The 49,700-nt window shown below is 63.1% G+C and carries 47 protein-coding genes, 1 tRNA gene, 1 rRNA gene and 2 pseudogenes; 29 read left to right on the top strand and 22 right to left on the bottom strand.

Features of this window, described 5'->3' with window-relative positions:
• From rrf to CH251_RS28220, 20 genes and pseudogenes are all read left to right on the top strand, one after another.
• Positions 1-97, top strand: a 5S ribosomal RNA gene (rrf, locus tag CH251_RS05220); the annotation flags it as partial.
• A 73-nt stretch (positions 98-170) separates the two neighbouring features.
• Entirely contained in the window at positions 171-1,052 is an 882-nt protein-coding gene (locus tag CH251_RS05225; RefSeq protein ID WP_082322671.1) for a hypothetical protein, read from the top strand.
• Positions 1,049-2,038 (top strand): HAD-IIA family hydrolase, encoded by a 990-nt coding sequence (locus CH251_RS05230; protein ID WP_094612187.1) that lies wholly within the window; start codon positions 1,049-1,051, stop codon positions 2,036-2,038. The genes CH251_RS05225 and CH251_RS05230 overlap by 4 nt, the downstream gene beginning before the upstream one ends.
• Positions 2,039-2,115: 77 nt before the next feature.
• Positions 2,116-2,358 carry a hypothetical protein gene (locus CH251_RS05235; RefSeq protein WP_094612189.1) on the top strand — a complete coding sequence of 81 codons (243 nt, stop codon included), beginning with the start codon at positions 2,116-2,118 and terminating at the stop codon, positions 2,356-2,358.
• A gap of 1 nt (position 2,359) precedes the next feature.
• A complete protein-coding gene (locus CH251_RS05240; RefSeq protein ID WP_094612191.1) occupies positions 2,360-3,181 on the top strand; it encodes a TlyA family RNA methyltransferase in 822 nt (273 codons plus the stop codon).
• Complete coding sequence (locus CH251_RS05245; RefSeq protein WP_094612193.1) at positions 3,178-4,143, top strand: NAD kinase; 966 nt, start codon at positions 3,178-3,180, stop codon at positions 4,141-4,143. Before CH251_RS05240 ends, CH251_RS05245 begins: the two co-directional genes overlap by 4 nt.
• Before the next feature lie 2 nt (positions 4,144-4,145).
• Positions 4,146-5,915, top strand: a complete 1,770-nt coding sequence (gene recN / locus CH251_RS05250; RefSeq protein WP_179275128.1) for a DNA repair protein RecN — start codon at positions 4,146-4,148, stop codon at positions 5,913-5,915.
• Positions 5,916-5,999: 84 nt separating this feature from the next.
• On the top strand, positions 6,000-7,184 hold the full coding sequence (steA, locus tag CH251_RS05255; protein WP_094612249.1) for a putative cytokinetic ring protein SteA: 1,185 nt from the start codon (positions 6,000-6,002) through the stop codon (positions 7,182-7,184).
• Complete coding sequence (locus CH251_RS05260) at positions 7,181-8,128, top strand: copper transporter (protein ID WP_094612251.1); 948 nt, start codon at positions 7,181-7,183, stop codon at positions 8,126-8,128. Before steA ends, CH251_RS05260 begins: the two co-directional genes overlap by 4 nt.
• A gap of 150 nt (positions 8,129-8,278) precedes the next feature.
• Positions 8,279-10,012 carry a CTP synthase gene (locus tag CH251_RS05265; RefSeq protein ID WP_094612196.1) on the top strand — a complete coding sequence of 578 codons (1,734 nt, stop codon included), beginning with the start codon at positions 8,279-8,281 and terminating at the stop codon, positions 10,010-10,012.
• The gene (locus CH251_RS05270) at positions 10,009-10,641 is read left to right on the top strand and encodes an NUDIX hydrolase (protein ID WP_094612198.1); all 633 of its coding nucleotides are present in this window, start codon (positions 10,009-10,011) and stop codon (positions 10,639-10,641) included. The genes CH251_RS05265 and CH251_RS05270 overlap by 4 nt, the downstream gene beginning before the upstream one ends.
• Positions 10,642-10,646: 5 nt before the next feature.
• Positions 10,647-11,561: a site-specific tyrosine recombinase XerD gene (gene xerD / locus CH251_RS05275; protein ID WP_094612199.1), complete on the top strand. Its 915-nt coding sequence runs from the start codon at positions 10,647-10,649 to the stop codon at positions 11,559-11,561.
• Between the two features lie 146 nt (positions 11,562-11,707).
• Positions 11,708-12,634, top strand: a complete 927-nt coding sequence (locus tag CH251_RS05280) for a ParA family protein (protein WP_373454918.1) — start codon at positions 11,708-11,710, stop codon at positions 12,632-12,634.
• Complete coding sequence (locus CH251_RS05285) at positions 12,631-13,467, top strand: ScpA family protein (RefSeq protein WP_094612200.1); 837 nt, start codon at positions 12,631-12,633, stop codon at positions 13,465-13,467. Before CH251_RS05280 ends, CH251_RS05285 begins: the two co-directional genes overlap by 4 nt.
• Complete coding sequence (gene scpB / locus CH251_RS05290) at positions 13,464-14,147, top strand: SMC-Scp complex subunit ScpB (protein ID WP_094612202.1); 684 nt, start codon at positions 13,464-13,466, stop codon at positions 14,145-14,147. Before CH251_RS05285 ends, scpB begins: the two co-directional genes overlap by 4 nt.
• A gap of 12 nt (positions 14,148-14,159) precedes the next feature.
• Complete coding sequence (locus tag CH251_RS05295; protein ID WP_094612203.1) at positions 14,160-15,356, top strand: pseudouridine synthase; 1,197 nt, start codon at positions 14,160-14,162, stop codon at positions 15,354-15,356.
• The gene (gene cmk / locus CH251_RS05300; protein ID WP_094612204.1) at positions 15,356-16,039 is read left to right on the top strand and encodes a (d)CMP kinase; all 684 of its coding nucleotides are present in this window, start codon (positions 15,356-15,358) and stop codon (positions 16,037-16,039) included. Before CH251_RS05295 ends, cmk begins: the two co-directional genes overlap by 1 nt.
• Positions 16,036-17,484 carry a ribosome biogenesis GTPase Der gene (gene der, locus CH251_RS05305; protein WP_094612206.1) on the top strand — a complete coding sequence of 483 codons (1,449 nt, stop codon included), beginning with the start codon at positions 16,036-16,038 and terminating at the stop codon, positions 17,482-17,484. Before cmk ends, der begins: the two co-directional genes overlap by 4 nt.
• Positions 17,485-17,569: 85 nt before the next feature.
• Positions 17,570-17,643 (top strand) — tRNA-Pro (locus tag CH251_RS05310).
• A gap of 406 nt (positions 17,644-18,049) precedes the next feature.
• Positions 18,050-19,193, top strand: a pseudogene (locus CH251_RS28220) (integrase).
• A 56-nt stretch (positions 19,194-19,249) separates the two neighbouring features.
• Here the strand turns inward: CH251_RS28220 and CH251_RS05320 are convergent.
• The 6 genes from CH251_RS05320 to CH251_RS05345 all read right to left on the bottom strand — a co-directional run bounded on the left by CH251_RS05320 (position 19,250) and on the right by CH251_RS05345 (position 24,370).
• On the bottom strand, positions 19,250-20,170 hold the full coding sequence (locus tag CH251_RS05320; RefSeq protein WP_094612207.1) for a hypothetical protein: 921 nt from the start codon (positions 20,168-20,170) through the stop codon (positions 19,250-19,252).
• Positions 20,171-20,791: 621 nt separating this feature from the next.
• Positions 20,792-22,012, bottom strand: a complete 1,221-nt coding sequence (locus tag CH251_RS05325) for an NAD(P)/FAD-dependent oxidoreductase (protein ID WP_094612208.1) — start codon at positions 22,010-22,012, stop codon at positions 20,792-20,794.
• Entirely contained in the window at positions 22,009-22,203 is a 195-nt protein-coding gene (locus CH251_RS05330) for a ferredoxin (protein WP_094612210.1), read from the bottom strand. Before CH251_RS05330 ends, CH251_RS05325 begins: the two co-directional genes overlap by 4 nt.
• 33 nt (positions 22,204-22,236) lie before the next feature.
• Positions 22,237-22,455 carry a hypothetical protein gene (locus CH251_RS05335; protein WP_094612212.1) on the bottom strand — a complete coding sequence of 73 codons (219 nt, stop codon included), beginning with the start codon at positions 22,453-22,455 and terminating at the stop codon, positions 22,237-22,239.
• Positions 22,452-23,036, bottom strand: coding sequence for an aromatic-ring-hydroxylating dioxygenase subunit beta (locus CH251_RS05340; RefSeq protein ID WP_094612214.1), 585 nt, complete (start codon positions 23,034-23,036; stop codon positions 22,452-22,454). Before CH251_RS05340 ends, CH251_RS05335 begins: the two co-directional genes overlap by 4 nt.
• On the bottom strand, positions 23,033-24,370 hold the full coding sequence (locus CH251_RS05345) for a Rieske 2Fe-2S domain-containing protein (protein ID WP_094612216.1): 1,338 nt from the start codon (positions 24,368-24,370) through the stop codon (positions 23,033-23,035). Before CH251_RS05345 ends, CH251_RS05340 begins: the two co-directional genes overlap by 4 nt.
• A gap of 250 nt (positions 24,371-24,620) precedes the next feature.
• Between CH251_RS05345 and CH251_RS05350 the strand changes: the two genes are divergently transcribed.
• Genes CH251_RS05350 through CH251_RS05360 form a run of 3 tightly spaced genes read left to right on the top strand, consistent with a single transcriptional unit; the run spans position 24,621 to position 27,715 of the window.
• Positions 24,621-25,559, top strand: coding sequence for a VOC family protein (locus tag CH251_RS05350; protein WP_094612217.1), 939 nt, complete (start codon positions 24,621-24,623; stop codon positions 25,557-25,559).
• A complete protein-coding gene (locus CH251_RS05355; protein ID WP_179273580.1) occupies positions 25,556-26,521 on the top strand; it encodes an amidohydrolase family protein in 966 nt (321 codons plus the stop codon). The genes CH251_RS05350 and CH251_RS05355 overlap by 4 nt, the downstream gene beginning before the upstream one ends.
• A 54-nt stretch (positions 26,522-26,575) precedes the next feature.
• Entirely contained in the window at positions 26,576-27,715 is a 1,140-nt protein-coding gene (locus tag CH251_RS05360; RefSeq protein WP_094612221.1) for a S9 family peptidase, read from the top strand.
• Between the two features lie 22 nt (positions 27,716-27,737).
• Here the strand turns inward: CH251_RS05360 and CH251_RS05365 are convergent, their stop codons facing one another.
• Complete coding sequence (locus CH251_RS05365) at positions 27,738-28,655, bottom strand: LysR family transcriptional regulator (protein WP_094612222.1); 918 nt, start codon at positions 28,653-28,655, stop codon at positions 27,738-27,740.
• A complete protein-coding gene (locus CH251_RS05370) occupies positions 28,652-29,590 on the bottom strand; it encodes a LysR substrate-binding domain-containing protein (RefSeq protein WP_179273581.1) in 939 nt (312 codons plus the stop codon). Before CH251_RS05370 ends, CH251_RS05365 begins: the two co-directional genes overlap by 4 nt.
• Positions 29,591-29,766: 176 nt before the next feature.
• On the opposite strand from CH251_RS05370, the gene CH251_RS05375 reads away from it, so the two are divergent.
• The 3 genes from CH251_RS05375 to CH251_RS05385 are packed head-to-tail and all read left to right on the top strand — an operon-like array spanning position 29,767 to position 32,062.
• Positions 29,767-30,714 (top strand): fumarylacetoacetate hydrolase family protein, encoded by a 948-nt coding sequence (locus CH251_RS05375; RefSeq protein WP_094612226.1) that lies wholly within the window; start codon positions 29,767-29,769, stop codon positions 30,712-30,714.
• 35 nt (positions 30,715-30,749) lie between these two features.
• Complete coding sequence (locus CH251_RS05380; RefSeq protein ID WP_094612227.1) at positions 30,750-31,607, top strand: MBL fold metallo-hydrolase; 858 nt, start codon at positions 30,750-30,752, stop codon at positions 31,605-31,607.
• Positions 31,608-31,648: 41 nt separating this feature from the next.
• Positions 31,649-32,062 (top strand): hypothetical protein, encoded by a 414-nt coding sequence (locus CH251_RS05385; RefSeq protein WP_143537896.1) that lies wholly within the window; start codon positions 31,649-31,651, stop codon positions 32,060-32,062.
• A 345-nt stretch (positions 32,063-32,407) separates the two neighbouring features.
• On the opposite strand, the gene CH251_RS05390 is transcribed toward CH251_RS05385, so the two are convergent.
• The 8 genes from CH251_RS05390 to CH251_RS05425 are packed head-to-tail and all read right to left on the bottom strand — an operon-like array spanning position 32,408 to position 42,254.
• The gene (locus CH251_RS05390; RefSeq protein ID WP_094612229.1) at positions 32,408-32,749 is read right to left on the bottom strand and encodes a hypothetical protein; all 342 of its coding nucleotides are present in this window, start codon (positions 32,747-32,749) and stop codon (positions 32,408-32,410) included.
• The gene (locus CH251_RS05395) at positions 32,743-34,563 is read right to left on the bottom strand and encodes an acetyl/propionyl/methylcrotonyl-CoA carboxylase subunit alpha (RefSeq protein ID WP_094612231.1); all 1,821 of its coding nucleotides are present in this window, start codon (positions 34,561-34,563) and stop codon (positions 32,743-32,745) included. Before CH251_RS05395 ends, CH251_RS05390 begins: the two co-directional genes overlap by 7 nt.
• A complete protein-coding gene (locus CH251_RS05400) occupies positions 34,560-37,925 on the bottom strand; it encodes an NAD-glutamate dehydrogenase domain-containing protein (RefSeq protein ID WP_179273582.1) in 3,366 nt (1,121 codons plus the stop codon). Before CH251_RS05400 ends, CH251_RS05395 begins: the two co-directional genes overlap by 4 nt.
• A complete protein-coding gene (locus CH251_RS05405) occupies positions 37,922-38,845 on the bottom strand; it encodes a biotin-dependent carboxyltransferase family protein (RefSeq protein WP_094612235.1) in 924 nt (307 codons plus the stop codon). Before CH251_RS05405 ends, CH251_RS05400 begins: the two co-directional genes overlap by 4 nt.
• Entirely contained in the window at positions 38,842-39,465 is a 624-nt protein-coding gene (locus CH251_RS05410) for an allophanate hydrolase subunit 1 (RefSeq protein WP_256978847.1), read from the bottom strand. The genes CH251_RS05405 and CH251_RS05410 overlap by 4 nt, the downstream gene beginning before the upstream one ends.
• Positions 39,466-39,494: 29 nt before the next feature.
• A complete protein-coding gene (locus tag CH251_RS05415; RefSeq protein WP_094612254.1) occupies positions 39,495-40,247 on the bottom strand; it encodes a 5-oxoprolinase subunit PxpA in 753 nt (250 codons plus the stop codon).
• Positions 40,237-41,049, bottom strand: coding sequence for a putative hydro-lyase (locus CH251_RS05420; RefSeq protein ID WP_094612239.1), 813 nt, complete (start codon positions 41,047-41,049; stop codon positions 40,237-40,239). The genes CH251_RS05415 and CH251_RS05420 overlap by 11 nt, the downstream gene beginning before the upstream one ends.
• Positions 41,046-42,254: an MFS transporter gene (locus tag CH251_RS05425; RefSeq protein WP_256978848.1), complete on the bottom strand. Its 1,209-nt coding sequence runs from the start codon at positions 42,252-42,254 to the stop codon at positions 41,046-41,048. The genes CH251_RS05420 and CH251_RS05425 overlap by 4 nt, the downstream gene beginning before the upstream one ends.
• Positions 42,255-42,500: 246 nt before the next feature.
• Between CH251_RS05425 and CH251_RS05430 the strand changes: the two genes are divergently transcribed.
• A complete protein-coding gene (locus CH251_RS05430) occupies positions 42,501-43,211 on the top strand; it encodes a GntR family transcriptional regulator (protein WP_094612257.1) in 711 nt (236 codons plus the stop codon).
• 689 nt (positions 43,212-43,900) lie between these two features.
• On the opposite strand, the gene CH251_RS05435 is transcribed toward CH251_RS05430, so the two are convergent.
• Positions 43,901-44,029 (bottom strand): tautomerase family protein, encoded by a 129-nt coding sequence (locus CH251_RS05435; protein WP_179273583.1) that lies wholly within the window; start codon positions 44,027-44,029, stop codon positions 43,901-43,903.
• A gap of 14 nt (positions 44,030-44,043) precedes the next feature.
• Positions 44,044-44,187 (bottom strand): hypothetical protein, encoded by a 144-nt coding sequence (locus CH251_RS28225; protein ID WP_373454919.1) that lies wholly within the window; start codon positions 44,185-44,187, stop codon positions 44,044-44,046.
• On the opposite strand from CH251_RS28225, the gene CH251_RS27810 reads away from it, so the two are divergent.
• Positions 44,122-44,526 carry a hypothetical protein gene (locus CH251_RS27810; RefSeq protein WP_256978849.1) on the top strand — a complete coding sequence of 135 codons (405 nt, stop codon included), beginning with the start codon at positions 44,122-44,124 and terminating at the stop codon, positions 44,524-44,526. The two genes, CH251_RS28225 and CH251_RS27810, sit on opposite strands and share 66 nt — an antisense overlap.
• A gap of 145 nt (positions 44,527-44,671) precedes the next feature.
• Here the strand turns inward: CH251_RS27810 and CH251_RS05445 are convergent, their stop codons facing one another.
• The 3 genes from CH251_RS05445 to CH251_RS05455 are packed head-to-tail and all read right to left on the bottom strand — an operon-like array spanning position 44,672 to position 48,718.
• Positions 44,672-46,429: a long-chain fatty acid--CoA ligase gene (locus tag CH251_RS05445; protein WP_179273585.1), complete on the bottom strand. Its 1,758-nt coding sequence runs from the start codon at positions 46,427-46,429 to the stop codon at positions 44,672-44,674.
• Positions 46,426-47,235, bottom strand: coding sequence for an enoyl-CoA hydratase/isomerase family protein (locus CH251_RS05450; RefSeq protein WP_094612245.1), 810 nt, complete (start codon positions 47,233-47,235; stop codon positions 46,426-46,428). The genes CH251_RS05445 and CH251_RS05450 overlap by 4 nt, the downstream gene beginning before the upstream one ends.
• Positions 47,213-48,718: a hypothetical protein gene (locus tag CH251_RS05455; protein WP_094612246.1), complete on the bottom strand. Its 1,506-nt coding sequence runs from the start codon at positions 48,716-48,718 to the stop codon at positions 47,213-47,215. The genes CH251_RS05450 and CH251_RS05455 overlap by 23 nt, the downstream gene beginning before the upstream one ends.
• 82 nt (positions 48,719-48,800) lie before the next feature.
• Here CH251_RS05455 and CH251_RS05460 point away from each other — a divergent pair, with 82 nt between their 5' ends.
• Positions 48,801-49,397 (top strand): TetR/AcrR family transcriptional regulator, encoded by a 597-nt coding sequence (locus CH251_RS05460; protein WP_094612247.1) that lies wholly within the window; start codon positions 48,801-48,803, stop codon positions 49,395-49,397.
• 74 nt (positions 49,398-49,471) lie between these two features.
• On the opposite strand, the pseudogene CH251_RS05465 reads toward CH251_RS05460, so the two are convergent.
• Positions 49,472-49,700 (bottom strand): annotated as a pseudogene (locus CH251_RS05465) (acetyl-CoA C-acyltransferase); the annotation flags it as partial.

Below are 49,700 nucleotides of genomic sequence, written 5' to 3' on the forward strand. Positions count from 1 at the left end.
GGAAACGCCCGGTCCCATTCCGAACCCGGAAGCTAAGCCCTCCAGCGCCGATGGTACTGCACTCGACAGGGTGTGGGAGAGTAGGACACCGCCGAACACCCGTTGTAAGAAGGGGACCCACTTGGTGGGTCCCCTTTTTGCGTTTGTATCGAAATTCCGAAAGGACGCCCGTGTCGGAAGACAACAACGATCGTCGCCCCTCCCGAGGGGACGGCGGCAACCGCCCGAGCGAGTCCCGAGACCGCAACCCCCGCGCTCAGGACCGCCGCGGAGACCCGCGTCGTTCCGACGGTCCTCCCCGCAGACGTGGCGGTGAAGGTGGGTTCTCCGGAGACCGGCGCGGAAACAGCGCGTCGTCCGACCGTCGACCGCCGCGTCCCGATGAGCCGGATCTGCCCGATGAGGTCGAAGCCGGCCAGCTCGAGCCGGCAGTGCGCCGGGATCTGCTGAGCTTGGACAAGAACAATGCCACTGCAGTGGCCCGTCACCTGGTGATGACCAGCAGACTGCTCGACGACGATCCGCAGTTGGCGCTGCTGCATGCGCGCGCTGCTCGTCAGCGAGCCGGCCGCATCGCCGTAGTGCGCGAGACCGCAGGTATCGCGGCGTACCACGCCGGTGAGTGGGCCGAGGCATTGTCCGAGCTTCGCGCCGCCCGACGAATGGCAGGCGGACCGGGTCTGATCGCGGTGATGGCCGACTGCGAGCGCGGACTCGGACGTCCCGAGCGCGCAATCGAACTCGGTCGCAGCGACGAGGCCCGCGAGTTGACCGGCGAGGAAGCGTCGGAGCTTCGAATCGTCGTGGCAGGTGCCCGGATGGACCTGAACCAGTACGACCAGGCCGTCGTCACGCTGCAGACCCCGGACCTCGACGCGTCGCGATCCGGAACCGCTGCCGCTCGGCTGTTCTACGTCTACGCCGATGCGCTGGTTGCGGCAGGTCGCGTCGACGAAGGTGTGAAATGGTTCCTCAACGCTGCGGCAGCCGATGTCGATGGTGAGACCGACGCCGAAGAGCGGGTCGAGGAGCTGTCCGGAGGCAGTCAGTGACGTTGCTACGCGACGCCCACGATGTTCTACTGCTCGACCTGGACGGCACCGTCTATGCCGGCAAGGATCCCATTCCCGGTGCAGTCGAAGCACTGTCGGGTGGCTCCGAGAAGCAGTACTTCGTCACCAACAATGCCAGTCGTGCCCCCGAGGACGTAGCCGAACATCTACGCAGTCTCGGCTTCGCTACCTCGGCAGAGTTCGTCGTCACCAGTTCCGAGGCGGCCGCTCGGGTACTCGCGGGCAAGCTGGACCCGGGTTCACGGGTGCTCGTCGTCGGCACCGACGCATTGGCCGATGAGGTCACCAAGGTCGGTCTGCAGCCGGTCAGGTCTGCCGACGATGATCCCGTGGCCGTGGTGCAGGGTCACTCCGTCGATACGGGCTGGAAGATGCTTGCCGAGGCTGTCCTCGCCATCCGTGCGGGTGCGCTGTGGGTGGCTACGAACATCGATGCCACCTTGCCGACCGAGCGAGGACTCGTGCTGGGGAACGGCTCGATGGTCGCGGCGGTTCGCAACGCCACCGACATCGAGCCCATCGTGGCAGGCAAGCCGGCCGCTCCGATCATGCACGACGCCATCGAGCGCAGCGAAGCACGTTCGGCCCTGGTTGTCGGAGACAGGCTCGACACCGATATCGCTGGAGCGAACGAAATCGGTTTGCCGTCGCTGCTGGTGTTGACCGGCGTGAGTACCGCTGCCGAGTTGCTCCGTGCGCCTCGGCATTTGCGGCCGACTCATATAGGTCCCGATCTCGGAGTCCTGAACAGGGACGAGATCGCGTCGAGCGTCGGCAGCAAGACCGGTTGGACGGTCGGTATCGACAACGAGGTGCTGTCGGTGCGGTACAGCGGGGACGGTACGCCGGATGCGTTCGAGGGTGCGCTCGCCACACTGCACGTGGCCTGGTCCGGCCCGGCCTTCTCGGACGTTCGCTTCGAGGGGGATCGGCTCGGCGATCTGCGTTCGCTGCTCGGGTGCTGACACCGCATTCGACAGCAGCGGTCGGAGGGCGGCGGCGATCGGGCGTTCGTCGTACCCATCCGATAGCGTGAGAGGCGATGAGCGCGTCTATTCCACTACCAGGACAGCACCGGCCGAGCGGTGCCGTCGATGAGTCGTCGGCAGATCCGGACACTGTTCGCACCGAAGTTTCTTCGCTGCTGAATCAGCTCACCATCGAGTCGACGGACGACGAGGGATCCCAGGCTGTGGACTCCGACGCCCTCACGCGCGATGCGAGTCTGCTCGACCGCGCGCACGAGGTACTCGTGCGCGCCCTGACCACCGTCGACAAGACCTGACGTGGCTCGTCGCGCACGTGTCGACGCCGAGCTGGTTCGACGTGGACTCGCCCGATCTCGTGAGCACGCTTCGGAGTTGATCGAAGCAGGCCGGGTCAAGATCGCCGGGACCGTCGCCTCGAAGCCCGCGACCGCCGTGGAACCGGGCACACCGTTGTTGGTGGCAGAAGAAGACAACGAGATCTCGTGGGCCTCCCGCGGTGCCCACAAGTTGCTCGGCGCTCTCGACGCATTCGAGCCGCTCGGCTTGACGGTCGAGCACGCTCGTTGTCTGGACGCAGGGGCATCCACCGGTGGTTTCACCGACGTACTTCTCAGTCGCGGCGTGCGTGAGGTGGTTGCCGTGGACGTGGGATACGGGCAGCTGGTGTGGCGCCTGCAATCCGACGACCGCGTCCACGTCGTCGACCGCACCAACGTTCGGTCGATCGACGCCGAGACGATCGGTGGACCGGTGGACGTGATCGTCGCAGATCTGTCGTTCATCTCGCTGAAGCTCGTTCTTCCCGCATTCGTTGCCTGCTCGAAGCCGGGTACGAACATGGTGTTGATGGTCAAGCCACAGTTCGAGGTCGGCAAGGATCGTGTGGGTGCCGGTGGTGTGGTGCGGGATCCTGCGCTGCGAGCCGAGGCCGTCGAAGATGTGGCGAACTCGGCCGTCGGCTTGAATCTCACTGTCCGAGCTGTCGCGGCAAGCCCGCTGCCGGGGCCGTCGGGCAATGTCGAGTACTTTTTGTGGCTGAGGGCAGGTGCAGGCGAGGACTCGCCGAGCGCCGACATCACGGAACTCGTCCGGCTCGCGATCGAGGAAGGACCACAGTGACTCCGTCCCACGCAGCACCGGAACGGGAGTCGACTCGAGAGATTCTTCTCGTCGCCCATCCTGGTCGACCGGACATCGCCGAAACCGCGCGTCGGGTGGGCAAGGTGTTCGACGAAGCGGGCATCTGCCTTCGCGTGCTCGTGGACGAGGTCGAGCCATCGAAGATCGAAGCCTCCGAAACAGAGGAACACGACCACGTGTTCGTCGCCGACATGAAGCTCAACGTCGTCGATTTCGGACCGGACGCGGCTGTCGGCTGCGAGATGGTTCTCGTTCTCGGCGGTGACGGGACCTTCCTGCGCGCAGCCGAACTCGCGCAAGCAGCGTCCATCCCGGTGCTCGGCATCAACCTCGGCCACGTCGGGTTCCTGGCGGAGGCCGAAGCCGACCACCTCGAAGGTGCACTGGCCCGCGTCATCGCCGGGGATTACCGCATCGAGCAACGCATGACGTTGGACATTGCGATTCGCGTCGGCGACCAGGTGGTCGATCGCGGATGGGCGCTGAACGAAGCCAGCATCGAGAACGGGTCCCGGCTCGGAGTGCTCGAGGTGGTCCTCGAAGTCGACGGTCGACCGGTGTCGGCATTCGGGTGCGACGGCGTGCTGATCTCCACACCGACAGGCTCGACGGCGTACGCGTTCTCGGCCGGCGGACCTGTGGTGTGGCCGGAACTCGAAGCGATCCTGGTCATTCCGAGCAACGCACACGCTTTGTTCGCGCGGCCGCTCGTCACCAGTCCCGAGTCGATCGTCGCGGTCGAGATCGATGCCGGCGGACACGCGGGATTCGTATTCTGCGATGGCAGGCGGACATTGAGCCTGCCGGCGGGCGCTCGCGTCGAGGTGGTTCGGGGAGCGTCACCGATCAAATGGGTTCGACTCGATTCGGCACCGTTCGCCGATCGCATGGTCAAGAAATTCGAACTGCCCGTGACCGGGTGGCGGGGGAGAGCGAGGTAGGAATGCTCGAAGAGATTCGGATCGACAGCCTCGGAGTCATTTCCGGTGCCAGCGCACAGTTTCACGAGGGGCTGACCGTACTCACCGGCGAGACCGGTGCCGGTAAGACCATGGTGGTCACCAGTCTGCACCTGTTGTCGGGTGCCCGCGCCGACGCAGGCCGGGTTCGACTCGGCGCGCAGCGTGCTGTGGTCGAGGGGCGATTCAGTACCGATACCGCGTCGGAGCAGGTGATCGATGACGTCGACAAGGTACTCGAGTCCTCGGGAGGTCAACGCGACGAGGACAATTCGATCATCGCCGTCCGTACCGTCAACTCGGACGGTCGCTCTCGTGCGCACCTCGGTGGGCGCAGCGTGCCCGCATCGGTGCTGTCGAACTTCACCGACTCGTTGCTGACGGTGCACGGTCAGAACGACCAGTTGCGTCTGCTGCGTCCCGATCAGCAACTCGCCGCCCTGGACAGATTCGCCGGGGATACGGTGGCGTCTCTGGTCTCGAAGTATTGCACCGCGCGCAAGACGTGGCTCGATGCTCGCAACGAGTTGATCGACCGCACCGAACGCAGCCGCGAACTGGCGCAGGAGGCCGACCGGCTGCAGTTCGGCCTACAGGAGATCGACTCCCTGGCTCCGGAGCCGGGCGAGGACCGCTCCGTGGCCGAGGACGTGCGACGGCTGGGCGACCTCGATTCGTTGCGTGAGACCGCGGAAGGTGCCTCGGCTGCACTCGTCGGGAGTACCGAAGAGGCGTCGGACACTGCGTCCGCGCTGTACCTGCTGGGCGAGGCTCGCTCTCGCCTCGAACACGCCGAGGACGCGGCTCTGACCGAGCTGCTGCCGCGACTGAACGACGCGATGGCGATCGTGGGCGACATCGGCGCAGACCTCACCTCGTATCTGGCGGATCTGCCGTCCGATCCGGGTGCGCTCGACGCGATCCTCAATCGGCAGGCCGAGCTGAAGTCGTTGACGCGCAAGTACGCCGCCGATGTCGACGGGGTCATCGCATGGGCGGAGGACGCCCGTGAGCGGCTCTCGCACATCGACACCTCGGCCGATGCTCTCGCTGTGCTGAGCGCCAAGGTCGACGCGGCTGCGGTCGACGTCGCGGCGACTGCGTCGAAGCTCAGTGCGGCCCGTGCGAAGGCCGCGGTGAAGCTCTCGAAGGCGGTCAGCGTCGAGCTGGCGGGATTGGCGATGGGAAAAGCCAAGCTGCAGATCGATGTTCGCGTACTTGCCGCCGGGCCGTCCGACACGGCTCCGATCGTCGTCGACGGGGCCGAACTGCATGCGGGCAGCAATGGCGTCGACGAGGTCGAGTTTCGTCTGTCCGCGCACGACGGTGCCCAGGCGCTTCCGATCAGCAAGAGTGCGTCGGGTGGTGAGCTGTCGCGGGTGATGTTGGCACTCGAAGTGGTGCTGGCGGGCTCGGACAAGGGCGCGACGATGGTCTTCGACGAGGTCGACGCCGGGGTGGGTGGCCGGGCGGCCGTCGAGGTCGGTCGCCGACTCGGCCGATTGGCTCGCACGCACCAGGTCATCGTGGTCACCCACTTGCCTCAGGTCGCAGCGTTTGCCGATACGCACCTGGTGGTCGACAAGACCGATGCGAAGAAGGGTGCGGCGAACAGTGGGGTTCGGACGCTGTCCTCGTCGGAGCGCGTTGTCGAGCTCGCGAGGATGCTCGCGGGTCTGGACGACACGGAGACCGGTCGGGCGCATGCCGAGGAGCTGCTGGCCACCGCAAACGCCGATCGAGCCGCGCTGTAACTTTTGGTGCTGATGTGATCAGTGTGGTAGTTGTTTCGGCGCGCCTCCATCGCCGGGCGTGTCGATCGGGTCATCATGGTTCTCATGAAGATGCCGGCTCTGCTGTCACGTAGTCAGGATTCGCTGCCCGGAATCACCGGTATCGCGCGAGTCGATCGCAACACGGCCAAGCTCCTCAAACGGGTCGGCCCCGGTGACATCGTCGTGCTCGACGAGCTCGACCTGGACCGCCTGACCGCCGATGCACTCGTCGAGGCCGGGGTGCTCGCGGTCGTCAACGCATCGCCCTCGATCTCCGGTCGCTACCCGAACCTGGGTCCAGAGGCCATCGTGGCCAACGGGATCACCTTGATCGACTCGGCCGGCACCGAGATCTTCAAGAAGATCAAGGACGGCACCAAGATTCGTCTCAACGACGGCGGTGTCTACACCGGCGATCGGCGCCTCGCCAAGGGGGAGGAGCAGAGCGAAGCCGAGATCTCGGACAAGATGATCGAGGCCAAGACGGGTCTGGTCGACCATCTCGAAGCGTTCTCGGGCAATACGATCGAGTTCATCCGAACCGAGAGTCCGCTGCTCATCGACGGCGTCGGAGTACCGGACATCGACATCGACCTCAAGGGTCGCCATGTGGTGATCGTGGCCGACGGCCCCGGTCACGCCGAGGATCTGAAGAACCTCAAGCCGTTCATCAAGGAGTACTCGCCCGTCATCATCGGCGTCGGCGCGGGTGCCGACACCGCGATGAAGGCGGGTCATCGCCCCGACCTCATCGTCGGCGATCCCGAGGACGTCACGGCGCAGACGCTCAAATGCGGTGCAGAGGTGGTTCTTCCGGCGGATTCCGACGGACATGCGCAGGGTCTCGAACGCATTCAGGATCTCGGTATCGGTGCCATGACGTTCCCGGCCACCGGTGCCGCTGCCGATCTCGCGCTGTTGTTGGCCGATCATCACGGGGCCTCACTGATCGTGTCGGTCGGTAGCCCGGCCAGCCTGGACGAGTTCTTCGATCGTGGTCGACGCAACACCAACCCGGCGGCATTCATGACGCGTCTGAAGGTCGGTGCCAAGTTGGTCGACGCCAAAGCTGTTGCGACGCTGTATCGCAGCCGGGTGTCCGGCGGTGCGATCGCGCTGTTGATTCTGGCTGCGCTCGTTGCTGTGATCGTGGCGTTGGCCGTGTCCAACATCGGCGGTGAAGCGCTGGATTGGGCAATCGATCTGTGGAACCGGTTCGCTCTGTGGTTCCAGGGGTTGCTTTCGTGATTTCGCTTCGCCAACATGCCATTTCGCTGGCTGCGGTCTTCGTGGCACTGGCCATCGGCATCGTGCTCGGTTCGGGTCTGCTCTCGAGCGGACTGGTTTCCGGCCTTCGAGACGACAAGACCGGTCTCGAAACTCAGGTGGACGATCTGCAGGCGACCAACAATCAGCTCGGCGAGCAGCTGAACTCTGCCGACGGCTTCGACGCTGCGGTGTCGGGCCGGGTTCTGCGAGACGCGTTGGTCGATCGTTCCGTCGTGGTCATCACTACTCCTGACGCCGATCCTGGTGACGTCGACGGTGTCACACGGTCGATCGGAGCGTCGGGTGCCACCGTCACCGGTCGGGTGTCGCTGACCGATTCGTTCGTCTCCGCTGCGAACGGTGACGATCTTCGTACTCGCCTGACCAACGTCATTCCCGCCGGCGTGCAGTTGCGCACCGGCGCGGTGGACCAGGGCAGCCTCGCCGGAGACCTGCTGGGTTCGGTGCTGCTGCTCAACGCAGAGACAGCCCAGCCGCAGTCGACTCCCGAGGAGCTCTCGCTGGCGCTCGAGACGCTGCGCAGCGGCGGGTTCATCGCCTACGACAACGGTGCCGTCGCGCCCGCTCAATTGGCAGTGGTCGTCACCGGTTCCGGTACCTCGGACGTGGAGGACGGCAATCGCGGTGCCATCGTCGCGCGGTTCGCGGGCGCACTCGACTCACGCGGTGCAGGCGCGGTACTGGCGGGCCGATCCGGCGCAGCAGAGGGCAACGGTTCCATCGCCGTCGTGCGAGCCGATTCGGCGCTGTCGTCGGCTCTGAGCACAGTCGACAACGTCGACCGTGAAGCAGGACGGATCACCACTGTTCTCGCGTTGGCGGAGCAGCTGGACGGGGCGTCGGGCCGTTACGGCACCGGACCCAACGCGAACGCCGTCACCGTCGGAGCGCCGGCGAGCTGATCGTCGTCGGAACGAGCGTGTCGTTGGCGGTGAGGTAGGTACTGGTGTTACCGTGAAGTCCCGTGGGTAGCAGGCCCAATTTCCACGCTTCACCTCTCTTATCAGCCCCCTGATAGGAGCAAGCCCTGCAGACTCGTCACGGGAGCCTCATTGTCACGCCTTCAGTCGCGTTCCGACACCAAGCACATTTTCGTCAGCGGGGGCGTCGCGTCCTCGCTCGGAAAAGGCCTGACGGCTTCCAGCCTCGGCCAGCTACTGACCGCACGCGGACTGCGCGTGACCATGCAGAAGCTCGATCCCTACCTCAATGTCGATCCCGGCACGATGAACCCGTTCCAGCACGGTGAGGTCTTCGTCACCGAGGACGGCTCCGAGACCGACCTCGACGTCGGACACTACGAGCGATTCCTCGACCGCGATCTGTCCGGTTTCGCCAACGTCACCACCGGCCAGGTCTATTCGACGGTCATCGCCAAGGAGCGTCGCGGCGAGTACCTGGGCGACACCGTCCAGGTCATCCCGCACATCACCGACGAGATCAAGCGTCGCATTCTCGCGATGAACGGCCCGGACCTGCAGGGGCACCAGCCGGACGTCGTGATCACCGAAATCGGCGGTACCGTCGGCGATATCGAGTCGCAGCCGTTCCTCGAAGCAGCGCGTCAGGTGCGCCACGACGTCGGCCGCAACAACGTGTTCTTCCTGCACGTGTCGTTGGTTCCGTTCCTGGCTCCGTCCGGTGAACTCAAGACCAAGCCCACCCAGCACTCGGTCGCGGCACTGCGCAGCATCGGTATTCAGCCCGACGCGTTGATCCTGCGTTGCGACCGGGACGTGCCGCCGGGACTGAAGAACAAGATCGCGCTCATGTGCGACGTCGACGTCGACGGCTGCATTTCCACGCCCGACGCGCCGTCGATCTACGACATTCCCAAGGTGCTGCACAAGGAAGGCCTGGACGCGTACGTCGTCCGTCAGCTCGGTCTGCCGTTCCGGGATGTCGACTGGACCATCTGGGGTGGACTGCTCGAGCGCGTCCACCAGCCGCGTGAAACCGTGCGCGTCGGCCTGGTCGGCAAGTACGTGGACCTGCCCGACGCCTACCTGTCGGTCACCGAGGCGCTGCGTGCAGGCGGATTCGCGCACCGGGCCAAGGTCGAGATCAAGTGGGTTCCGTCCGACGAGTGCTCGACGCCTGCGGGGGCGCAGGCCGCGTTGGGCGATGTCGATGCCGTCCTCATTCCCGGCGGCTTCGGTATCCGCGGTATCGAGGGCAAGCTCGGTGCCATCGAGTTCGCACGTACGCGCAAGATTCCGTTGCTGGGGTTGTGCCTCGGGTTGCAGTGTGTCGTCATCGAGGCGGCTCGTTCGGTCGGTCTGACCGACGCCAATTCCGCCGAGTTCGACCCGGACACCAAGGATCCGGTGATTTCCACGATGGCCGATCAGGAAGACGCCGTCGCCGGTGACGCCGATCTCGGTGGCACGATGCGCCTCGGTGCCTACCCGGCGACCCTGCAGAAGGGTTCGGTCGTCGCAGCGTCGTACGGCACCGAGACCGTCTCGGAGCGCCACCGTCATCGCTACGAGGTCAACAACGACTACCGGGATCGAATTGCCAAGAGCGGCTTGGTGTTCAGCGGTACTTCTCCGGACGGCCACCTGGTCGAGTTCGTCGAGCTGCCTGCGTCGGTGCACCCGTTCTTCGTGGCCACGCAGGCGCATCCGGAGCTCAAGAGCCGGCCCACCCGTCCGCATCCGCTGTTCGCGTCGCTGATCAATGCGGCGCTGAAGTACAAGGCCGCGGAGCGTCTGCCGGTCGACGTGCACGGAGATACGGTTCAGACGGAGGAGGCGGACGCCGCCGCCGAGACCGTCGGATGAGCGAGCCCCGGCACGAGTTCACCACCCTCGACTCGACGGTGCCGTACTCCGGTGCGATTCTTGCGCTCCGGCTCGATCAGGTCTCGATGCCGAACGGTCGTCAGGCCGAGCGTGAGGTGATCGAGCATCACGGCGCGGTCGGGATCCTCGCCGTCGACGATCAGGATCGTGTGGTGATGATCGAGCAGTACCGGCATCCCGTCGGTCGTCGACTGTGGGAGTTGCCTGCCGGTCTGTTGGACGAGCCGGGGGAGCAGCCGGTGCTGGCGGCCCAGCGTGAGCTCGCCGAGGAAACCGGGCTCGCCGCGCAGACGTGGTCGGTTCTGGTCGATGTGCTCGCCTCGCCCGGGTTCACCGACGAGGCCGTGCGGATCTTCCTCGCTCAGGGCCTGACCGAGGTCGATCGGCCCGAGGCACACGACGAGGAAGCCGACATCGAACTCTCCTACGTGCCGATGGACGAGGCTGTCCGTCGCGCGCTGTCAGGGGAGATCGTCAACGCGTCCGCCGTTGCGGGCGTTCTCGCGTTCGCTGCGGCGCGCGCCGCCGGTACCGAACTGCGCCCGGCCGATGCCCCGTGGCCCGATCTGCCGACGGCATTCGAGAAGCGGAAGAGTTCACGAAAGTAGCGACCGTGATCGGCCAGCAGATTCAGACGTATCTCGACCATCTGGTGGTCGAGCGCGGGTCGGCACCGAACACTGTGTCGTCCTACCGTCGCGATCTGGTGCGGTACGCGCGCTTCCTCAGCGGCTACGGCATCACCGATCTGGCGAAGGTCGCCGAGAACGACATCACCGAGTTCGTGCTCTATCTGCGGCGCGGTGATGACGAATTCCCCGCTCTCGCAGCGAGTTCGGCTGCTCGGACGTTGATCGCGGTACGGGGTCTGCACAGGTTCGCGCTCGCGGAGGGCATGGTCGAGCGCAACGTCGCGAGCGAGGTCAAGCCGCCCCAGCCGGCGAAGCGATTGCCGAAGTCGCTACCCGTCGATCAGGTGGTGGCGTTGCTCGAATCGGCGTCGATCGCCGGTCCCGATGCCCCGCGCGGACTGCGGGATCGGGCCCTGCTGGAATTGCTGTATTCCACCGGGGCTCGTATCTCCGAGGCAGTCGGGCTCGACGTCGACGACATCGACACCGAGGCCCGCTCGGTGCTGCTGCGAGGCAAAGGCGGCAAGCATCGCGTCGTCCCGGTCGGGCGACCTGCGATCGAGGCCGTCGACGCGTATCTGGTGCGCGGACGACCGGGGCTGGTCTCGCGCTCGAATCCTGCGCTGTTCCTCAACGTCCGGGGCGGCAGGTTGTCTCGGCAGAGTGCGTGGCAGGTGCTCCAGGACTCCGCACAAAGGGCCGGAATCACCGCGGGGGTCTCGCCGCACGTCCTTCGGCATTCGTTCGCCACTCATCTGCTCGACGGTGGTGCCGACGTCCGCGTCGTGCAGGAGCTGTTGGGGCATGCATCGGTGACGACGACGCAGATCTACACTCTCGTCACCGTCAACACGCTGCGTGAAGTGTGGGCGGGAGCGCATCCACGGGCCCGTTAGCACGAGGCCGGCGACCGTGCGTCAGCGTGTCCGATGACATTGCACGAGCGTCAAGCGGTAGCGTTTGCGTGAACTACTCGAAGACGAACGGGACAGGGGAGCGCTGGAACGTGTCGACACCGCAGCCGCCAGCGGCGGAGTCAGGCTTGGATCATCCACATCTCGACGGCGCCCTGTTCCAGACGCGTCAACCGGAATCCAGTCGGGAGACACGCGACATCATCCCCGCGCCGAACGAGCTCGGGCCCACCGGTCGCAAGACCAGGGCCGTCCCCGATCCGCAACCGTTGGCCGGTCACGGCCCGGCCAAGATCATCGCGATGTGCAACCAGAAGGGTGGCGTCGGCAAGACGACGTCGACCATCAATCTCGGTGCCTCGTTGGCCGGCTACGGCCGTCGAGTGCTGCTCGTGGATCTCGACCCGCAGGGCGCACTGTCCGCGGGATTGGGCGTCGCGCATCACGAGCTCGATCTGACGGTCTACAACCTCCTCGTCGAAGCGAAGGTCTCTGCCGACGACATCATCATGCGCACTCGCGTCGACAACCTCGATCTGATGCCCAGCAACATCGATCTCTCCGCAGCCGAGATTCAGCTGGTCACCGAGGTCGGCCGGGAGCAGACACTCGGGCGGGTGCTGCATCCGATTCTCGATCGCTACGACTACGTCCTCATCGACTGCCAGCCGTCTCTCGGCCTGTTGACGGTCAACGCGCTCACGTGTGCCGACGAAGTGCTGATTCCCATGGAGTGCGAGTACTTCAGCCTCCGCGGACTGGCGTTGCTCAACGACACCGTCGAGAAAGTGCGCGATCGGCTCAACCCACGTCTGAAGTTGGCCGGCATCGTGGTGACGATGTTCGACGCTCGCACTCTGCACTCGCGTGAGGTGATGACGCGAGTGGTCGAGGTGTTCGGCGACGTCGTCTACGACACGGTGATCACCCGCACCGTCCGATTCCCGGAAACCAGTGTGGCCGGTGAGCCGATCACCACCTGGGCTCCGAAATCCGGCGGCGCACAGGCGTACCGCGCCCTTGCGCGCGAGGTGATCTACCGGTCGGGTCCGTGACCGTCGACGCAACCGACGAGGCCCCGATCGAGGTTCCGGCCGACGCGGATCCGTCGAAATTTCGGGTGCGGCTGCTCAACTTCGAGGGCCCGTTCGATCTGTTGCTGTCGCTGATCAGTCAGCACCGCATGGACGTCACCGAAGTGGCGTTGCACACCGTCACCGACGATTTCATCTCGTTCACCAAGTCGCTCGGTGCCGACGTCGGCCTCGACCAGACGACGGAATTTCTCGTCGTTGCCGCGACATTGCTCGATCTCAAGGCAGCTCGGTTGCTGCCCTCGGGTGATGTGGAGGACGCCGAGGATCTGGCGCTGCTCGAAGTTCGAGATCTACTGTTCGCGCGGCTACTCCAATACCGGGCCTACAAACAGGTCGCTCTGCTGTTCGGTGAGCTGGAAGCTGCTGCGCTGCGGCGTTATCCGCGATCGGTGTCGGTGGAGGACAGGTACGCCGATCTGATTCCCGAGGTGCTGCTCGGCGTCGACCCGGCCACGTTCGCCGACATCGCCGCTGCCGCTTTTCGGCCCAAGCCGATTCCTCAGGTGGGGCTCGATCACATCCATCAGCACGCAGTTTCGATTCCCGAGCAGGCGGCGTGGCTGCTCGAGAATCTGCAGGGCCGAGGCCTCAACGAGTGGGCGTCGTTCTCGGAGTTGGTGCAGGACTGCGAGGTGCAGGTCGAAATAATCGCGCGATTCCTGGCGTTGCTGGAGTTGTTCCGGCAACAGGTGATCGCCTTCGAGCAGCCCGAGCCGCTCGGCGATCTTCGAGTGAGTTGGACCGGTAAGGACGAAGGACCCATCGTGGTCACGGAAGAGGACTACGCATGAGTGTCGACCCGGAACTCGAGCTCGAGGACGCCGAAAGTTCCGAGGAGCTCGACGACGCGACCCTCTCCTCGGCTCTGGAAGCTGTGTTGCTGATCGTCGACACACCGGCCTCGGACGAGCAGCTCGCCTCGGCCGTGGGTGCGTCGGTCGCCCGCGTGCGCGCGGCATTGACGGCGATGGCCGCGGCACTGACCGAACGAACCAGCGGAATCGACCTCCGCTACGCCGGCGACGGTTGGCGTTTCTACACCCGAACCGCCTATGCGCCGTACGTCGAACGGCTGCTTCTGGACGGCGCTCGGTCCAAGCTCACACGCGCGGCATTGGAAACCCTGGCCGTGATCGCATATCGTCAACCGTTGACCCGCGCGCGAGTCAGCGCCGTGCGAGGAGTCAATGTCGATGGAGTGATGCGTACGTTGCTCGCCCGTGGACTGATCTCCGAAGCAGGAACCGACCCGGAGACGAACGGCACGATGTACTGCACCACCGAGTTGTTCCTCGAACGGCTCGGGCTCGCATCGCTCGGTGATCTACCCGAACTGGCGCCGCTGTTGCCGGGTGTGGACCTGATCGACGAGATCAGTGACAGCATGGACACCGACCCGAGAATGACCCGCTCCACCAAGAACCGCGGATCGAAACCCGATCCGGCAGCCGAGCTCGACTCGGACGACTGATAGGTAAGACAAGTGAACAAGCCCGCTCGCCGTGATGGCACACCGGACCGTAACAAGAGACAAGACCCACGCAGGAAGCCGACCGCAGGTAGGTCGGACACTCCGCGTGACGCACGCCGCGGAGATCGCACCCGCGACGATGCGCCCCGTGACGGCGCTCCCCGCGCCGGGGGACCTCGCACTGGAGCCCCGCGTACCGGGGGACCCCGCGCAGGCGCACCACGCACCGGAGCCCCTCGTACGGGAGCCCGACCTGCCCCTCGCCGTGGCGTCGAGCAGGAAGAATCCTTCGATCACAAGCCTGTCGAGACCGGCGTGAACGACCGTAGCAACGACGCCGTTCCTCGCAAGAAGCCGTCGCGTCCCAAGCCGCCGAAGCCGCAGAAGAAGCAGGTTCCGTCGACCACGATCAGCAACGCCAAGCCGGCGAAGCATCAGCACACCGATTCCTCACCGCGCAAGCACGTGCCCGTCGGTGAAGGCGTTCGGTTGCAGAAGGTTCTCGCGCAGGCCGGCGTCGCATCGCGTCGTGCCGCCGAGGAACTGATTGCCGACGGCCGCGTCGAGGTCGACGGACGAATCGTCACCGAACAGGGCATCCGCATCGATCCGAACATCGCTGTGGTCCGTGTCGACGGCACTCGTGTGGTCGTGAAGGAAGAATTGGTTCACCTCGCGATGAACAAGCCGCGTGGATGGCAGTGCACCATGTCCGACGATCTGGGACGCCCGTGCGTCGGAGACATCGTCTCCGAGCGGGTCCAGGCGGGGCAGCGACTGTTCCACGTCGGCCGCCTCGATGCCGACACCGAGGGCCTGTTGCTCTTCACCAACGACGGTGATCTTGCTCACCGCCTGATGCACCCGTCGTTCGAGGTGTCGAAGACCTACCTCGCGACGTTGTCGGGCACCATTCCCCGCACGCTCGGCAAGCAGCTGCGTGAAGGCGTCACCCTCGACGACGGCCCGGTGAAGGTCGACGGCTTCCAGCTGCTCGACATCTCGGACGGCAAGTCGCTCGTCAAGGTGACCCTGCACGAGGGCCGCAAGCACATCGTGCGTCGGCTGTTCGACAAGGTCGGCTTCCCGGTCGGACGCCTCGTGCGTACCGATGTCGGCAACATCGTGCTCGGCGATCAGCGTCCGGGAACACTGCGTGTTCTCGGTCGCGGCGAGATCGGCAAGCTCTACGAATCCGTGGGCCTGTGATGAGTGCGCTCGTCGTGGCGATGGACGGGCCCTCGGGCACCGGCAAGTCGTCGGTATCGCGCCGGCTCGCGTCGGCACTGGAAGCGAGCTACCTCGACACCGGAGCGATGTACCGCGTCGCGACGGTATGGGTGCTGCGCTCGGGCGTCGAGCCCACCGATGCAGACGCCGTTGCGAAAGCTGTTGCGGCGCTTCCCCTCGAGATCGGCAAGGACCCGCTGTCCGAGACCGTTCTGCTCGACGGTGAAGATGTCAGCGGCGAAATCCGCGGCGATGCAGTCACCAAGGCCGTCTCTGCCGTGTCCGCAGTGCCTGCGGTGCGCGAGCTCTTGGTGCAGATGCAGCGCGACCTTGCGAGCTCGTCGACGCGAATCGTGGTGGAGGGCCGCGACATCGGCACCGTCGTTCTTCCCGACGCCGACGTGAAGGTGTTCCTGACTGCCTCACCGGAAGCGCGGGCAGAGCGTCGCAACAAGCAGAACATCGAACAGGGTCGCGTAGACGACTACGAATCCGTGCTCGCGGACGTGCAACGCCGCGATCACGCAGATTCGACGAGAGCAGTGTCACCGCTTCGTCCCGCCGAGGATTCGGTGATCGTCGATACCAGCGAGCTGGATCTCGACGGCGTGATCGAGCGTTTGCTGCTCGTGGTGAACGACAGAAGTGGAGCAGTGCAGTGAGTGAAGAATTCTTCTCAGGCGCAGCGGAAGCCGCGGGCGACGGAACATGGAGCGACGAGGGCGAGTGGGAGTACGTCGACCTCAACGAGGGCGAAGACGGCGAAGATGCCGTAGCCGTACCGACTCTCGCCGTGGTGGGCCGACCGAACGTCGGCAAGTCGACGCTCGTCAACCGCATCATCGGGCGACGCGAAGCAGTGGTCGAGGACGTTCCCGGCGTCACCCGCGACCGGGTGTCGTACGAGGCGAACTGGAGTGGTCGACGCTTCCTGGTGCAGGACACCGGCGGTTGGGAACCCGACGCCAAGGGCCTGCAGGCATCCGTTGCGCGCCAAGCCGAATTGGCCATGCACACCGCCGACGCGATCCTGCTGGTCGTCGACGCGCGGGTAGGTTCGACGACGACGGACGAGGCAGTGGCGCGAGTGCTGCGCCGGTCGAAGACTCCGGTTCTGTTGGTGGCCAACAAGGTCGACGACGGACGCACCGAGTCCGAGGTCGCCGCACTGTGGTCGCTGGGTCTGGGGGAGCCGTTGTCGGTTTCCGCGACTCACGGCCGCGGTACCGGTGATCTGCTGGACCGTGTGCTCGAGGCCTTGCCCGAGACGCCGCGTGAGGGCATCCCCGGTGGGGGACCCAGGCGTGTCGCACTGGTCGGCAAGCCGAACGTGGGCAAGTCGTCGCTGATCAACAAGCTCTCGGGTGACGAGCGCTCGGTGGTGCACGATGTTGCCGGAACCACTGTCGATCCCGTCGACTCGTTGGTCGAATTGGGCGGCAAGACATGGCGATTCGTCGATACCGCTGGACTGCGCAAGCGTGTCAGCCATGCCAGTGGTGCCGAGTTCTACGCGTCGCTGCGGACGAAGTCTGCTATCGAGGCCGCCGAGGTCGCGATTCTGCTTCTCGATGCCTCCGAGGTGATCTCGGAGCAGGACATGCGCGTGCTCAGCATGGTCGCCGATGCCGGCCGAGCGTTGGTGTTGGCGTTCAACAAGTGGGACCTGGTGGACGACGATCGTCGTCAGCAGCTCGAGAAGGAGATCGACCGCGATCTCGCTCGGGTGCCCTGGGCGCAACGAGTGAACATCTCGGCGCAGACGGGCCGTGCGGTGCAGAAGCTCGTGCCTGCGCTCGAGACGGCTCTGGAGTCGTGGGACAAGCGTGTGCCGACCGGACGCCTCAACACGTGGCTCAAGGAGGTCGTGGCGGCCACTCCGCCGCCGATGCGTGGCGGACGTCTGCCACGAATCATGTTCGCGACGCAGGCCAGCACTCGGCCGCCGACGTTCGTGCTGTTCACCACCGGCTTCCTCGAGGCCGGCTACCGCCGATTCATCGAGCGGCGACTGCGTGAGGAGTTCAACTTCGACGGCAGCCCCGTGCGCGTCTCGGTGCGTATCCGCGAGAAGCGGGAACGGCCGGGCAAGGGCAACAACCGCTGATGTAGCCCGGCCCCGCCCCTGAGCAGGCGATTTCCTCTCAGGGGTAGGGCTGGGGTAATCTCAGCAAGCGCCTTTCGAGGCGCGGCGGGCTGTGGCGCAGCTTGGTAGCGCACTTGACTGGGGGTCAAGTGGTCGCAGGTTCAAATCCTGTCAGCCCGACACATTGCAGTTTAAAAGCGGTTCCGAAGAAATTCGGGGCCGCTTTTTTGGGCCCAGAATAGGGCTCCGTGCCGCTCAGTGTCACTACTCGATCCTTAGTTGATTTTCGGAGTCCACAGATGTCCGCCTCGACCGCCCTAACTGAGCCGAGGTTTCGGACGCTTCGACCGGCGTGAATCTCGAATCCCGGATCAACCTCTTGTGGGAACCGTTCGATCCCTGACGGCGGTCAGCCACCCGCGTTCGCGTCGACCGATCTGGACCCGTATGCCGGGTAATTCGACCGACCTTGCAATGGCCGATGTCAGCCTCGTAAATTGCATTTTCCGCACCATGCAAGCTAAAACGCCCGGTCAGCACAGTTTTGCTCTGCAGTCGTGTCGGTGACCTGCGCTAGGCTGCTTCCATGGACTTCCGGCCAGGCCGCGCACCTGCGGTGAGCACTGTCGAGGGCACCGTGGGCGGCAGATCGTTGCTGTCGGCCAGGATTCCGCCCGCCTTCGCGAAGCGGAGCGTGAGTGCCGTGGAGTCGTACGCGCAGGACCTACGCGGCCCTTCACTAGCTGGTGCGAAACGAACGGTCACGTGACGCTGCCGGCGCACCCCATCACTGTTGCCGCGTATCTCGTCGATGCCGCCGACACCCGAACCGAAGCAGGAGAGCGGGCCTAGGCCGTTGCCACCTTCGGCACGTGGATCGCCGCGATCAACCATCAACACCCCATAACCGGGCATCTCTCGCCGTCCGCGCACGAACTGGTCACCGCGACTTTGTCGGGGATTCGGCGTGAGTACGCCGCCGCGGGGGACCGACCCCGCGGACCACGCGATCCGCTCCTCGTCGATGACATCAAACTCCTCGTCGGGGCCGCCCGAGAACGATGCCGAGGCTGGGCCGATAAGGTCCTCGAACGCCGCGACTCCGCGATCCTGCTCCTCGGGTTCGCCGGCGCTTACCGCCGCAGCGAGTTGTCGGAGATGGTGTGCGGGGACGTCACGGTGCATCGGCACGACGGCCTCCACATCCAGTTACGGAAATCGAAGACCGACCAAGAGGGCAGGGGAGCGGTGAAGCACTGCCGTACACCGAGTCCCGTGAGACCTGCCCACCCTGCGCGTACGTCCGATGGGTCCAGGTCGTGGCCGCGTTCGACGCTGGTGGAAGGCCATCCGTCATCCGCCTACTCCGAAAGCCTGAAGCGTTCACCGAGCACGTGTGCCGCGGGGGAGTACCCCGTACCGCCGCCTGCGCACCGCTGCTTCGGGCGGTGGCCAAAAATGGCAACCTCGGTATCACCGCACTGTCTGGGGCCGCGATCCATCAAACTATCCGGTGCCGTGCCGAACAAGCCGGCTTCGACCCCGCCGAGCTAGCCAAGCTAGGTGGGCACTCCCTCCGCGCTGGCTTCGTCACCCAAGGCACTCGCAACGGTGCAGACGGAACCGCCTTCGCCCGCCAGACCGGACATGCCAGCCTCGACTCCGTCAAGGTGTACCGGCGGGAACACGCTCCTCTCGTTGGGAATGCCGTCAACGAAATTGGCTTATAGCCAGTCCACCACCATCACGCGGTCAGTGAATCGACATCCCACCCTAGGAAGTAGGTTCACCTGTTCGGTTGCGGGTCCGGCGTCGAATCAACCGTCACTGTTTGTGACAGATAGTCGACAGTCGAACGAACATAGCCGCACGAATCCAGTAAGTCCGACCATTCCCGACCTTCCTGGCCTGCGCCGAGTCGACGGTTTGTCTGAGCAAGGACATCCGCGGGATCGAGGGCCCACAGCTCGCACAATCGCCGACTCGCCGAAAGTGTCGCATCGAGCGCGAATCTCAGATTTCTGAGCGTGACGACCCGGGCGTAATTGGTACCTTTCTGCTCTTGAATCACCGAAAGAGTCAGCCAAACAGCGTTGCCGTGAGTAGGGCGGCTTAGCTCGTCGTAAGCGAGAACGTCCTTGAACTGACTCTCGATCAACTTTCGTGAGCTGCTAGCTGATTGTTTGGGAAGATTTTGAAACGTCTTGGACGTCCGCGCACGCCAACCCTGCCATGCGGCGATAAGCTGACGAGCACCAAGCTCATTTGATGACTTGTACTCGCTAAGGGAAGCAACGATCAACGCATGCGCACGTAAAATTCGCAGCCTCCATCCGATCGACGGGTCCGCCAGAAACATGGCTTTCGACGCATGTTCGGCAGTGACGCGCGCCAGTGCGCCCGACCCGACGTGCATGGGAAAGTCCCGGCCAACCAGCTCACAGCACGACAACAGGGCGTCACCTGCTGAAATCAAGTAGAACTTTGCGAGGCGGTGCGAAGACAAGAGTGGGTCGACGACATCCCCGTCATCACCGACATATCGGTCGATCTCGTCAAGAGATGACTCGTTCGGCTCACGGTAGATAGCGGTGAATCGTGTTGTATCGAGCGCGAAGTGGGCAACGGATTGACCGATGTTAGAAGCCGCCACTGCAAACTGTCGGATTTCTTCCAGAGACAGGCCCTGCTGCGCTGACGATGTCATGTACTCAAGAATATGGTTACGCCGACATGTCGCATCTCCAGTGCTTGGATAACGGCAGCGTCAGCGTCAGCGAATTCGGTCGCGATGCACTTCGCACAAGCGCGGACGCCCAGGCGAGACCGACAGCAGTGCCTCATCGTACCGCTCTCTCCCGCGCCAGACCATCTTCCTTGCACTCGTTGCTCAGTCGTGCGGGCGCAGAAACCTCGCATTATATCCGACCTATATCGTCGGTTCGGGTGGTTCCACCTGAACTGTGGTGGATACTTGGACTCCCATATCGGCAGCTCAGAGTGTATACGGATGCATGCCGGTCCGTGAATCCGTGTTAGTTACTACCAGGAGGTTAAGGGTTCGAATCCCTTCGGGCGCAGGAGACAACCCCCGAACTGCTGTTATACGCAAGCTGTGCGGTGGACGTTTATGTGACCGATCTCAACTTCAGTTGGCACCGCTTGTGTCAGCGGTTTCGCGCAGAGTACCGACCACGCGCCTTCACGATGGTCTGCTGGCAGCGTCATCGCGGCGCGGAACTCGTTGGCTGATCGAATCGGCAACTTCAGCAACCGATTTGACAGGCAAGGCGGGAAGCCGCGTCTGGGGAGTTCAGTTCGAGCGCCTTCACGCGGTCGGAACTGGCGGCACAGCGTCGAGAACTGTTTTGAGATCGGCAGCCTCTCGCACCATGCGGCGGAGCTGGATTGCGAGACGCGGTTGCCCTGCCACCACCACGCCCATCACGACACCGTCCTTGGCGTGTACGGACAGGAAGGTGGTCGCCGTCGAGGTGACCCTGGCAACGTCGTCCCTCTGGTCGATGTCGCCGATGATCTGGAGCTTTGCGCCGAATTGGTCGGACCACACGTATGGCAGTGGTTTTTTCTCATCACCCGCCTCGCCGCTCCCCAGCAGGCCGCCGACGGCACGTGCCTGTTCGGTGGCGCGTGTCCAGTGCTGTCCGCGAGGTTCGCGTCGACCTTGCCACTGCCACTGGGCGCAATCTCCTACGGCGTAAATTGGGCGGTCCGTCGCCGCGCCCAGCACCGTGCCGACATCGTCCGTCAGTATTCCTCCGTCTATAGGAACTCCAGATCCCCTCAGCCATCCAATGTTCGGTGCTGCGCCCAACCCCGCGACCACCACGTCGGCTTCGATGCGGGTGCCGTCGTCGAGTGTGACTTCGTGGCGTAGACCATCGAGCTTTTCGACGGACTGGGCTGAGCAGCCGGCATGGACCACCACCCCGTTCGCCTCGTGAACGGTGCGCAGCCAGCGTGCAGCGGGCGCGCCAATAGAGCGGTGGCACGGGCCATCTCCACGGCAGACAAGGTGGACGGTAGCTGACCACGCCGACGAAACGGTCGCCGCCACCTCTGCTGCAACGAATCCGGAGCCGATGACGACGACGTCTCGGGCACCCGCGAGGTGATCTCTCAGTCGCTCGGCGTCGTCGAGCGTGCGTAGCGTGTGAACGCCCTCCGCGCCTGGCCAACTCGTGGCGGAGGCGCCCGTGGCGATGACGAGGGCGTCGTAGGTCAGTCTTAGTCCGCTCCTCAACACGACCGTGCCTGCTGCGATACCCAGTCTCTCAGCAGGATCGGCGGCTATGTACTCGATGCACAAGGCCGCCAACTCGTCGGCCGTGACGAGTGCAGAACGCGACGAGTCCCAGATGCCTTGCAGGACTTGTTTCGACAACGGGGGCAGGTCGTACGGAAGGTGGTGCTGATCCCCGACGATCGTGATGTCTCCTACCCACCCCGATTGGCGGGCAACCTGGGCGGTGCGGAAGCCGGCAACTCCTGTTCCGACCACCACAAGGTGCTTGCCGCCGCCGCTCATTCAGCCAAGCTTAACGCTCGGACCGGGCACGAGTGCACGGCCGCCGCGACAACCTCTCGCTCGTCTTCGGTGAACTGAGCCTTGAGGGCTACGACCAAACCGTCGTCGTCCAGATCGAACGACTCCGGTGCGTCCATGGCGCAGTTGCCATACCCCTGGCATATCGACCTGTCGGCTTTTACTGTGAACAACGGTGTCTCCTCGGCAGAATTTTCGTACGGTGATCAGCGGTCGAGATCGCGGGCGACCAGGGCTTCGAGGTCGGGGGGCGTCAGCGACGACAGGACCTCCAAGACGACCGGATCGAGAAGTATCGACGTATTGCGTGAGTGGGACCGCACCATGAGACGCTCGCCGTTGCCGAACTTCTGAAGGGCTACGTCCACGAAGGCGAACTCGTTGGAAACGCGGAACTCGACGAGTGTCTCGTCGTCCTCGGTCATAGGAAGATGCCGAGGTTGGCCGTGGGCAGCACGGTGTGCTCGAGGTAGATGGTTCGGCGCGCCAGGAGCACGTTCTTACCGTCGAAACGCAATCGATCGTGGCGCTGACCGGCAAGAAGGTCCGGCTCGAGGCGGTCTCGGCCACGGAAAAGCAGGAACGAGCTTGCCACCTCGTACTCGCCGGAACCGGTCTGGTTGAGGATCTCCACGCCCGAGACGACGCGACGTAGCCGAGATGGTGGCTCTTCCGCCCACGCGTGCTCGGTGTCGAGACGTTCGATGCGCATTCGCAGTGACGCGTGATCCTCCTGCATGTGACGCGCTTTCGGGGAGAACTCTCCGAATCGAGATCGTCGCTCGCGCGAGAGTCGAACCGGAACCGAGTACGTGATGTCGGGGGTCAGCAGGGCGAACCATTCCCACAGTCGGCGCGAGTCGTCGAGTATCCGCGACTCGTGGTCCAGGAAGGCTCGAAAGGTCGAGAGCAACAACAACGTTCGTTCGTCGACGTGGAAGCCGATGGCGGGTGGGGGGGAGTCACCGTCTACGTTGAGAAGTGAGTTCGGCGAGGACTGGTTCATGGGTTGATCTCCGTCTCCATCATCGTCAGCCAGTGCTGCATGAAGGCGCGTTGGTTGCTTTCGTTGTAGCTTTTGTCGTGAGCTTGTCCCGGTCCAGCGAGAGTGTCCACCACACCACCGACAGACATGTTCCCGAGACCGAGCTGATAGTTGAAGCGCATATCCAGGGTCTCGGCCATCACGCTTCGACCTGCGACGGTGCTGCCCTCCCAAATTGCCATGTCATCTTGCTCTAGCAGCCCAGCTGGGCCCAGGATGGCCAGTCCCGCAGCGTAGATTCCGTCCCGGTGTTCCTCGGGCTCGGCGTAATAGCAGCAGAGCCAGTTCCACACTTCCGTCTTGTGCGGTCCGTCCGGCTGCCACACGCGAAGCATGAGGTAGATCGGGATGAGACCCGTCGCCGTCGGCGCCCCGAGGAAGCGAAAGACGCTGAAGTTGGGGAAGAAAGTGCCGGTGAAGAGGTAGTGGGTCTTGTGGAGTTCGAGATGGCTGTCGTCGACGTGGGCCTGGTCGAAATTCGCCCACACCTCGGGGGAGTGGCCGAACGGGCCCAAACCGTAGGCCGGCGCGAACGCGGCTGTGGCGGTGAACGCGTGACCGGGACCCGCGATGAACTGCGCGTTGGTCTCGTTACCGTCGCGCGGATCGGGGATGACCCCGATCTCGACCGCCGATGCATGGGCAGTGGCGACGTGATAATTGTCGCCACCGAAGTTCTCGGCACCGGACTTCCAGTTGGTGCTCGCGCTCCAGCGGTTGGGTTCACCGAGACTGACAAGTCCCCGAGAGTCGAGCCCGAAGAACGCTTCCAGATACCACAGGGCGTCGCCTGCGTAGTCGTCGAAACTGGGTGTACTCGGATCCAAGCAGGCGAACACGAGCCCCCAGCGCTTTTCGACGCGGGCTTCGAGTAGCCCCCACTGTTTGGGGTCGAGGTCGCGGTACGCCCTTGGGCGCTTGGGTGCACCGGTCCACGATCCATCGCTTGCGTAGGTCCAGCCGTGGTAGGGGCACCGGAAGTGCGACGAATTGCCCTGATCGTCGCGGCAGACGATGGTTCCGCGGTGCCGACACTTGTTGAGTAGGACGTGGATCTCGCCATCGGCGCCGCGAGACATGATCACTTCGTCCTCGCCCATGCGGCGCAGAACGTAGTCGCCGATCTCCTTCACCTCGTCTGTGAGTCCGAGGAAGAGCCATGAGCGCGCGAACACTCGCCGAAGCTCGGCTGCGTGCACATCGGCGTCCCCGAACAACGCTGGGGGTATGAGGCCGTCGTCCAGACCTCGGGCCAGCTTGCTGACAGTGGTCGCAACGGGGTCCGTTGTGGTCATGGCTCTCCTTGGGTGATCGGCGCAGCGATTCCGCTGGCGTGACGGACATCACGATGCCATGGTCGGCCGCATTTGGCATTGGCGGAACCCCACCAAGTGGAATGCCGGTCATTGATCGAAATCATAGTTCGGCACCGTCACCGGCATCTCGATACATCGATCTGGCCGATGCGCTACATACGATCACGGTGCCTTCCCCGATAAATGAGCTGAACCCAAGATTGGCGGACGGCTCTACGAGAGGAACACCGTGTACATCCACAGCCTCGGCTACATCGGCGTGACCAGTCCTGCTGCAGATCAGTGGACTGACTTCGGAACTTCGATTTTCGGACTCGAGGTGACCGAGAGAAGCTGGGACGACGACCCGGTGCGGATTCGTTGGGATGATCGACCCTTCCGCCTAGCGGTTCATCAAGGCCCCGAGGACACCATCGCCTACGTCGGCTGGGAGGCACCGACGCGGCAGGCATACTCCGCGATGCTCGCTCACTTGGAATCGTCCGGCGCCACGGTCAAAGCCAGTACCGACACCGAGCGACGCGCCCGGCAGGTCCGCGACATGGTCTGGTTCGAAGATCCATTCGGACTTCGCCACGAGATGTTTCAGGGTTCTGTGTCGCTCGACCGATCCTTCCGCGGCGGCCGCAGCACGTCGTCGTTCGTCACGGGCGACAAGGGACTGGGTCACGCAGTCATCAACGTGCCGAGTCTGGAAACGGCCTTGCCGTTCTACGAGGATGTTCTCGGACTTAGGTGTTCGGACATCGTCGGTCTCGGCCCGCTCGGCACGATGATGTTCATGCGTTGCAATCGGCGCCACCACAGCGCCGCCCTGTGGGAGCGGCCCGGTCTGCTCGGGCTGCAACACCTGATGGTCGAGTCGGCAGACCTGAACGATGTGGGGAAGGCCTACGACCTGGTGCAGGCCTCGGATTACGAGGTCTCCTCGACGATGGGGCGTCACACGGGCGACGAGCAACTCTCGTTCTACACCCGCACGCCGAGCGGGTTCGATCTCGAATTTGGTTGCGACTCAATCGATGTCATCGAGTCCGAGTGGACCATGCGCTACTTCGATCCTGCTGCCGGCGCGCCCAACGAGGTGTGGGGTCATCACTGGCAACATCTCTCTCCCCAGTCTTCCCTGCATCCATGGCCGCCCGAGACCGCCGGAGCGAGCTCATGATCGACGTTCACGCTCATCTTTTCTTCGACGAATTACTTGGAATGGCAGGCGATTACGGACCTGCGCTCGCGTCGAGCAGTAGTGGGAACGAACTGGTGACCGGGTCGTACCGGTGGCCCATGGGCGGCTTGACGCGGCTGAGCATCGACCCCAGCGAACGAGTCGCGGCGCTCGACGAAGCCGGCATCGACATGCAGGTGGTCTCGCTGTCGCCGCTGTGGTTCTTCCATCACACGTCGGTCGACGTCGCCGGCCCGTTCTTGCGGCGGGCGAACGAGCTGGTCGCGGAGTTCTGCGCGAGAGCGCCGGGTCGGCTTCTGGGCCTCGCGGCGATACCGGCACAGGACGCCGAATCCGCTGTGGCAGAACTCGAACGAGCGGCGGAGTCCTCGCTGGTGGGTGCGTACTTCGGGATGGATGCGCGCAACACCCTCGACGCCCCCGAACTCGACGCCGTGTACGAGGCGTGCGTCGCGCTCGATCTTCCGTTGTTCATCCATTCCACGGTGAGCGGCGTCGACGGACCACCGGGCGACCCTCGACTCGAACGCTGGCTGGGGCAGGTCACCGTGGGTTATCCCATCGAAGAGACCTTGGCCGTCCAAGCTCTGGTCCTCGGCGGTGTGCTCGAGCGTCATCCGCGGCTCGACGTCGTGCTCCCGCACGGCGGCGGCGGCTTTCCGATGATTTGCGGTCGTCTGCGTGACTGGGTCAAACACTCCCTGGCCGCCCCGGTGGGTCTCGAGCAGTTCGACTCAGCGGTCGGACGTCTGTGGTTCGACACCCATGTTCACAGCGAGGCGTCGCTGACGCTGCTCGAGTCCGTGGCCAACCCGCACCACCTCGTCTACGGCTCGAACTTCGGCGGATGGGACACCGGGCATGCGCGCGAGGTCGCGTCGATCGCTGACCGATTGAACGCGAACGCGTCCCGGTTGCTGCGACTGCCTTCGGCCCGCTAGCGCTTCTATCCTCTCTGCCACTTCACTCCACCGCAGCAACTCGAGGAGAACCCTGTGTTTCGAGCATTCCCCAACAACTATGTCTGGAACCTCTCGGCCAACATCGCCCTCAACACCGGCGGCTTGATCGATGAAGTCGTCCGCATCTGTGATTCGCTGGTCGACGCCTCCGAACTCGGTGACGACGACGGCACGGAGCAGTTTTTCCGTGCGTGGTGCGACATGGCGGATAAATTGAGAGCGCGTGCGGAGCGCGCCGACAGTGCGGGTCATCCGTTGTCGGCCAGCGACTTCTACCTGCGGTCCTGGGTTTACTACCAGACGGCCGAGCGGATGCAGTCTCGGAGCTACGCACCCCGGTGGGAGGCTTACAAGCTCGGTCTCGACTCGATGCACCGCGCGATCGACGTCGGTGACGTCAACGCCGAATTGGTGGAAGTTCCGTACGAGGGAGTGACGCTGCCGGCGTACTTAGTCAAGGCCCGCGGAGTCGACAAGGCGCCTGTGATGGTGTTCTACAACGGTTTGGACAGCACCAAGGAGATGGTGATCGGAGGCGGCATCGGAGACCAATTCGCTCGCCGCGGGATCTCGGTGCTGGTCGTGGATCACCCTGGCTCGGGCGAGGCCCTTCGCCTGCGCGGTCTGACCGGCTACCACGACAGCGAGCGGTGGTCGGCACCCGTGATCGACTATCTCGAGACGAGAAGCGATGTCGACGCGGACCGCATCGGTGTCGTCGCGTGGTCACTGGGTGGCTACTACGCGCCTCGCGCCGCAGCATTCGAGAAGCGGTTCAAACTGTGTGTCGCGTGGGGTGCCAACTACAACTGGGGGGAGCTGCAGAAGCGTCGCTTGGCGAAGGAAGGTGACAGGCCGGTGCCGCACTACTGGGATCACGTGCAGTGGGTGTTCGGCAAGGAGAGCCTCGAGGAATTCATGGAGTTCGCTCCGCTGATGACCTTGGAGGGCGTGGTCGAGAAGATCGACGTGCCCTTCCTGATCACGCACGGTGATCTCGACACCCAAATTCCGCGCGAGTATGCGTACGCGCAGTACGAGGCTGCCGTCAACAGTCCGGTCCGTCAGCTCAAGTTCTTCACGGCAGAAGAAGGCGGCGCGATGCATGCGAGTGCTGACAACTTGCCTGTCGCAGCATCTTTCATCTCTGACTGGGTATCGGACCACCTCTGAGTCCTGGCTCGACGAGCCGTGCTCAGACCATGTTCTTGCCGACCTCGTGAATCTGAGCTCGGAGCCAACGGTTCGCTGGGTCGCGAGCGGTGCGTTCGCTCCAGAACGCGGTTTCGTCTATCATTGTCGGATTCGCCGGCGGCTCGAACGTGACCAGATCGAAGCGTTCGGCGGCCAGTCGAGCCAAGCGGCTGGGGGCCAGACACACGAAGTGGGTCTTCTGAACGAGATAGGCGGAGAGCAAGAAGGTTTCGGTCGTGATGTCGTGGCCGTGAAGGCCCGCCAACCGGTCGAACTCGACTTGCGCAACCGCAGGCAGTTCCTCCCCGGAGTATCCGACGTGTGACAGCAGTGCGAAGTCCTCCCACGTTCGCGCACCTCTCGCACGTTCGTTGTCGGGATCGGCGAGGTAGACATACCGATCGCGGAAAACGAACTGCTCGTGAAGGCCCGCTGTGTCGCTCGCGACCGCGCTGGGGAGGATGGCAAGTTCGGCGGATCCGCCTCTGAGACGGTCGGCGAAGTCGGGGGACAGGTCACGCGTCTGAAGTCTGATGTGCGGCGCAATCTCGACCAGCCGTTGCATCAACGGCTGCAACAGTATCAGCGCGACGAAGTCACTGGTCAGAATCGTGAACGTGGAGCGCGACGTCGCCGGGTCGAAGACATGCCGTTGGCCGAGAATTGTCTCGAATCGACCGAGAGCCTCGGCCACCGGCTCGACGAGGTCGTCGGCGGCGGGTGTGCGCACGAGGCCGCGGCCCTTGCGCACCAGTAAGGGGTCCCCGAAGGTTGTACGTAGTCGTTTGAGCGTCGAGCTCATGGCCGGCTGCCCCACCCGAAGACGTTCTGCCGCCCGCGAGACGTTCTGCTCCTCGAGCAGAACGTGAAGGGCCACAAGGAGGTTCAGGTCCAGGTCCCGAGTGGCGTCTGGGCTCACTGTTCTTCCTCCGCCAGGGCTGCGCTCACCCGATCGAGTTGCTCACGTAACCACAGCAGTGCTGGATCGCTGCGACGGTGCTGCGCCCAATACATGCTTTCCGCGAAGGGCGGAAGCCTTTTCGGTGCTTCGACGATTCGTATCCCAGCTGGGCCGGCGAGTCGGTGGGCCAAGCGCGCGGGCATCAGCGCGGCCGTTCTGGTGCCGGCGATCATGAAGGCCGCCGAGACGAAGCTGCGCGTCGTCAGGTCCATGCCCTGGTTGGCGGGCGGTCGACCGAGCTCCCTCACGCTGACGGTGGCCATCATCCCGCCGCGGTAGGTCACGAGAGGCATCGACTGCAGGTCGTCGTGGGTCAGCCGATCTCCCACGTCGGTTCGTTGAGCATCGACGACGAAGACATTGCGGTCGGTGAACAGGTCGCTCGACTCGAGTCCCGCCGGTGATCCGATCACCGAACGGGGGGCGACGGCCACGTCGGCCGTTCCTCGTCGCAGTTGGCGATCGATGTCCGTGGGAACCGACCGCACATCGATCGTCACCCCCGGCGCGGTGGCCTGGAGTGTCTTCAGGATCGGATGGAGTAGGACGACGCTGACGTAGTCGCTGGCGATGGCGGACAGGGCGCGCTCGTCGGTAGCGGGATCGAATGTCTCACTCCGTGTGCGCAATGCATGTGCCATCGTCAACGCGTCGGCCACTGGTCCCGCCAAGGAGTCGGCCAGGGGAGTGGGCACGAGCCGTGAGCCGTCGCGAACGAACAGTGGATCGTTGAACAGTCGTCGCAACCGGGACAAGCTCGAACTCATGGCGGGTTGACGAACTCTGCGCCGCGCCGCCGCTTCCGTCACGCTCCGCTCCGTCAGCAGCGCATCGAGAGCCGCCAACAGATTGAGATCCATGGCGCCCAATCGTTCGGGATCGTTCACAGGCATGGAAGCCACCTCGTCACTGATATATCGACAGTATCGATCAGTCGCATTCGTACGACGGACCTTATGTGATAGCTCGAATCCTGCCATGTTTGCGTCACGAGTCACGTCGTGACGCGCGACTGGCAGTAGTGCCCGGCGGCCGCAGTTCATGCACGCCACCAAGTTAAGGAGAAGTCATGCGGTTTGTCACCGTCCGCGCAGACGGCAACGAGACGGTAGGTGTAGTCGAGAACGGCACCATTCACACGATGGCCCCGCGAACGCGGCTGATCGATCTTCTCGGAGACGACGGAGAAAGACTGGCTACGGCAGGGCAAGCAGCCCTCGCCGACCCGCGCACTGTGTTGGCCTTCGCCGACGCCGACCTGGCGCCCCCCATCGTCCAACCACCTGCGGTCCGCGACTTCGTCACCTTCGAGCAGCACATGGCCGGCACCGCCAAGCTGGCGTGGGCCGGGGGCGGCGTCCCGCCGCTCTGGTACGACATCCCCACCTTCTACTTCACCAACCCCCACACCTTGGCCGGCGCACGCGACGAAGTTCCGATGCCTCCGGGCTCCGAGATGCTCGACTTCGAACTGGAGGTCGCGGCAGTGATCGGGCGTGAGGGCCGCAACCTCTCACCGGAAGCAGCCGCATCCCACATCGTCGGGTTCACGATCATGAACGACTGGTCGGCCAGAGACCTGCAGTTCGAAGAAATGAAGCTGCATCTCGGCCCGGCGAAGGGCAAGGACACCGCCACCACCCTCGGCCCTGCTCTCGTGACGATCGACGAGCTGCAGCCTCGGCGGAGCGGAACATCCTACGACCTGACCATGACGGCGTCGGTCAACGGCACCGTCATCGGGTCCGATCTTCTCTCGAACATGTACTGGTCATTCGAGGAACTCGTTGCCTACGCCAGTCGTGGCACCCGAGTGCTTCCGGGTGACGTACTCGGTTCCGGTACCTGCGGAGGCGGGAGTCTGGCCGAGCTGTGGGGCCGTAACGGTCGGGACAGTCTGCAATCCATAGGCATTGGAGATGTCGTGACGATGGAAGTCGAGATACTCGGTGAGCTGAGCAACAGAGTGCGGGCCGGCGACCCGGTGATACCGCTCCGACCGTCGATGACCGATTGAGCGTCGCGGCCCCACTGCTTTCGAAAGGACACACTATGCAGCAAGTCAGCGCCCACGTTCTATCCGAGACAGGTCAACGAGGTTCCAACCCGTCGATCGTCGCGACGACAGCCGGTGTCGTGGTGATCGATACCGCTCAGCTACCCTCCGACGCAATCGCCTTGCGCAGTAGAGCGGAAAGCATGGGCCGGATCGAATACCTGATCAACACCGAGCACCACGCAGACCACATCTTCGGGAACTACTTCTTCAAAGGTGCCGGCCTCGTAGTGCATCATCAGGAGATTTTCGACAGCTTCATGGTCCCGGAGCCGCCCATCGATCCGTACGAATACGTGCGTGAGGCCGCGCGGGTTCACGACCCGAAGGGCTACGCTCTGGTTCCCGACCGGGACACCTACTTCCAGGATCCGAACAAGGCTGCGGTCACGTTCAGCGATGACCTCGTCATCCGGCTGGGCGATCACACATTCGAGCTGTTGCACACTCCCGGACACACTCCTGGGCAAACCGCAGTCTTCGTTCCCGAGGAGCGAGTCGTCTTCACCGGTGACACCGTGTTCAGCGGCTGCCAGACGTGGCTGATGACGTCCGATCTCAACCAATGGTTGGTGGCGCTCGACCGAATCGCCGGCCTCGACGTGGATTTCGTCGTTCCGGGTCACGGTCCGGTGACCACCCCGGCGTATCTGCGTACTCAGCGAGCGACCCTCCTCGAGTGGATGTCGGCAGTCGCCGACGCCGTGGCACGAGGGTGGACGCGCGAGGAAACCATCGAGCGAATCGACCCCGGCGCCGGTCTGCCCGTCGACATCGGGCTTGAAAGCATGAAGGAGCACATTCACACCCAGAACGCCGGCTCGCTATGGGACAAGCTCACGGCGTCACGCTGAGCCTCGCGCCGAGTCAGAATCAACTCCGCCGGAAGGATACGATGGTAGGCGCACCGAATTGTCCGCCTGATCATCCGAGGAGTGAACCGTTCCAGGACAGGTTCACCGCGGGCGTTGTGCGCTATGTGATCGTTCAGAAACTCCCGGTTCTGGATACGATCGGATCGCGGGCCGACGAGGTTGTGGCGGTCGTTGTGGGGTCCAACGACCCCTTATGCGGACGTGGCCGCCGAGAGCGACTCGACGAGGACTTCGCGAAAATGGTCGTGACCGTCCCGTTCGGTGCCATCGAGGCCCGCGCGCACCTCAAACAGGCTGCGGCCGCGGGTCGCATCGTGCGCGGAGTGCTGCGCGTGTTTGAGGACTTCCACGACATCGAGGAATTTGCCGGCCCGGACGGCAGAAGTGATGAAGTGAACCGTCCTGGATCTGATGGAGACCTGGTTCAAGCCTGAATGTAGGAAAGAACATCTCAATCGGCAGTGATCGACACCGTGCTCGTAACTGCCAATCCCATTACTGAGCGGGCGGGTCGGGAGGGAGCCTTTTGGAAGACTATGACGCACAACGCACCTCTTAGCGAGTTGCTGAAATGCCCTGCAGGAATGTCGGGCATTGGAGCCCTAGCCAGAGCCTGTCATACAGGCTAAGCGGTCTGTCCGTAGCGATGCCTGGACATGCCATTCGAAGGCAGAATGCCGCCAACGGAAACGTTGGTGCGCTCCAGCACGTCAGGACAGGTCGAATCGGTGCACCTGGTCGACCAGGCTGATCTCGGCAAAGACGGCCCCCACTATCAGTTACACGTTATGTTGGTCGTCGGCCGCAACGATCCACGTCCCGTGACCGAAATCGAGCCGATCATGTTCGACTGGAATGGGATTCGGCATCAATGATTCGATGACGACCGCCTCTTCGATGTCGTCGAATGTAACCGGGTGGTCGAATCGTTGCGCGCATTTCCGGTGTGCGGCGGCCGTCAACACCGCACCGAGCAGCTCCGGTGCTGCTCCATCGGTTTTGCTACAGCAGACGAGGTCCCCTTGTTCGTCCACTACAGCTGCTGCGAGATCGACGTTTTGAATCGCACTGTTTCTACGGGCGGAATCGAGCACAAGATGTGCTCGCTGGGAGGTCAGCATTGTGGCTCCTGTCGGGCTGGCACTGAGGGCGTCGAATCGGTCAGTTCAGCGATGACGTCACCCTGCGCAACAGTTGATCCCGGTTGCGTGGTCAGGCGGACCACGGTGCCGCGCTTGTGTGCATGCACAGAGTTCTCCATTTTCATCGCTTCGATCACAGCGATGAGGTCGCCTTCGGCGACGACTTGTCCTTCTTCGACCAGGACCTTCACGACGGTTCCGTGCATCGGGGCGAGAACGGCGTCGGGAGAAACAGTTTCGTGTGCAGCACTCAATCGTGACGCGCGCTGTTCCGACTCGGCGGGCATATGGGTGATTGCCAGAGCGTTGGTGAGCAAGCCCGGCGGCAACAATACTTCGACGCGATGCCCGCCGAGCTCCACCATCACGGGCTCTGCTCTTTCTGGCCGAGAATTACTGTCGGCGCTGAACGGGGGGATTTGTTTGTCCCATTCGGTTTCGATCCAGCGGGTGTGCACGTCGAAGGAGTCCCCGTCGCCGATGAACGCGGGATCGGAGACCACCGCAGCGTGGAACGGGATCACCGTCGCCAACCCCTCGACGGTGAACTCCGCGAGTGCCCGACGCGAGCGTGCGAGGGCTTCCTCACGGGTGGCTCCGGTGACGATGAGCTTGGCGAGCATCGAATCGAACTGGCCACCGATCACACTGCCGGATTCGACACCGGAATCGACCCGCACACCCGGCCCGGAGGGGGCGGTGAAGGTGGTGACCGGGCCGGGGGCGGGCAGGAACCCGCGTCCGGCGTCTTCGCCGTTGATCCGGAACTCGAACGAATGCCCGCGGGGTTCGGGATCGTCGGTGATCGACAGTTCCTCGCCGTTGGCGATCGCGAATTGTTGCAGTACCAGGTCGATGCCGGAGGTTTCCTCGGTGACGGGATGCTCGACCTGCAGGCGGGTGTTGACTTCCAGGAACGAGACGAGTCCGTCTTGGCCGACGAGGTATTCGACGGTCCCGGCGCCGTAGTAGCCGGCTTTGAGGCAGATGGCTTTGGCGGAGGAGTGGATTTCTTTGCGTTGGGCGTCGGTGAGGAACGGGGCGGGGGCTTCTTCGACGAGTTTCTGGAAGCGGCGTTGCAGGGAGCAGTCGCGGGTGCCGGCGACGATGACGTTGCCGTGTTGGTCGGCGATGACCTGGGCTTCGACGTGGCGGGGTTTGTCGAGGTAGCGCTCGACGAAGCATTCGCCACGACCGAACGCGGCGACGGCTTCGCGGGTGGCGGAGTCGAACAGTTCGGGGATTTCCTCGCGGGTGCGGGCGACTTTCATGCCGCGTCCGCCGCCACCGAATGCGGCTTTGATCGCGATCGGGAGGCCGTGTTCGTCGGCGAAGGCGAGGATCTCGTCGGCGTTCTTGACCGGTTCGGAGGTGCCGGGGACGGAGGGGGCTTTGGCGCGGGCGGCGATGTGGCGGGCGGTGACCTTGTCGCCGAGGTCGCGGATCGATTGCGGGGACGGTCCGATCCAGATCAGTCCGGCGTCGATCACAGCTTGGGCGAAGTCGGCGTTCTCGGAGAGGAATCCGTAGCCGGGGTGGATGGCGTCGGCACCGGACTTGGCGGCGGCGTCGAGGATTTTGTCGATCACCAGATACGACTCCGCCGAGGTCTGCCCGCCGAGGGCGAACGCTTCGTCGGCGAGGCGGACGAACGGGGCATCGGCATCGGGCTCGGCGTAGACAGCGACACTGGCCAACCCGGCATCGGCGGCCGCCCGGATCACCCGCACCGCGATCTCACCACGATTGGCGACAAGAACCTTGGTGATCCGAGCACCGATTCTGTCGTTCATCGGCCCATCACCCGGATCTGCCTGGCAGCAACACAGAGGTTGGCCAGTCTGTCTCCGTCCACGGCGCCGCCGGCTGTGGCTTCGGCGAGGAGGATGCGCGTGGACTCGAGAGTCGACGCATTGGCTTCTTCCCATTCGATAAGTCGGGCGTCCGTCGGTGCCGCGGGCGAGGTATTCCTGGCGATGTCGGCGGTGATTGCCCTCAGTGACGTGTAGAGATCTTCACGCAATGACAACCGTGCCAGCGAGTGCCATCGGTCGCGTCGGTCGAGTCCGGACACATTGGTCAGGTGTGTGTTGATGTGCAGGTGTGCCGAGACAGCGAAATACAGTTCTGCAACTTCGGCAAAGGTGCTGTCGAGGGCCGCCGCCAGATCGGTGATGTCGAGAAAGCAATATATATGTAGCAGATCCGCTACACGGGCAGCCTGACTCTCCGGTGCACCGTGGGAGACGAGCACTGCGGTGCGCCGCTGCACGGCCTCGAGTTCGTCATCGCGGAGCCATCGCCGCACTACCGGGCCGAAGGTGCGGATGTTCTCGCGGTAGCGGGCGACGTCATCGGCGACGGTCAGTGGCAGTGAACGTCGAGTGAGGAACCATCGACTCGCGCGGTCCAGCAGTCGCTGAGTCTGCCCGACGAGGGCGTTCGTGCCATCTGCCGGAATGCCGGAATCCGGGTGATGTGTGGCCGCGTAGATCGAATCCAACCCAAAGGTGGCATTCACTATCTCGAACGCGCGGGCACAGTCCGCGACTGTACTCGCGGTGTCGTCCCGAAGTCTGGAGACAAAGCTGATACCGCCGTACTCGACCATCGTGTTGATCAGCGCCGAGGTCGCGATTTCGCGTCGCAGCGGGTGAGCTTCGATACTGTCGGCGAACCGAAGTGTGAGCTGCAGCGGGAAATAACTCATCAAGCGTTCGGTAGCCGGTGGTTCGTCGGGGACCGCACTGTCGAGAAGCGGACGGCGTAGCCCATTCTTTACCTGCGCTGTCAGCTGTGCCAGTTCCGGGCTGGTCAAACCGGTTCCCGCCGTGGACATCTCCGCAAATTCTGCTGCAGTGGGTAGATTGTCGACGTCGCGGTCCACGATGCCGTCGGCTTCAAGCTGCTCGACGATCCTGGAGTGAAACCCGATCATCGAGGCCGAGGTGTAGCGGTTGCTGCCCATCAGATCGTTCTGGCTCTTGTTCTCGGCCAACACTGCTGCGCTCACATCGTCGGTCATCGCAACGAGCAGTTCGGCGCGTTCGGCGTCGGTGATCAACCGCTCGTGCTGGGCGGGAGCCAAGGCGATTTTGATGTTGACCTCATGATCCGAACAGTCGACGCCGCCTGCGTTGTCGAGTGCATCGGTGTTGATATGTCCTCCTGCGCGGGCGAACTGAATTCGTCCACGTTGGGTGATGCCGAGGTTTCCTCCTTCACCGACTACCTTCACCCGGAGCTGGTCAGCATCGATACGCACACCGTCGTTGGCTTTGTCACCGCAGGCCAGATGAGATTCGGTACTCGCTTTGACGTACGTGCCTATTCCGCCGTTCCACAGCAGGTCCGCCGGGGCCGCAAGGACAGCTCGAACGAGATCTTGGGCAGAAAGCTGTGTGACCGAAGGGTCGATCGCGAGAGTCGCACGAATTTGCGGGGTGAGTCGAACGGCTTTGGCGGTGCGCGACACGATCAGGCCGCCTTCGCTCAGCATCGAGCGGTCGTAGTCGTTCCAACTCGATGTGGGCAGTTCGAACAGGCGCAGACGCTCGGTGAACGACCGTGTCGGGTCGGGGGTCGGGTCGATGAAGATGTGACGGTGGTCGAAAGCTGCTATCAAGGCCATCTTGTCGCTGAGCAGCATTCCGTTGCCGAAGACGTCACCGCTCATGTCGCCGATACCGATGACGGAGAAAGTGTCTCTGACGATGTCGATGCCGATTTCACGAAAGTGTCGTGTGACGCTCTCCCACGCTCCACGCGCAGTTATTCCCATCGCCTTGTGGTCGTATCCCACGGTGCCTCCTGATGCGAACGCATCACCGAGCCAATATCCGCGTTCGAGAGCGACCTCGTTCGCGAGGTCGGAGAAGGACGCTGTTCCTTTGTCTGCTGCCACAACGAAGTAGGTGTCGTCCTGGTCACGCCGGATCACCCCGGGGGCCGGCACGACGGTGCCGTCTTCGATTGCGAGGTTGTCGGTCAGGTCGAGTAGCGAGGCAATGAACTCTCGGTAGCATCGGCGGATCTGTTCCGGGCCTGGGTCCGGTCGGTTCACAACGAATCCGCCTTTTGCGCCGGCGGGAACGATGACTGCATTCTTGACCGATTGGGCTTTTGCCAATCCGAGTATCTCTGTGCGGAAGTCGTCCGGTCGATCCGAGTATCGAATTCCGCCGCGGGCGATTGCATCGAATCGCATGTGCACACCGTGAACATCGGACCCGAAGACGAATGCTTCCACCCGGGGGCGCGGTTTGGGGAGGAAGTCGATGGCGTCGGCGTCGAGTTTGATGCTCAGTGCCTTCCGCGGCCTCGGAGCGCTGTACATATTGGTGCGGGTGGTAGCTCGAATAGTGGTCAGCAGGGAGCTCAGGATTCTGTCGGCATCGAGCCCGGCCACTGTTTCGATGATGCGCGCTGCGGCGTCGTCGACATTCTGGATCTGATCGACGCTTCCGGCGCGGCGTGGGTCGAGTCGCGTCTCGAACAACTGCACCAAAGCCATTGCGGCACCTGGGTGTGCTGCGAGCACAGACTGAATGTGTGTGCGGGTATACGGCAGGCCGGCTTGGTGGAGGTATGCGGAGTAGGCCCGAACGATGGTGACCTGACGCCATGTCAGCCCGGCGGTGAGGATCAGCTTGTTGAAGCTGTCGATATCGAGATGACCGAACCATGCAGCACGGAAGGCGTCTGCGATCAGGTCCGTGACGTCGATGCTGTCGAGTGCTGCCGTGGGCATGGTGATGGTGAGATCGTAGATCCGGGCTCGGTATCCTTCGTGCGTATTGAGCAGGTACGGGCGTTCGTCGACGGCGTCGATTCCCATGCTCTGGAGTATGGGAAGCACACGGTGCAGCGGCGCTGCCGAGTCGATTGTTCGGATGCGCACATGATGAGTGGGCTGCCCGGTTTCCTTGTCGGACAGTTCCGATCCGATATGGACGGAGATGCCGCCTCGCTCGAGCTTGTGTATTGCCACCAAGTCTGCGGCCGCGGTGGTAGGAGCACAGTCGTCGACGAGCGACGCTGGTATGCGCCCGAGATAGTCGTCGAGCGCATCGGCGGGAACCGAGTGGGCGTGTTCCCGTACAGAGCGGGCCCACTTGCTGATTCGCGCTTCGTCAATGTATGTCTGGTCGGTCACGGTGTCCGCTTGTCCTCGTGGGGTCGATGGTGGTGTGCGCGTGCGCCGGGTGCGGCACGAAAAATGACGCACTGCCCGGGTCTGGCTTGCGCGAGCGAATCGAGATCATCGTCGACAACGGTGCCGATCACCGGATAGCCTCCGGTAATCGGATGATCGGCCAAGAACACGACCGGCTCACCGCTCGGTGGAACCTGAATTGCCCCCAGCGGCATACCCTCGGTGGGCAGCTCCTTGTCGTTGAACCGAGTGAGTGGTGGGAAATCGGTATGCCGAATCAATCGAGCTCCGATTCGGTCGGTACGGTCGCTGATCTCCCACCAGCCGACGAAGAGATCATGGGGTTCGGCGAACCAGTCGTCTCTCGGTCCGAGGACGACTCGCGCAACCACCGGCGCGGTGGTCATCGCGCGCACCGGTGCTACATCGATCGATGCGCTGCGACCCCGGTCTGCCCCCGCCCCCAAATACATTCCTGCGCTCAGCGGTTCAGGTCCGATTCCGGAGAGTGTGTCCCGGCTGCGCGAACCGAGCACCGGATCGATATCGAAACCGCCTCGAATCGCGATGTAGACCCGCAGACCTGCCTCTGCCATCCCGATTCGCAAAGTTTGCCCCGCGTCGAGATGGATTACGGTCGAATGCCCTACAGCAGTTTGGTCGACGGTGATCGGTGCGGCCGCGCCGGTCACCGCAAGTGTCACCGCGCCGCCGGCGCGTAATTCGAGCCCACCGAGCAGACACTCGATCGATGCCGCGGAATCGAGGTTGCCGACCAGACGATTGGCGAGTGCGTGCGAGCCCCTGTCGGCGGCGCCGGAGACTCCGACACCGGATGCGAACCACCCCACCCGCCCCAAGTCTTGGAACGTACTCAGTGGGCCGGTTGCAGTCACCAGCAGACCCGGTCGTTCGGTCATCGAATATCCTCTGCGACGAACTGCACCGAGCACCCGGGCGTGATGAGAGCAGGCTGCGGGTTGTGTGTGTCCCAGGTCGACACACTTGTTCGCCCGATGAGTTGCCATCCGCCGGGTGAACGGCGCGGGTACACCGCGCTGTAGCCGTCCGCGAGAGCAACGGACCCCGCCGGAACTGCTGTTCTCGATTCCTCGCGCCTTGGAACTGCCAGCCCAGGCTCGCTGGACGCGAGGTAGCCGAATCCCGGCGCGAATCCGACGAAAGAACAGCGCCATGTTCTGCGCGTGTGTTCCGCAATCACATCGTCGGTCGAGATACCCAGGATTCGGGCCACTTCACCGAGATCGCCACCGCTGTATACGACTGGGATGCGGATTGCCTCCACCTCGGCGTCTTCGACGTGAGAAGTCGGCTCGAAATCGGCGAACAGTTCGTGCAGGCGGCGCTCGACCTCACCGAGATCGGACCGTGAATCCGTGGTGATCAGCACTGTCTGCGCTGCCGGAAGTACGTCGGTGACACCGTCCACAGGCGAACGCCGGAGCAGGTGCGTCAAGGCATCGACGCTGGTGTGATCGGCAGGTTCCAACAGCAGTGCATGACTTCCTGCCGGGCGCATCACAATTCTTCGATTTGCCGAATTCTGTTTCATCGTGAGGCCTCGATTTCGATGCTATTGCTCTGCAGTCGCTTTCGTATTCTTCGCAGGATTTCGACGGAGTTCGGCGAGTCTCCGTGGACACAGATGCTGTCGGCGCGGACGGTGATTGCACGGCCGTCGACGGTCTGTACCGTTCCCGTGGTTGCAAGTGCAAGTGCCTGCTCGATCGCGGCATCGATTCCGAGCACTGCCGACGAATCACCGCGCGCAGCGAGCGAACCGGTGGACAGGTATGCGCGGTCGGCGAAGCCCTCGGACTCGAAGGGGGTGCCGGCGGCAACAGCTGCGTGATGCAAACTGCTCTCTGCGGGACCCATGATGACCAGTCCCGGTTTGCTGCTGATCGCAGCGGAGACAATCGCATGAGCAGCGTCCTGCTGTGACGATGCCGAATGATATAGCGCACCATGTGGTTTGACATAGGAAACGTCACCGCCAACCGATTTGGCGATCGCGTCCAGAGCACCGATCTGATACAAGGACTCATCGCGCAGGTCCGCCGCACTCATAGCGATCGCACGCCGCCCGAAACCCACGAGGTCGCGATAACCGATGTGTGCACCGATGCGAACCCCGTTCGTCACCGCGAGCTCGCATGTTCGACGCATGATGGACGGGTCGCCGGCGTGGAATCCGCACGCGATGTTAGCGCTGGTGACGAGCCGCAATAGTGCGGCGTCGTCACCGAGACGCCATGGACCGAAGCCTTCTCCGAGGTCGCAATTGATGTCATGCGCCATGATGATCACCCGAGATGTGATGCCGGTCCGGCTGATCGGTGATGAGCATGTGCCCTGGGGCGTGGGTGATCGCGAAGGGTATGCCTGAGGCCACGATTGCCGCCTGCGGCGTCACCCCGCACGCCCAGAAGACAGGCACGTCACCAGGTTCGAAGGTGACGGCATCACCGAATTGGGGCTTGTCGATGTCATCGATCAACAGTGACTCGGGGTCGCCGACGTGCACGGGTGCTCCGTGCACGCCAGGCATCGCATTCGATGCCGTGGCGGCGTTGGCAACCATCGATGCGGGGATAGGCCGCATCGACACCACCAGAGGTCCACTGATCCGTCCGGCAGGTCTGCATTGCCGTTGCGTGATGTACATCGGGACATTGACGCCCTGTTCGCGGTGGCGTAACGGAATTCCTGCACCGACAAGTGAATCCTCGAACGTGAAGGAGCACCCGATGTGGAAGGACACCAGATCTTCGCGCCAGAACTCGGTGACGTCGACTACCTCGTCGACGAGTTCACCGTCCTTCCAGATGCGGTAGGCAGGCAGATCGGCTCGAATATCGGCACCAGGAGCGAGAATCGTTGTGTGAGAACCTACATCACTGACATCGAGGACCGGGCACGGTTTGGGGTTGCGTTGTGCAAAGAGGAGGAAGTCGTAGGCCCACTCTTCGGGAATCGATATCAAGTTGGTCTGCGTGAAGCCGCTCGCCCAACCGGATGTCGGAGCAATATTGCCTGCGCGGAAGTACTTTCTGGCCTCTGTGGGTGCAAGTGCCTGCGTTTCGGCTGTCGGTGGTGTCATGTCAGTTCGATTCCGCGTGTTTCGGGCAAACCGAACAGAGCGATGACAGCAATGACGTACCCCACCGCGCCGAAGATCATGGCCCCGCCCAGTCCAAGTGTGGTCGATGCCAGGAAGCCGACAACGGTGGGAAACACTGCACCCAGGGCACGCCCGAAGTTGTAGGTGAAACCTTGTCCGGTTCCGCGGAACTCGGACGGGTAGAGCTCGGACAGGAACGAGCCGAAGCCGGAGAAGATCGCCGACGTGCAGAATCCCAGTGGGAATCCGAGCAACATCACAACGGTGTTCGCGCCTTCGGGGACCTGTGTGTAACCGACCATGAAGACCACTGAAAGCGAAGCGAACAGCTGCATCGTGCGCTTGCGGCCGAGTTTGTCGGAGAGTATGCCGCCGGTGATGTAACCCAGGAATGCGCCGCTGATCAGAATGAACAGATAGCCGCCGGTGCCCACTACGTCGAGGTCACGGCTTTTCTTCAAGTAGGTCGGTAACCAGGATGCCAGTGTGTAGTAGCCCCCCTGAACTCCGGTGGCGAGCAATGACGCGAAGAACGTAGTGCGAAGCAGGTCGCGGCGAAAGATCGCCCTGAAGGAACCGCGCTGTTTCCCAGCGGATTCACGTTTGGCGGTAACCGCTTCGGTGTCTGTGACGTGGCGACGAACCCAGATGATCAGCAGAGCGGGCATCGCACCGGTCCAGAACAGCACCCTCCAGGCTATGTCTTCACTGAAGACCTGGAATACGATGGTGTACACCAGGACAGCGAGTCCCCAACCCACAGCCCAGGCGCTCTGAACATATGCAACCGCCCGTCCGCGGTACTTCGGCTTCGCATACTCGGCGACCAGGATAGCGCCCGCGGCCCACTCGCCACCGAACCCCAGTCCTTGGAATGCTCTGAATACCAGCAGCGTCTCGAAGTTCGGCGCGAAGCCGCACAACACCGTGAATATCGTGTATGTGGCGACCGTGAGCTGAAGCGTTCGCACCCGGCCAATCTTGTCGCAAAGGATTCCTGCCAACGCTCCACCGAGCGCCGACACCACCAACGTGACGGTGGTCAGCAGTCCCGCCTCGCCACTGCTGATTGCAAAATACGAGGCAATGGCTCCGAGGGCCAGTGGTAGAACCTGAAAATCGTACGAGTCCAGGCCGTAGCCACCGAACGCTCCGAGGAACGCACGACGGCCTTTACCGCTCATAGTTCGGAACCAGTCGAACGGCCTGCCCGCACCTTCTTGCGCTACGGGTTGCACCGCCGGTTCGATCGTTGGTTTGTCATCCATCATGTGCCTCACGGTTGAGTTCGAGTGATCCAGCTCTCACCAGAGAGTAGAGGATCGTTGAACGATCCTTCAATACTTTGAGAGAATTGTTTACATGGAGAACACATAACGTCATTCGAGCGGTTAAGCTGTCGAGCAAGATCGAGAATGGAGCTGCTCACGATGACCACACCTGCGCAGGCGTCGGAAACGACGTACTCGGTGCTTGCCGCGCAGCGCAGCTACCTCGATCGAGGGAGCAGAAGTACGCAGATTGCCGACATCGTGCGGACATGCATCCTCGACGGTGCGTTCAAGCCTGGATCTCGACTGTCCGAGCCTGAGATATGCACGGCTTTGGGCGTATCCCGGAACACGCTCCGGGAAGCGTTCAAGTCGCTGGTCGAAGAACGGTTGGTAGTTCACGAACTCAACCGAGGAGTGTTCGTTCGCGTACCCACCCCGGCCGATGTTACCGAGCTGTACAGCTGCCGACGCGTCATCGAATGCGCAGCGGTCCGCGGCCTCGACGGCAACTCGACCGACTTGGATACGTTGCACGCCGCACTCGACGATGCCGATACTCATGCAGCACAGCAGGATTGGACCGGAGTCGGAAATGCCGACATCGCTTTCCACAAATCGATCGCTGCCTTGAACAACAGCACGCGGCTCGACAGGCTGATGAACGACGTATGGAACGAACTTCGACTCGTCTTTCACGTCATGGACGATCCACACACGTTCCACCAGCCGTACCTCGAGAGAAACCACGCGATCTACGATCTGGTCATGCACGGGCAGCACGAAGCCGCGGAGCGAATGTTGTCGGATTACTTGAGCGACGCCGAACAGCAAATCCTTGCGGCGTACAGCCCTGCCGTTCGCACCTAGACAACGCGCCTCGGGCAGCTACCCCCTTCGAGAACCCACTGCTTCTGCGAATTTCACGGCCGCAGTACGCCTTGCATCGAGGGGTCTCGGATAGCCGAACCAAGGGCGGTACCGCTAATCGTGGCTGCGAAATCGTGGCCAGCAAATGTGGGTGCCGCGTCGGTTTCTCGGTGGGACACCCGCACCACGATGGTCATCGCCAGCGCATAGGGTGCTTTGCCGATACAGGCGATCGCACTGTTGGAACCGCCGTACCTACGGCCGGGAACGTTCCCGGCTCTCCTCGTCGCCGTTGCCGCCACTGTGGTGACCGTTGTTCTTGCAGCTCGCGCGGGCCGACTAGGGGTCGCGGTAGTAGTGGCAGTAAAAACAACAGATATGGCGTAGCGCTGTTCACACCAGATTTGGGCGGGAGGCCAGCGGGGATGGAAGTGTGTGATCGTGTGCGCCCCATCCCGCCCCCAGGAATCGACGACGACGTCGAACAGGGCTGCGCACTCGAGTACACCCTCGATCAGACCCCGAGAGAACCGACATAGTTGGAACGGCAGTTAGAACCGAGAGGGCGATCAGGCCATCGTGCACCTTCCTGTGCTCGAACTCGCGGGACGACGACGTCGCCGGGCGGTTGACAGGAGTCGTACGGGGCGCAATCGGCCTTTGTCGGCGTCCTTGAGAACAGGTCGCGGTCAATACGGCAGCGGTGCGTTGGCCTCTGCCCACGCCATCTCGGCCTCGGATCGTCCTGGTGGTGGGATGAGGCCATCGATCATCCACAATTCTTCGCTCGTTTCGTCGATGTGGAACTCCCAGTGCACCCGGTCATACTGGGTCAGATACGTGGCGAGGATGTCACTCCCGATTGTGCTGTTCTCCGACGACTACGCGGATCGGGTAGATGTCTTGCGATGTGGGCGATTTCGACTCTCACGCTCGGCCGAGTTTCGCCGCCGCTGTAGATGTCCTCGGGCGCAATTCGCGCGAAGATCACGACGACATAGAAGCGCGCAAGCTGCCGTTTCCGCGCGATGTCGTCGGCGGCATCGTGTCTGTTGTTGGCAACTCGGCAATTGTTCGCTTCCGTCAGCATCATCACCGGATGGCTAACGCCTCGCCTGGAGCAGCATTTGTCCAACAAGCCGTTGGACCAATGCAGGGCCGCTCGACCGGACATATCTTGCCTGGCGGCGTGTGGCACCTGAACTGCGGACCGCGACTCTCGTCGAGGCGTCTTGACAGTGTGTTTACTGAAAACCCCAAAAGTACCCTCAAGCTTCATTTGCGGGCGCAGCAGCAGTATTCATCGTCTACCTGACTGTCGCGGGCGACATAGAGGCAACACCGCTGACGGTTTACGCGCGTGACTGCAGCACGTCGAAGAACCGTAGCGCGAACACCTGATAGGAAAGCTTAGAACGTGAGAATGGCTCGAACCTGTCTATTTCAACCCCTGCGACTCTTCAGTTGCGGTCGTACATCGTCTCAATTTCGTCTCGGTAGTTTGAATGTATGGTTCGGCGTTTGAGTTTCATAGTCGGCGTCAGTTCGCCGCGGTCCACTGTCCACTCGGACCCAAGCACCACCCACTTCTTGATGTGTTCGACGCGTGAGACGGCTTGATTCGCCTCTTCGACTACGCGCTCCACCTCCGTTGTGACAAGCGGATCATGACTCAGGTCATTGGAAGTCGGTACCCCTCTGGAGGTCAACCAACGACGCGTTGCCTCCGAATCGAGTGTCAAAAGCGCGACCAGATATCGCTGATTGTCGCCGTACACAAGTGCCTGTGCAATCAGTGGGCTCGTCGCCAGACGAGCTTCGATGCTGTTCGGTCCGATGTTCTTCCCCCCCGCCGTGATGATTAGTTCCTTTTTGCGGTCGGTGACACTGAGAAAACCGTTGTCATCGAGTTTTCCCACGTCACCGGTTCGGAGATAACCGTCATCGGTAAATAGATTCTCGTTCGACAGCCCTCGATATCCGGACGTGTTGAACGGGCTGCGGATGAGGATTTCGCCGTCGTCATCGATCCGAATCTCGACGCCGGGCAGAGGTTCACCGACCGTACCGATCCTGATTCGACCAGGCCGATGGCTGACGGTTGCACCGCAGGTCTCGCTCAATCCGTACACCTGATGCAGAGGTATTCCCAGGCTCAGAAAGAATTCTTCGACGTCAGGCGACACTGGGGCACCACCGGTCACGGCGTGTGCGCACTGATCCAGGCCGAGTCCGGAGCGGATCATCGCGAACAGGCCCTGATCTGCCTCGCGTGCACGAGACTCCATATCGAGGTCGATAGACTCGTTGTTCAGCCGCGCTAGGGCCACCGCGCGCGCGTTCGTCATAGCGGTGTCCACAGCGCGCTTTTGTTCTTCACCGACCTCGCTCAGTTTTGCCGTGAGCGAGGACCGAATTTTCTCCCACACGCGGGGCACGCCGAAGAACATGGTTGGTTTCGTTCGCTGGAGCGCCGGCAGCAGGTCGTTCATATCCCCACAGAAAGCCGTTGTGCCACCTAAATGCAGTGGGAGGTACAACGAGCACACGCGTTCCGCGATATGTGCCAACGGCAGATACGACAGGAAACGGGGGTTGGCGGGGAGCGAGAAGTGTTGTGACGCAGACTTAACCGCGGCGACTAGTTGGCGGTGAGTAAGGGGCACGCCTTTCGAGGGGCCTGTTGTGCCGGACGTGTAGATGAGGACGGCAGGTGCATCAGGATCGACCTGCACCGCTACCTCTTCTGCGGAGGAACGGCCCAATTCCAGAAGTCGGCTCCAGGTGATCACGAGGCATTCGATTTCTGGAGCTTCGGTCACGTCGTCGGTCAGGACGATGACACGGAGTGACTTCATCGAGGTCAGTGTGGCTCGAAACCGTTCGAGGCCGATCGAATCGAGGATCAGGGTACCGATATCCGAATCGTCGGAAATGTGGCGTAGCTGATCGTCGGAAGCCGTGGTGTACGCAGACGTTGTGCATGCACCGATGTGCAAAGCCGCAAGATCTCCGAGAATGTGTTCAACTCTGTTGGTGAGTAGCAGGCCAACGGTTTTCGAGGGCTCTGCTCCGGCGGCGATCAATCCCGCCGCGGCCTCGCGAACTACCGAGTGCGCCATGGACCAGGACCATTCGTGATCGCCGTCCACGTAGGCGAGAGCCTCGGGATCGGATTCTGCCCGTAGCGTCAATAAGTCGCACACCGTATGGCTCACTGCGCAGTCCATTCCGGATTGCGCTTCTGAAGGAACGCGGTGATCCCCTCGACCACGTCGTGGGTGGTTGTGAGCCGGTCCAATTCCTGCTGATTTTGCAACCACGAATCCTCCTCGTAGGCCTGTGTGTTGGCAACGATGCGTCTGGCGAGTCGTTTGGACGCGCGGACCGCCAGCGGTGCGCCCGCCGCGCACAGGTGGGCAAGTTCCATTGCCGTGCTCATGACGTCGTTTGGCTCGACTACTCGGTTGACCAGTCCCCAGTTCGCTGCAGTCTGCGCAGTCATGGGCTTTCCCGTAAGCAGAAGCTCAAGCGCGATGTGTTCCGGTATTGCAGACATGAGGCGAAAGGTTCCGCCTGCCCCCGCGATGAGACCACGGTGAACTTCGGGTAATCCGAAACTGGCGGTAGTCGATGCTACTACCATGTCGGACGCGAGTGCGAGCTCTGTTCCCCCTCCGAGAGCAGAACCGTTCACCGCCGCAATGATGGGCACAGAGATCGGATGGCGGACTATGCCTGCAAATCCCCAGTGTGCCGTTTCCGGCGGGGTCACCGCGTCGGGTCCGCCGGCGCCGAGGGCCTTGAGATCCGCTCCGCCGCAAAACGTCGCCGAACCGGCTCCGGTGAGCACGATCGCTCGGATCTCACGGTCCGACTCGGCGGCGTCCCAGGCTTCGCCCAACTGCGTGTGCACACGCGCGTCGATGCTGTTCGCAGCCTTGGGGCGATCGATGGTCACAACGAGTACGTGCCCGTCGCGTTCGATCGTGACTACCTGTTCACTGCTGTCGTTCTTGTACACGAATGTGCCCTTCGACTGACTCGATAGCGATTGTGGTGCCCACTGTTTCGGTGGGTGTGCTGGTTCGATACAGAGACAACATCCGGGCGCTTTCAATGTCGCCGACTGCGGTCTGGGCCGCGATACGTCGGCCGTCGGTGTCCCTGGCCACCAGGAAGGCCTGAGCTGGTTCCTGCTGCCGAGAATGCTCCACGCACACCGACTCGACCACGACTTCTCCGCTCTCGGCGCGTGCCCGGACCGGCGAATCGTGTGCGATCTCAGTGGGTTCGGGGTCGCCGATGTATCCGCCCTGATGTTCGGCGTCACCCAGCAGTATCGAATGCTGATAGGTCATGTAGCCGCCGTTCGCATGCACCAGAGCGCAGTGCTGACCGCCGCGGATGGCACGAACCGATGCGGCGATCGAATGCAGTGAATGGCTGCTCAGCGGTCCGCCGAACGACGAGTGACCCCCAGTGACGCTGGGAATCAACGATGCCGGCGCTCGGAGATGTCGGGTGGCCAATGTGGGGACGATAGGAAAGCAGCTGTAGACGTCCAGAACATCGATCCGATCGACGCCGATCGATGCAGCGTTCAGTGTGCGGTCCAGGGTGGATTCCATCGCGAGTGAGCGACCGAAGCTGTTGCGGTCCAGTATGTCCGAGGTGTCCTCGGCTCCGGCACCGCCCCAGACGTAGACGATGTCGCTCTCCGGGACAGCGTTCTCTCGCGCCTTGGACAGACTCGTCACGATCACGCATGCTGCTTGGTCGACGAACGGCATTGCGTTCATGGACAACGGATATGGCTCGCAGATCATGCGGTTCAACGGCGAAGGGGTGCCGATGTCCGCGGCGGTCCGTGCCGTACCGTTCCACGAGTACGGATTGCTCTCGGCGACACGAGAAAAAGCTGCATAGAGATCGCTGCAGCGCTCCATCTGCGCACGCGGACTCTCCGCTGTCTCGAACCTGAGGCGGTTCTCGAACAGTGGATAGATTCGTACCGGCGTGATGAGACCTGCCAGCTGCATTGCTGCACTGCCCAGTTGGTTCATGTCGAAGCTCGGCGGCCCGCCCGGGCTGGTTGTCCATCCCGCGTCTGCTGGGTCTCGCCCGGCTTTCGTCATGGCGGACACCGAGGCTTGCGCTTCACCGCCGGCGATCACCGCAATCGTCGATTCTCCTGACGCGATGCGTGCTGCGGCGCGATCCAGAAGCCTGGCGGGCCACTGCCCGCCGATCGGTGCGTCGAACAAATCGGAGGGCTGCGCGCCGAAACTCGTCGCCAAAAATGCGGACGGATGTTCGTAGGACCAGCTGGCGATATGGCAGACAGCGATGCTGTCCGCGCGGCTGAGCAAGGGTGCCGCGGCCACCCCGGAGATCGATTTGGCTGCTCGGCGAATGAGACCGAGGGGCTCGAGATTCAGGGCTGTCCCGCACCCGCTGGCTTCGCCGACGGCCACAATCACGGGAATCCGGTCGGGGTCGCTCATGGGCGCTTCCGTGTGTAGATCATTGAAGCAACCTATTACAGACAGTGATTGTCCGCAATAGCCGGAGTGCGACACTATCTCCGTGAACGACGAAACTTCGCTTCGACGGGGCAGGCCACGCGACCCTCACTTGGAGCAGCGCGTGTACGACGCAGTTCTCGAGGTGTACTGGGAACGAGGATGGTCAGGCTTCACTCTCGACGCAGTGGCGCGCAAGGCCACGGTCGGCCGAGCGGCGCTGTATCGGCGGTGGGCGTCCAAGGGCGACCTGTTAGTCGACGCCCTGGAGGCACGGAGTCCGCTCGCGGAACCGATCGATCTCGGCACTTTCCGGGCGGACCTCGTCGAACTCGCAGTTCAGCTACTTGTGGGCTATCGAAGTACCGCAGGCCTGGTGAGCCTACGTGTCGCCCTGGATGCGCGGGTGCATCCTGATCTACTTGGGCACATGATGGACACGCTCAATCGGAGTCGACTGGTCGCCGCTCGTTCGATCGTTCACCGCGCGCAGGAACGAGGCGAAGCGCCCAAGTCGACCGACACAACTCGGATCCTCGATCTGGTGACCGGTGCTGTTCTGAGTCACGTGATCTTCTCGCATCGCCAGGTTGCCGATCAGACTGCTGAAAACGATCGTGTCTACGCGGAAAGTATGGTCGACACAGTGCTGAGTGCCTGAGTGCCTGAGTGCCTGAGTCCTGAGTGCCCGAGTGCCTGGCTGCGGACCGATGGCATCGAAAAGAGGATCAGCGACTATTCGGTTCGTGCCGGGACGCGCACTATGAGGGCGTCGCCCTGTCCACCGCCGCCGCACAGTGCGGCCGCGCCCACTCCGCCGCCGCGTCGCTGCAGCTCGAGAGCCAGATGCAAGGCAATGCGGGCTCCCGACATGCCGAGGGGGTGCCCGATCGAGATCGCTCCGCCGTTGACGTTGACGATCTCGGGATCGATGCCCAGCTCACGCGTCGACGCGATTCCGACC

Origin of the sequence: Rhodococcus sp. 06-462-5 (genome assembly GCF_002258315.1) — a bacterium.
Taxonomy (GTDB): domain Bacteria; phylum Actinomycetota; class Actinomycetes; order Mycobacteriales; family Mycobacteriaceae; genus Rhodococcoides.

What these genes read in the sequence shown, in the direction of transcription:
- CH251_RS05235 (WP_094612189.1), top strand. Translation starts at nt 2,116, where the DNA reads ATGAGCGCGTCTATTCCACTACCAGGACAGCACCGGCCGAGCGGTGCC.
- recN (WP_179275128.1), top strand. Translation starts at nt 4,146, where the DNA reads ATGCTCGAAGAGATTCGGATCGACAGCCTCGGAGTCATTTCCGGTGCC.
- steA (WP_094612249.1), top strand. Translation starts at nt 6,000, where the DNA reads ATGAAGATGCCGGCTCTGCTGTCACGTAGTCAGGATTCGCTGCCCGGA.
- CH251_RS05270 (WP_094612198.1), top strand. Translation starts at nt 10,009, where the DNA reads ATGAGCGAGCCCCGGCACGAGTTCACCACCCTCGACTCGACGGTGCCG.
- scpB (WP_094612202.1), top strand. Translation starts at nt 13,464, where the DNA reads ATGAGTGTCGACCCGGAACTCGAGCTCGAGGACGCCGAAAGTTCCGAG.
- cmk (WP_094612204.1), top strand. Translation starts at nt 15,356, where the DNA reads ATGAGTGCGCTCGTCGTGGCGATGGACGGGCCCTCGGGCACCGGCAAG.
- CH251_RS05320 (WP_094612207.1), bottom strand. Translation starts at nt 20,170, where the DNA reads ATGACATCGTCAGCGCAGCAGGGCCTGTCTCTGGAAGAAATCCGACAG.
- CH251_RS05325 (WP_094612208.1), bottom strand. Translation starts at nt 22,012, where the DNA reads ATGAGCGGCGGCGGCAAGCACCTTGTGGTGGTCGGAACAGGAGTTGCC.
- CH251_RS05335 (WP_094612212.1), bottom strand. Translation starts at nt 22,455, where the DNA reads ATGACCGAGGACGACGAGACACTCGTCGAGTTCCGCGTTTCCAACGAG.
- CH251_RS05340 (WP_094612214.1), bottom strand. Translation starts at nt 23,036, where the DNA reads ATGAACCAGTCCTCGCCGAACTCACTTCTCAACGTAGACGGTGACTCC.
- CH251_RS05345 (WP_094612216.1), bottom strand. Translation starts at nt 24,370, where the DNA reads ATGACCACAACGGACCCCGTTGCGACCACTGTCAGCAAGCTGGCCCGA.
- CH251_RS05355 (WP_179273580.1), top strand. Translation starts at nt 25,556, where the DNA reads ATGATCGACGTTCACGCTCATCTTTTCTTCGACGAATTACTTGGAATG.
- CH251_RS05370 (WP_179273581.1), bottom strand. Translation starts at nt 29,590, where the DNA reads ATGCCTGTGAACGATCCCGAACGATTGGGCGCCATGGATCTCAATCTG.
- CH251_RS05375 (WP_094612226.1), top strand. Translation starts at nt 29,767, where the DNA reads ATGCGGTTTGTCACCGTCCGCGCAGACGGCAACGAGACGGTAGGTGTA.
- CH251_RS05380 (WP_094612227.1), top strand. Translation starts at nt 30,750, where the DNA reads ATGCAGCAAGTCAGCGCCCACGTTCTATCCGAGACAGGTCAACGAGGT.
- CH251_RS05385 (WP_143537896.1), top strand. Translation starts at nt 31,649, where the DNA reads ATGGTAGGCGCACCGAATTGTCCGCCTGATCATCCGAGGAGTGAACCG.
- CH251_RS05390 (WP_094612229.1), bottom strand. Translation starts at nt 32,749, where the DNA reads ATGCTGACCTCCCAGCGAGCACATCTTGTGCTCGATTCCGCCCGTAGA.
- CH251_RS05395 (WP_094612231.1), bottom strand. Translation starts at nt 34,563, where the DNA reads ATGAACGACAGAATCGGTGCTCGGATCACCAAGGTTCTTGTCGCCAAT.
- CH251_RS05405 (WP_094612235.1), bottom strand. Translation starts at nt 38,845, where the DNA reads ATGACCGAACGACCGGGTCTGCTGGTGACTGCAACCGGCCCACTGAGT.
- CH251_RS05410 (WP_256978847.1), bottom strand. Translation starts at nt 39,465, where the DNA reads ATGCGCCCGGCAGGAAGTCATGCACTGCTGTTGGAACCTGCCGATCAC.
- CH251_RS05415 (WP_094612254.1), bottom strand. Translation starts at nt 40,247, where the DNA reads ATGGCGCATGACATCAATTGCGACCTCGGAGAAGGCTTCGGTCCATGG.
- CH251_RS05420 (WP_094612239.1), bottom strand. Translation starts at nt 41,049, where the DNA reads ATGACACCACCGACAGCCGAAACGCAGGCACTTGCACCCACAGAGGCC.
- CH251_RS05425 (WP_256978848.1), bottom strand. Translation starts at nt 42,254, where the DNA reads ATGAGCGGTAAAGGCCGTCGTGCGTTCCTCGGAGCGTTCGGTGGCTAC.
- CH251_RS05430 (WP_094612257.1), top strand. Translation starts at nt 42,501, where the DNA reads ATGACCACACCTGCGCAGGCGTCGGAAACGACGTACTCGGTGCTTGCC.
- CH251_RS05455 (WP_094612246.1), bottom strand. Translation starts at nt 48,718, where the DNA reads ATGAGCGACCCCGACCGGATTCCCGTGATTGTGGCCGTCGGCGAAGCC.